The organism is Maribacter flavus, from assembly GCF_008386635.1.
In the GTDB taxonomy this organism is placed as follows: Bacteria; Bacteroidota; Bacteroidia; order Flavobacteriales; family Flavobacteriaceae; genus Maribacter; species Maribacter flavus.
The window spans coordinates 766,665-824,335 of the sequence record NZ_VUOE01000002.1 but is presented as its reverse complement, the minus strand read 5'-3'; the positions used below and the strand labels follow the sequence as shown (position 1 = coordinate 824,335).

Below are 57,671 nucleotides of genomic sequence, written 5' to 3'. Positions count from 1 at the left end.
CCTGTTCCAGACCATGATCAATAGAAGGCCCAATGCCTTTCTGATTCAGACCTTCTTCGATGCCAAGTCCGAGGAAATCCAGAACATCTTCTCCGATGGTCCCAAGGTGGATATTGTAAAACTAAAGGAGACCCTCAACAAAATTGCCCCCCTGTATTCCAGCACTTGGAATGAAATTAAGTATTGATTTTTTTGGCTTTTGGCCATTTGCTGTTCGCTGAGCGTACAAGGCTAATTGCTACTCGATTAATAGCGTAATAGACATTTGGAATTTGAATTTTTTAATTCATTTTTCCAACAAATAGCTAATTATTTTTCGTTTTTCACTGTCCGCTGAACGATAAGCGCTATTCGCACTAAAATTTAATATTTTCCACTTTTAACTTTTGACTTTTCATTTTGAACTTGAACTTGTTATTGAATTTGATTTTGATACCCTAAATAGATTACCTTTGATTTTCTAAAAATTCAAGGATTTGCTGACCAATCTTTCCATTGACAATTACGCACTGATCGATAGTCTAGAAGTCGGTTTGGATGCTGGTTTTACCATTATCACCGGTGAAACAGGTGCCGGAAAATCCATTTTTTTGGGAGGTCTTTCCTTGGTATTGGGAAAGCGGGCGGATCTGTCTTCTCTGAGGGACAAAGAACGCAAGTGCGTTATAGAAGCCTATTTCCAGATCAAGAACTATGGTCTCCAATCGTTTTTTAAGGAGAATGATTTGGATTATGAGGATAGTTCGGTAATTCGAAGGGAAATTCTCCCCAGTGGCAAATCGAGGGCATTCATTAACGATACCCCGGTAACCTTGGATGTGCTGTCCCAATTGGGGGACCGACTCATAGACATCCATTCCCAACATCAAACGTTGCGATTGACCGAGAACGATTTTCAATTAAAATTGATTGACGCCTTGGCGGACAATAAGTCTCGGCTCTATGAATTTAGAAAGACGTTGTCTTCCTATACATCCACAGAAACGGTACTTCAGGAACTTATCGAGTTTCAAAATAACGCCCTAAAGGAACAGGACTATAATGATTTTCTATTGACTGAACTGGAAGCGGCGCCCTTAATGGAGGGTATTTTGGAAGAATTGGAAGAGCAGTACGAGCAATTGAACAATGTGGAATTGATCATGGAGGAACTTTCCAAGGGCGACCAGTTGATGAACGACGAACAGATCGGACTAACAACACTCTTGTCCGACTTAAAAAGCACTCTCTCCCGACTGTCCGGTTTTGGGAAGCAATATCAAAACCTACACGAGCGCATCCAATCCGTTTATATTGAAATAGATGACATAAATGCAGAGCTTCAGGCCTTTCGGGATGGGGTAGAGTCCAATCCAGAGCTTTTGGAACAGACCAACACCAAATTGCAATTACTGTACAATCTACAGAAAAAACATGGGGTTTCTGAAATATCGGAATTGATTAAAATAAGGGAGGAACTTTCCCAAAAAGCCTTTGAAACCGCCCATGTGGATGAAAAGATATCCATCAAAAGGAGGGAACTCCAGGACTTGGAATCCGCCTTGGAGGAACAGGCACTGGTACTAAGGGAACGCAGGAATGCCATTATACCTGATTTAAAAAACCAGTTGGAATCGGATTTGGCCCACCTGGGAATGCCCAGTGCTTCCTTCAGAATCCAACTGGAAAGTACGGATACGTTTAGGACCAACGGCATGGACGAGCTTTCTTTTTTGTTTACGGCCAATAAAGGAAGTGATTATGGCGAACTTAAAAAAGTGGCATCGGGCGGTGAACTTTCCAGGATTATGTTGGTCATAAAGGCCATTTTGGCGAAATACGAAAAATTGCCCACCATCATGTTCGATGAAATCGACACGGGCGTATCCGGGGAAATATCGAACCGTATGGCGGACATCATGAAGGAAATGAGCAAGGATATGCAGGTATTTACCATTACGCACCTGCCGCAGGTCGCATCCAAGGGCAATCACCATTTTAAAGTGTTTAAGACCGATACGACCGATGGAACCAGTACCAACATGCGCAAACTGTCCAATGATGAAAGAGTAGTGGAACTCGCCCAAATGCTAGGAGGCAACGAACTATCGGATTCCGCCTTGGCGCATGCCCGGCAATTGCTAAATTAAATCCGAAGGGGTAAAATCGGATTGGTATATTTTAAATATCTTTGAAAAATTAACAATTGAAAGAACCAACGAACATGGCCTATAATCTATTGAAAGGAAAAAAGGGAATCATTTTTGGCGCATTGGATGCCAATTCAATCGCATGGAAAACAGCGGAACGCGTGCATGAGGAAGGTGGAACATTTGTCCTAACCAATGCTCCCATAGCGATGCGAATGGGGCAGATCAAGGAGTTGGCCGAAAAGACGGGTTCCGAAATTATTCCCGCCGATGCCACGAACGAGGAAGATTTGGCCAATTTAGTGACCAAGTCCGTGGAAATTTTGGGAGGCAAGTTGGATTTTGTACTACATTCTATCGGGATGTCAGTAAATGTGCGAAAGGGAAGGGCCTACACCGATGAAAACTATGATTTTACGGCAAAAGGCTGGGATGTTTCCGCGCTATCCTTTCATAAAGTAATGCAATCCTTATACAAGAACGATGCAATGAACGAGTGGGGCAGTATCGTTGCCTTGACGTATATGGCCGCACAGCGTACGTTCCCAGATTATAACGATATGGCAGACAATAAAGCCTATCTGGAGTCCGTAGCCCGTAGTTTTGGTTATTTCTTCGGTAAGGAAAAGAAGGTTCGGGTCAATACTATTTCCCAATCCCCAACGGCAACCACTGCCGGTCAGGGTATCAAGGGCTTTGATGGCTTTATTAATTACGCGGAAAAAATGTCGCCTTTGGGGAATGCGACTGCCCAAGATTGTGCAGACTATACCCTAACTTTATTCTCAGACCTAACAAGAAAAGTGACCATGCAGAATCTTTTCCATGATGGCGGATTCTCCAATACAGGCGTTAGTCAGGAGGTGATAGATAAATTCTAAAAAGATTTTCCGAGAATTATCGGGGATTTTAATATGTGAAAATTTGAAATGAATTTATCATTTTCGTTTATAATCCCGGTATATAACAGGCCCAGCGAAATAGAGGAACTTTTGGAGAGTCTTTTAAAACAGACCTATCCCAAGGAATTTGAAGTTGTGGTTATTGAAGATGGTTCCACAGTTCCCTCAAAAGAGGTTGTTGCAAGTTATGAGGGACAACTCAATATATCCTATTTTCAAAAACCAAATTCTGGCCCAGGGGATTCCCGTAATTTTGGTATGAAAAATGCCAAGGGGAACTATTTCATTGTCCTGGATTCCGATTGCATTCTACCGCCACAATATTTGGAGGAGGCTGAAAAAAGCCTAACCCAGGAATTTGTACATTGCTATGGCGGCCCTGATGCGGCACACTCCTCCTTTAGTGATGTGCAAAAGGCAATCAATTATGCCATGACCTCCTTTTTGACCACAGGCGGAATCCGCGGAAGAAAGGATGCCGTAAATATATTCCAGCCCAGAAGTTTTAATATGGGCATTTCAAAGGAAGCATTTGAAGCCACTGGCGGTTATGGGAATATCCATCCCGGCGAAGACCCAGATTTGACGATCCGTATCTGGGAAAAGGGTTATGAGACAAAATTGATACCCGAAGCCTTTGTATACCATAAAAGAAGGATAGACTGGAACAAATTTTACATACAGGTCAGGAAATTTGGAATGGTACGCCCCATACTTAACAAGTGGCACCCAACAACGGCAAAATTGACCTATTGGTTTCCCACGTTATTTATTTTATTCCTCTTAACATCTATTGGATTCGCTTTTTTGGGTTTTAAGGCTCCTTTAATTTGCGTTTTAATTTACTTTCTGGTCTTGTTTATGGATGCTACTGTTAGCACTAAAAGCTTAAAAGTGGGCAGTATGGCTGTTTTCGCTACGTTGGTGCAATTCGGAGGCTATGGTTTTGGTTTTTTGAAGTCTACTTTTTATACTACATTTAGTAGTAGGACACCGGAAGAAATTTTTCCGAAATTATTTTTTAGAACTTAGGATAGGTTGTGATCATAGAGCGAATAAAGACGGGATTAAAAAAGCGTAAGGTCAAGGTGTTTTTGGTCTTTTTATTTTTCTCCTTTTTGGCATGGTTGGTGAACAATCTTGCCCAAACGTTTGTAGGTACGACCTCTTTTGAATTGAACTATGTAAATGTTCCACCAGAGTATCTCTTAGTAGAAAGTCCTAGAAGTGAACTACGGGTTCGGTTACGTGCCGTAGGCTTTCAATTTATTGGGTTTGGCATCAGAAAAAAGAGCATCCAGATCAATTTATCGGATATACAAAAGAAGTCGGATCGCTTTTACATACCTCCATCCGTTTACAGAAAGCAAGTACGAGATCAACTATCCAACAATATGGAACTGCTGGATATGGACAACGACACGATTTTTGTTAAATTGACTACACTTGAATCCAAGGAAGTTCCTGTTTTACCAAAGCTCAACATTACATTTGCCAAGAACCACACACTTATGGACTCTTTGGTAATTGAACCCAAAACCATTGTTGTCAACGGCCCAAAATCCCAAATTGATACTATTTCGTCCGTTTCTACCTCCTATACGGAACTATTGAACCTAACTACTGATTTTACAAAGAAAATTACGTTGGTTAAATCCCGGGAATTGACAAAGACCAATTTTGAGCCTACTATAGTGACAATTTCTGGGAAGATTTACAAATTTTCAGAACAGGTTTTTGAAGTTCCGGTCACTATGTTGAACCTACCGGATAGCGTTCAGGTCCGTATGTTCCCGGATGTCGTTCAGGTCGTTTGCCAAGCACCCTTGGAAGTGCTCAAAAAGATTTCCTCAGAGGATTTTCTGGTTTTGGCAGATTATGAAAAAATCGAGGAAAGTGACCAAAATATGTTGCCCGTGGTGCTCCGGGAAAAACCGGAAAATATCAACAGTGCCATCCTAAGACCCCAGGAAGTTGAATTTATTTTAAAGAAGGAATAATACCTGACTTATAAAGAGGAAACTATTTTTAATTTATTACTTTTTGTGGCATCCAAAATTTTTTAAACGCTTTTAAACAGATGAAAATAATTGGCCTTACCGGAGGCATTGGTAGTGGAAAAACTACCGTAGCAAAGATGTTTGAAGAATTGGGTGTACCTATTTATAATTCTGATTTGGAGGCCAAAAAACTTATGCATACCTCCAAAACCATTAGAAAAAAGCTGGTAGACTTGTTTGGGGAAACGGCCTATCATGATGGCAAATTGAACCGTTCATATATAGCAAAGTCGGTCTTTAACGACCCCCTATTATTGAAAAGGTTAAACAAAATTGTGCATCCTGTCGTTCGGAAACATTTTGTTAAATGGAGTGAAACTCAAAATGCCCCATACGTAATTCAAGAAACCGCATTGTTGTTTGAAAATGAAGCCCAGGGTTTATATGATAAGGTTATTTTGATCACTGCCCCTATGGAAGTACGCATAAAACGGCTTTTGGAACGGGACAACGCGACACGTGAGGAGATCTTGGCCCGAATGAACAATCAGTTGGAGGATTCAAAAAAGTTGCCCTTAGCGGATTATGTCATTGAAAATGTTAACCTAGAAAAAACTAGTGCAAAAGTAGACGAGATTCATTCTCGAATCCTTGATTTTTCATAAGGACGGCAAATTTTAACATTTGTGTTAAGGTTTGGTTAAACGTACTTAGGGCTTCCCTGTAAATAATTAATTTTAACATTATAATGAATAAGAGGTTATTTGTTCTCTTGGTAGTTCTAATGAGCCTTTCTCTCATTGGGTTGATTTTCATTCAAAGTATTTGGATAAAAAAATCCGTCGAGAACAAGGAGGAACAGTTTTCAAATGTTGTTTCCGAAGCTTTAAATAGTGTTACCAATCAAATAGAGGAGCGGGAGAAAAAAAATTATTACGATAGATATCTTTATGCAAAGGATAGTATCGGGGAATTGAAGGAAACTCATTTCAGAAATTTCTTTTTCATTGATAGGGATGTCAATTCCAATGAGATATTGTTGTATGAGCATGGTATCCTGGAGGAGGACTATGGAATTTCCTCAACGTTCTTTGATAATGGAGAAGTGGGCGATACCACTTTCATCAAAAACTATACAAGCAAGCGTACTACTTCTATCTTTAGGGAAGATTTAAATATAGATGGAAAAGGATATCGGCTTACACCTATCCAAAGATTGGAAAAAATAGGTGGTTTGAGGGATATAGACAAATATGCCGTTGAAGATCTCTTTACGAACTACGCCAAAAGGGTTCCCATTCACAAGCGCGTATCCAAACAGGAAATTGAGTTATTGGTACAGCGGGAATTAGCTGATAGGGGCGTAGATATAGCTTTTGAATATGGTGTATATAGCAATGGTCTGCCGACCAAGTTGAAATCCAGAAAATTCAAATATTCAGAAGTGAATATTTATAAGTCACCCCTATTTACGGATTTTGACGGTATTTCCAACTTTGACTTGTTGGTTTCATTTCCAAAAAAGAAGCGCTTTTTGGTCCAGTCCATTTTGGGATTGGCACTTTTGTCACTCCTTTTTACACTAATAATCGTCATTGCCTATTCAGGGGCGATATACCAGTTGATCAGGCAAAAACAGATATCCGAGATAAAATCAGATTTCATCAACAACATGACGCATGAGTTCAAGACGCCCATTGCAACAATCAATCTTGCAGTTGAAGCGATTCGAAATCCAAAAATCATAGGTGACCAGGAAAAGGTTTCCCGCTATTTACAAATGATCAGGGACGAGAACAAACGTATGCACGCTCAAGTTGAAAATGTACTTCGTATCTCCAAATTGGAAAAAAATCAATTGGATATCAGTAAGGATAGAGTAGATGCACATGATATAATAAACGATGCCATTACACATGTTGAACTTATCGTTCAGGATAGAGGTGGTTATATTGATACCCATTTGGATGCGCAACGTTCCGAGGTACTTGCAAATGAGATGCACTTTACCAATGTCATTGTTAATATTTTGGATAACGCCATAAAATATTCCAATGATGCGCCCAAAATAGATGTATTTACGGAAGTGGTAAAGAATAGTATTCTTATTAAAGTGCAAGATCAAGGAGCAGGGATGAGCAAGGCCGTATTAAAACGGGTTTTTGAAAAATTTTTTAGAGAACACACTGGAGATATTCACAATGTTAAGGGTCATGGATTAGGACTGGCCTATGTTAAAAAAATAGTAGATGATCATCAAGGGGAGGTATATGCGGAAAGTGAAAAAGACAAAGGAAGCACTTTCTACATTAAACTGCCTTTAATTTAAAAATTATGGAAACAGTAAATAAGAAAATACTTTTAGTAGAAGACGATCCAAACTTTGGTATTGTCCTTAAGGACTATTTGTCCATGAACGACTTTGATGTAACCTTGGCCAAAAATGGTATGGAAGGATTTGAAAAGTTTAAGAAGGACAATTATGACATTTGCATCTTGGATGTTATGATGCCTTATAAGGATGGGTTTACTTTGGCCAAGGAAATTAGGGAAAAGAACGAAAATGTTCCCATAGTTTTTTTAACGGCCAAAACCATGAAGGAAGATGTCCTAAAAGGTTATAAAGCTGGTGCCGATGATTATCTGAACAAACCTTTTGACTCTGAGGTGCTATTAATGAAAATAAAGGCCATACTTCAAAGAAAAGCATCCAGCAGCCTTGCCGATAGTAAAAAGTTCGAATTTGAAATTGGAGGCTTCCATCTCAATTCAAAACTTCGTTTTTTAAAATACAAGGAAGAGGAAGCTATAAAACTTTCACCAAAGGAGAACGAGCTGTTACGGCTTTTGGCCCTTCATGAAAACGACCTGATGCCGAGGGAACTGGCACTTACCAAAATCTGGAGAGATGACAATTACTTTACTTCCAGAAGTATGGACGTATACATCGCCAAACTTAGAAAATACCTAAAACGAGATGAAAATGTGGAAATTTTGAACATCCATGGCGAGGGTTTCCGGTTGGTCATAAAAAATGAGGACGAATAATCCTATCCTATCAAGGAATGGATATTAAAGCACCCAACAGGGTGCTTTTTTAATTTGAAAGAAGATGAAGAACCTGATTTACAATTTCTTCTGGAGAATTATCTATTCCTACTACAAGTGCGTTTTCTGGTTCCTCCAAAGTTTCAAATTGAGATTGCAACAATTCCTTGGGCATAAAATGCCCCTTTCTTAAACTAAGCCGATAACTAATTTGCTCCAAAGTACCCTTTAGAAATAGAAAAACAGCCACTTCTTCCAACCCGTTCCTTAACATTTCCCTATAGGTTGCTTTTAGTGCAGAACATACGATTACGGCCCCCTGCTCCCGATGCTTTATCCCCAATTCATTCAATGTTTCCAACCAACCTTTTCTATCATTATCATCTAAGGGAATCCCTTTGCTCATCTTATCGATGTTCGCTTGGGGATGGTAATGGTCCCCATCAAAAAAGGTATAACCCAATTTCTTGGCCAAAAGGTTCCCAACGGTCGATTTTCCACAACCGGAAACACCCATTACGAAAATAATTTTTGTTTCATTCATTTTGTAATTCTTTGACCTTCCTATCAACTTTGGTAATCATTTTATCTGTAGTGTTATCAAAATCCAACCACAGGACGTCCTCGGTTTTTTTGAACCAGGTAATCTGTCTTTTGGCAAATCTTCGCGTATTTTTCTTTATTTCGGAAACCGCAAAATCCAAGGTCCAATTTCCATTTAAATACTCAAAAAGTTCCTTGTAACCTACCGTTTGTAGTGCGTTCAAATCGCTATATGCAACTAGGGATTTCACTTCTGCCAACAGACCGTCCTGCATCATACCATCCACCCTTTCATTAATTTTATTATAGACCACTTTTCTGTCGGCCATTAAACCAACGGATACCACTTTGAAGTTTCTTTTGTCTTTGGGCCTATTCAAAAAACTGGAATAAGGTTTTCCCGTACCATAACAGATTTCCAAGGCCCTTATGATACGATGGGGGTTTTGAATATCCATTTTTTGATAGTGATCGGGGTCGAGTTCTTTGAGTCTGGATTGTAAACTTTCAATTCCTATTTCGGCTAGCTCCCTGTTCAGTTTTTCACGTATGGCACTATCCACTTGGGGAAAGGAATCCAGTCCCTTGGTGACGGCATCCACATAAAGACCGCTACCACCCACCATGATTGCCACATGATTTTTTTGAAATATTCCCTTCAACATGTTTAGGGCATCCCTCTCAAAATCACCCACGGAATAGGGTTCAAGTATACTTTTATGCTGTATGCAATGATGAACGGCACTGGAAAGCTCGGTAGGGTTTGGTACAGCGGTACCTATTGACATTTCCTTAAAAAACTGTCGGGAATCCGCGGAAATGATTTCCGTTTTGTAATGATTTGCCAATAAAATGGCCAATCGCGTTTTCCCGATCGCCGTGGGACCAATTACAGAAATGAGCACTTTATTCATTCAGCAAACTTCCGCAATTATAACAATGGCTGGCATCGTCCCTATGGCCTTCCTTGGAACATGATGGACACGCTTGGGTGTTTACATGGACGAATTTTTCCACTTTATCCTCGCCCGTTTTTAAAGCCCTGGACCGTTTCCCAAATTCAACGGTTACCATTCCCGTTGGCACGGCAATAACACCATAACCCAGCAGCATAATAACGGTTGCAATGAACTGACCCTGAGGGGTTATGGGAGCAATATCTCCGTAACCTACCGTAGTAAGTGTAACTATGGTCCAATAAATACTCATGGGGATGCTGGTAAATCCAGCTTCGTCGCCTTCTACCAAATACATCAAAGTACCCAACATTACGGAAAGTATCAAAACGGCAAACAAAAAGACCGTAATCTTGGCGCTACTTGCTCTCAAAGCACTTTTCAATTGTGAGGCTTCGCCAAGAAAACGGACCAATTTCAATATCCTAAATACGCGCAACAATCTAAATGCCCGCACCGCCAACAAAACCTGGGAGCCCGCAAGCACATAGGAAAGGTATAAGGGAATCGTGGATAAAAAATCGATGATGCCGTAGAAACTGAAAATATACTTAAAGGGCTTTTGTATGCAAATGATCCTTGCGATGTACTCTATGGTGAAAAGAATGGTGACGACCCATTCCAAGGTAAGAAGTGTTCTATGATATTCCTCATCGATTTGCTTCACACTTTCCAACATAATCAACAGCACACTGAAGAGTATGACAAAAATAAGGACAATATCAAACCATTTGCCCATAGGGGTGTCTGCCTCATAAATGATTTCATGAAGTTTCTGTTTCCAATCGGTATTTTCGCCCTTCTTGTTCAATGGTATTTACAAGGAAATCGTTTTCAATATTTTCCGTTTTCTTAGATATGATTCAATAATGAAATTGGCGTTTTGAGTGCCGTTCATTGGAGTTATCAAATTTTCTAAGATATGAATATTATTTATTTGATGGTTAAGGTCGTAATAACCAACACCCACCAAAGAACCTTTCCGAACCATAATGGCCGAATATTCACCTACCTCACGACCTTTATCCACCAACACCACTTCCTTATTCCTTAGCGAATATTTTTGCAGAGCTTCCAAAATCCGTTCATTGTAGGTTTCAACATCTTCCCTTTGAATACAGGCACCCTTGCATTTGCCTTCCAAATAGTTGGCACAGTTACCTCTGGCCTCACTTATGCCATTGATTTTGTCACATAGGTTGAATTCCCTAGTGATCTTAAACAAATGATTTTTTGCACTGAATTCCCCGTTGAAAAATCCCCAAGCGTCCGTACACTGATTTACCTTGACAGTTTTTAATCCCAAATACCCATATTCATTTTTTGAAAGACAGAGCGTATGGGAGAACATTCTTTTTCTTGGCATGGAATTGTATTTAGGCCTATTTTTTAATAGTTCCTGATGTTCTTTGAGCAGTGCCACCAATTCGCTGCCCGTTTTTTCATAGGTAACCTTTCTGGTATCCTTGGTCAGTTTTCTGGCCCGTTCCCCAGCCTTGGTAAATAGTTGGTTCACCTTTTTTTTGATATCGGTGCTTTTGCTCAAGTAAATGATATCCCCATCCTTGTTATGCATGTAAAAAACACCGGTCGTATTGGGCATGCTTTGGACAATATCCAATTGTTTTTCAGAGAGTTCCCCATGCGCCTCTTTTCTAATGACATCCTGGATTATGGTCTTTCCCGTATCCTTTGCCAGCAGTAGCTTGAATAATTTTACGGTAGCCAGGGCATCTCCATTTGCCCGGTGACGGTCACTTACCGGAATACCCAGGGATCTTACCAATTTACCCAAACTATAGGATTCGGCATCGGGTAAAAGCACTTTGGACAAGTCGACCGTGCAGAGGCTTTTTCGCTCGTAGTTATAACCCAATCTACGAAATTCCGTTCTCAGGATACGATAGTCGAACTGAGCATTATGTGCTACTAGTACGGCATCCTCGGTAATTTCGATGATTCTTTTGGCAACCTCATGAAACCTGGGTGCGGTGCGGAGCATTTTGTTGTTTATGCCGGTTAAATTGACAACATACGGCTGGATTTCCTTTTCGGGATTGATCAAGCTGATAAAAGAATCGGTTACTTTATGCCCATCGAATTTATGAATCGCGATTTCCGTAATGCCCTCTTCATTGAATTTCCCTCCCGTCGTTTCTATATCCAGTATGGCGTACATAAAATAATTTCAATCCTATTTTGAACGTTGCACTAACACGTTTAGTTGTAATTCCGTTTTCCAAAGATACTACTTCCAATGCGTACCATCGTGCTTCCTTCTTCAATGGCAACGGTATAATCGCCGCTCATTCCCATGGAAAGAATGGCTATTTGGGGAAGTGTATTTTTCAATTCGCGAAAAAGCCTGTTCAAGGTCCTGAATTCCCTTCTAACCTGTTCCATGTCATCCGTAAAGGTGGCCATACCCATCAATCCTTGAACGGATATGTTCTGTAGTTTTTTGTATTCCGGCTTGTGTATCAAATCTGTTATTTCATCGGCATCGAAACCAAATTTGGTATCCTCTTCGGCAATGTGTACCTGTAGAAGACAGGGAATTACCCGATCGTGCTTTTTTGCTTGTTTATCGATTTCGGTCAATAATTTTAGACTGTCCACTCCGTGTATCAAGGAAACGAACTCCGCCATATATTTGACCTTGTTGCGTTGTACGTGTCCGATCATATGCCATTGGATATCCTTGGGCATTTCCTCCCATTTTTGGACCATTTCCTGCACCTTGTTCTCCCCAAAGATTTTATGTCCGCTTTGGTAGGCTTGCATAAGATCAGACACCGGTTTGGTTTTGGAAACCGCTACCAAGGTTACGCTTTCAGGAATCTCTTTTTTGATGGACCTAAGGTTTTCGGCTATGGACATGGATATTATTTAAACTGATTTGAAACGGTTTCGGCTTTTGTGTTTTCTGAATAATCATAAAAACCCTCCTTGGACTTAACACCCAATTTTCCTGCGGTAACCATGTTGACCAAAAGGGGGGAAGGTGCATATTTTGGATTTTTAAATCCGTCGTACATCACCTGTAAAATGGATAAACAAACATCCAACCCAATGAAATCTGCCAATTGCAACGGACCCATGGGGTGGGCCATACCCAATTTCATGACCGTATCTATTTCCACCACTCCGGCAACCCCATAATGTAGGGATTCTATGGCCTCGTTTATCATAGGCATAAGAATCCTATTGGCCACAAATCCGGGATAGTCGTTGACTTCGGTGGGTGTCTTTCCCAATTTCTTGGAAAGCTCCATAATCTGTTTTGTGGTTTCGTCCGAAGTAGAATATCCACGGATGATTTCCACCAATTGCATAATGGGCACTGGATTCATAAAATGCATCCCAATTACCTGGGATGGCCTAGAGGTCACCGAAGCAATCTGGGTAATGGAAATGGAGGATGTATTGGTTGCCAAGATAGCATCAGGTTTGCAGAAGGCATCCAATTTTTTAAAAATATCCAGCTTGATTTCCAATTTCTCTGAGGCGGCCTCAACGACCAGATCCACCTGTTTTACACCGCTTTCCAAATCGGTATATGTAGCAATATTATCTAAAGTATTTTGTTTATCTACTTCGGATATTTTTTCCTTGGCCAGCATTCGGTCTAAATTCTTGGAAATGGTAGCAATACCCCTTTCAAGAGCATTTTCATTCAGGTCGATTAACTGTACCTTATAACCATTTTGGGCAAAAACATGGGCAATTCCGTTACCCATCGTTCCAGCACCTATCACCGCAATTTTTTCCATTCTTTCTTTTATTTAAAGCATTTAGGAGATTACAATAATCATCCCAGCACTGATTTATTCTCAAATGCATCTATAATCTGTAGGGCCACTTTTAAGGCCTCCGTACCCTGTTGCAATGTTACTGTGGGCCTAGTATTGTTGTTAATTGCATCGGCAAAAGATTCAAGTTCATCCAAAATAGCGTTGTTGCCCAAAATGGAAGGATTTTCAAAATAAATCTGCTTTTTAACGCCTTCCGCATTTTGCAAGATCATATCAAAATCCCCGGGAACCTCCGGTGCGTCCTTCATTTTCACTACTTCCACCTTTTTCTCAAGAAAATCCACGGATATATAAGCGTCCTTTTGGAAAAATCTAGATTTACGCATGTTCTTAAGACTAATACGGCTTGCGGTTAGGTTGGCGACGCAGCCATTCTCAAATTCCAATCGGGCATTCGCAATGTCCGGGGACTGACTCAACACCGATACCCCACTTGCCTTTATACCTATTACCTTCGAATTCACCACGCTCAAAATGGCATCGATATCATGAATCATCAGATCCAATACAACCGGAACATCCGTACCCCTGGGATTGAACTCCGCCAAACGATGCGTTTCAATGAACATGGGTTGGTTTATGGATTCCCTAACTGCAGTAAAAGCAGGGTTGAAGCGTTCCACGTGGCCCACTTGTCCCTTGACCCCAAATTTTTGCTCAAGAACCAAAAGCGCTTCAGCTTCTTCCAAGGTATTTGTAATGGGTTTTTCAATAAAAACATGCTTGCCTTTTTCCATGGCCTTCTTGGCGCATTCGTAATGGGAAAGGGTAGGAGTGACGATATCGACCACATCAACGGCATTTATAAGCGTGTTGAAGTTGTCAAAATAGGTGTAACCAAACTCGGTCTCCACTTTAGTAGCATTCATGATATCGGCATCATAAAACCCTTTCAATTCATATTTTTCGGATTGGTTTAGCAAACGTAAATGAATCTTGCCTAAATGACCGGCCCCTAGAACCCCAACTTTGAGCATGTTGTAACTTTTTCATCAAAAATACACATAGTTTATAAGTTACGACAGCATTGTAAAATCCATTTTTGATAATTACCATTGGGGCCACTTCATTTCTAATGCTATCTTTTATAACTTTGGTAACCAAACCAAGCTAACATTGAAAGACACCTATAAACACAGGGGCATGCGAAATCAATTGGCAGAATTGCTGATTGAAAAGGGCATAACCGACAAAAAGGTCTTGGATGCCATCAGGGCGGTGCCGAGGCATCTTTTTATGGATAGTAGTTTTGAAGGGCATGCATATCAAGACAAAGCATTTCCTATTGCTGCAGACCAAACAATTTCCCAACCCTATACCGTTGCCTTTCAAACGGAATTATTGCAACTGGAACCCAATTTGAGTGTTTTGGAAATAGGCACCGGAAGTGGTTACCAAACTGCCGTGCTGTTAAAATGCAAGGCAAAAGTCTTCACCATTGAAAGACAGTTGGAACTTTTTAAAAAAACGAACCTCTTCTTTAAAAAAATGGGCTATCGCCCCAAGAAGTTTGTTTTTGGGGATGGTTATAAAGGCCTTCCCGAAGAAGCACCCTTTGACCGCATTATCGTTACGGCTGGTGCGCCAGAAGTACCAAAGGCATTGATGTCCCAACTAAAAGTAGGGGGTAGGCTTGTGATTCCTGTTGGATACGAAGAGCAGATTATGACGCTTTTTGAGAGAACTTCTGAAAAGGAATTCAAAAAGACGGAATACGGTTCTTTCCGGTTTGTGCCCTTGTTGGAGGACAAAAACTAGGCAGTTAGGCATTAAAGCTCTTTTTTATACGATCCAGGTTACGCTTATTGTCCCTGTCCTTAATGGTTTCCCTTTTATCGTAAAGCTTTTTACCTTTTGCCAAAGCAATCTGTATTTTGGCAAGACCACGGTCATTGATAAATAGGGTCAACGGAACTATGGTAAGTCCGGTCGTTTTGACCTCTTTATGCAATTTTTTCAACTCCCGTTTGTTCAAAAGGAGCTTACGCTCCGCTTTGGGTTTGTGGTTAAAGTGCGATGCATGGGAATACTCGTCGATCTGCATATTGATCACAAAAAGTTCTCCACGGTCATTGAACTCGCAAAAACTTTCAGTTATGGAAGCCTTTCCATACCGGATGGATTTTATCTCGGTTCCCGCTAGTACGATACCTGCCGTAAAGGTTTCCAACAGCTCATATTCAAAGCGTGCCCTTTTATTTTTTATGTTGATGTTCTTCTGCATTTCCCACAAAAATAAGCACATTTAAGCGATATAAGGTTTTATTGCGTTTATTTTGTAATGAATCCGATAGGTATATGATTAAGCATGAAAACATCAATGACCAGAATTATTTCATTTTTCGTTTTACTTGGCCTTATTATGAGCTGTGAGGTAAAGGAAAAGATTCCCACAGCCCAAGAAATAATAGACCAAAGCATTCAAGTAAGCGGTGGGAGTAACTATACGAAGTCCAATATCGACTTTGACTTTAGGGACATTCATTACAGTTCAAAATTGGAGAATGGAAATAAAGTCTTGGAGCGGATTATAGAAAGTGACACGGCCCTTATTTTGGATAGAAAGGAACCCTCTGGATTTAAGCGATTTGTAAATGACAGTCTTATTGTATTGACCGATTCTCTAGCAAACAACTATGCCAATTCCGTGAACTCCGTGCATTATTTTGCCAATCTGCCTTACGGTTTGAACGACAGGGCCGTACAGAAGAAGATTTTGGGTAAAGTCGACATTAAGGGCAAATCGTATTACAAAATCGAGGTTACCTTTAAAGAAGAAGGCGGCGGAGATGATTTTGACGATGTTTACATCTATTGGTTCCATACGGAAACCTTTAAACCGGATTATTTGGCCTATGAATTTCATGTTAATGGAGGTGGCCAGCGTTTTCGTGAAGCGTATAACGAACGTTATGTGGGCAATATCAGGTTTGTGGACTATAAAAATTATAAACCCAACACGGAGAATACGTCCATCTACAACATTGACAGTCTATATGTAAACAACCAATTGGAATTACTTTCCAATATAACCTTGGAAAACGTGAAAGTTAATCGGGGCAATTACAATTAAAAACCAATCGGGTACTTGAGGGGACACCGTTTACAATGGTCACTATGAACAAGGTTCCATTTTCAGCGTCGTCAATGGGAGCATATCGGTCCTCACCTAAAAGTAAGTTTACAAATTCTGGTGTGGTATTGCTATGGCCTACGACAAGAACATTTTTATTTAGATTGTCCTTTTTAAACTGGTCTATATCCAAAATTCTTGGATCGTAGTATTGCACGTCAATGTTCTTTTTCACCGATGTTGGTGCCGCTGTCATGGATGTCCTGTTGAAATTTGTGGAATAAATGGCATCCAATTCTACCTCATTTAAGATTTCGGCCCAATGCATGGCCCTCCCCAGACCTCTTTGGTTGAGTTCTGGGTCTGCATCCCCTGGATCTGTTCTATCCTTTTCTGCATGTCTGATAAAATAAAAGGTTGAAATACCGGAACTCGCATCCTGTTTTTCAACGGGCGCATCCTCTTTGCAGGAAAAAAGGGACAACAAAAGACAAATTGATAGAATCTTTAGTACTTTCATGGTTCAGCGTTAACAATTGCTTTTATACAGAACTAAATTTACTTTAAAATAGTACGTTACACCGCTATTTTTTGTTTTTTTGCATATGAATAAATTTTGTGGGGCACTTCTTATTGTTTTTGTAGTTGTTGGTTTAAATGCACAGGATGTCGCACTTCCTAGTGATTATCGACAGCACAATTTAACGGAATACAATTCCAGTCTATTGAATCCGGCTTTTGCATTGGATAGGAACAATCCATCCTCTTTTGCATTCTGGTCAAGGTGGCAATGGCAGACCATTGATGGTGACCCAACGAGCTTATTTTTTAATTATTCCCACAGGCTGAACGAGCTTTCCACCGCAGGTCTGGGATTCTTTCAGCAGAATACGGAAATCTTCATTAATACCGGTATCGTAGCCAACTACGCCTATAATATTCAATTGAGCGAAACGGCGAGTTTGGGGGTCGGAATTAATATTTTGGGGTTTCAACAAAAACTGGCGGACCAACGGTTTTTTATACCAAATCCAATTCAGACCGAAATCACCAATGATTTCATTGTGCAAATGGCACCGGGCATCAACGTACGGATCGATAAGTTTAGTTTGGGACTGTCCTCGGAAAATTTAATGGATTACAATATCAGTACGAACGAAAGAAATACCAGTACAGACGGACGGATATTCTTGGCCCTGGCCAGCTACGATTTTCCAATAGGTATTCTTTCTTCGGATGAAAACTCGGTTTTAAGACCAACCCTCTATTACAAATCCATACCCGGTTTTGATTCCCAGTTGGGAATTAATGCCCTATTAAGTACAAACAAGTTTTGGACGCAACTGGGTTACAATAGTTTTTATGGAATTTCGGGAGGTGCCGGGGGCCGATTTTTTAAACGCTTTTCATTGGGCGCTTTGGTGGAATTTGGTGTTTCCAATGACCTAAAAGGAACCGACCCTACCTTTGAACTGGTCACATCCTATAAATTGGGACCATTATCCTCAGAAGAACGATACCCACAGGAAGAGCTTATTGTTGACGAACCCGTTGAACCAGAATTGACCAGATCCGAAAAACTGGCACAGCGTGAAGCACAAAAAGAGGAGGAGCGAATGGCCAAATTGGAACGCCAGCGGCAAAAAGATTCCATAAGGGAAGCAACCAGATTGGAGCAATTGGCCATGGAAGCATCAAAACTAGAAGCACAAAGAAAACGGGATTCATTAAATTTTGCCAAGGAAAATACGGCCTTGGCGGAAGCCCAAGCAATAGCTCAACAAAGAAAAATCGATTCTACCAATGCAGCCAAAAAGGCCATGGAAGAAGCCTTGGCATTGGAACAACAGCGAAAACAGGATTCTATAGCACAAGTAAAATTGGAGGAGGCCGAAACTGCAAGGAAAGAGGTCGTAACCCCTGAGAAAGGCGAGCGTTATGAGGAAGTGACCAAACAGGGAACCTTGGAACCTGGGTATTATTTAATTGCCAATGTTTTTGGTACCAAACGTTATTTCGACGCCTTTATGGCTGATTTGCAGAAAAAGGGCCTGACCCCGGGATCATTTTATAGAGAGACGAACAAATACAACTACGTATTCTTGGCCCGGTACGATTCCATATTCGAAGCAAGGTCCGCACGGGATTCCAATTTTGGAGGAAAGTATACGGATAAGACCTGGATATTCCGGGTGGTTGGTGAATAATTCCTTATTAAAGGAGTGTATAGAAGAATGTGGTGTGTGCTATAATTCCCGCTTTACCAGCACTTCCAAATAGGTCATGGTGTTCAGGAGATACTTTCGGTCCATTGTTATGGTAGACATGGCAACTGCACCTTGAACCATGGTAAATAATTGCTTGGCAAACTGTAGCGGGGATACCGGTATTTTGATTTCCCCTTTATTGACACCATTTTCCAATACCAAAGCGATTTTTCCCTCTATTTCCTTAATAGTTTCCTTAGCTGCCGAAGCCAATAGTTTATTGTTATGCTGTGCATCGACTCCTACATTCAAAACAGGGCATCCACCCAAGGGAAGTGTAAAAGTGTCGTATTTCTTATAGAAATCCATGAGACTCTTTAATTTGTCCATGGTAGAACCGGAAACCCCAATGGCCTTGTCCAAAGCATCCAAGAGTATCTTGCTATTGTGTTCAAACGCCGAAAGCGCCAAGGCTTCCTTATTCTCAAAATTACCGTAAAGTGCTCCCTTTGTAAGACCCGTTGCATCCGTAAGGTCGCTCATGCTAGTACCTATGTAACCGTGTTTATTGAAAATTGGGGCAACTGTTTCAATGATGTAGGCAGTTGTTTTTTCAGCTTTGGTGGACATGTTCCTATGTTTTATACGAAGATAAAAAAACAATACTGCATGGTATATAATACGAATAAAAAAACACCCTGAAAAAATTTTCAGGGTGTCTTTAGATTTGAAAATCCATTTACATTACCAAATCGTTCTGGTTTCTAAAGACCAGTTCGTCGTCAAATGCATCCAATAGAATCACACTATCGGATTTGATTTTACCGCTTAGGAGTTCCTTGGACATATTGTTCAAAACCTCTTTTTGAATGGTCCTTTTTACAGGCCTTGCGCCAAATTGTGGTTCGTATCCACGTTCCGCCAGGTAATCAATGGCCTCATCGGTAGCATCCAAGGTAATATTCTGTTTGTCCAACATTTTTTTCAAGCCTTCCAACTGAAGCTTCACAATCTGCCTGATATCCTCTTTGGTCAGCGGAGTGAACATGATGATATCGTCGATTCTGTTTAAAAATTCTGGCCGAATCATTTTGTGCAACAGCCCAAGAACTTCCACTCGTGCCGCTTCCGATGCACTATGGATATCCGTGGAGTTTTCAAATTTCTCCTGAATAATCTGGCTACCCATATTGCTGGTCATTATGATGATCGTATTCTTAAAATCGGCAACACGGCCCTTGTTATCCGTCAATCTTCCTTCATCCAAAACCTGTAGCAAAATGTTAAAGGTATCCGGATGTGCCTTTTCAATTTCATCCAGCAACACAACGGAGTAGGGGCGTCTCCTTACGGCTTCGGTGAGCTGACCACCCTCGTCATAGCCCACGTATCCCGGAGGGGCACCCACCAATCTACTAACGGAATGTCTTTCCTGATACTCGCTCATGTCGATTCTGGTCATGGCATTTTCATCGTCGAACAAATAGGACGCCAAGGTTTTGGCCAGCTCCGTTTTACCAACACCCGTGGTACCCAGGAAAAGAAAGGAACCAATCGGTTTTTTCATATCCTGTAAACCGGCCCTGCTTCTTCGAATCGCATCGGAGACTGCCTGGATGGCCTCGTCTTGCCCCACAACCCTTTTATGTAAGACATTTTCAAGGTTCAAAAGTTTTTCCCGTTCGCTTTGCAACATTTTTGTTACAGGAATACCGGTCCATTTGGCTACCACTTCGGCGATATCCTCGCTGGTCACTTCTTCTTTAATAAGTGTGCCAGCATTTTGCTGTTGGTCCAGTTCTTCTTGCAGTTTTGCAAGGTTTTCCTGGGCCTCCTTGATTTTACCGTATCGTATTTCAGCTACTTTTCCGTAGTCTCCATTACGCTCCGCACGTTCCGCTTCGGCCTTAAAGTTTTCAATGTCCATTTTGGTTTTTTGGATGTTATCCACAACCGATTTTTCAGTCTCCCACTTGGCAAAAATCTCGTTTCGTTCTTCCTTTACATTGGCGAGTTCCAAATTGAGCGATTTTAATTTTGATTGATCGTTTTCTCGCTTTATGGCCTCAATTTCGATTTCAAGCTGCATGATCCTTCTGTCCAGCACATCCAATTCCTCTGGTTTGGAATTGATTTCCATACGCAATTTTGATGCCGCCTCGTCCATGAGGTCAATTGCCTTGTCCGGTAAAAATCTATTGGTAATGTAGCGTTGGGATAATTCTACCGCAGCGATTACCGCTTCATCCTTTATACGCACCTTGTGATGGGTTTCATAGCGTTCCTTGATACCTCTGAGGATGGAAATGGCACTTTCCGTATCGGGCTGGTCCACGGTCACTTTTTGGAATCGACGTTCCAGTGCCTTGTCCTTTTCAAAATACTTTTGATACTCGTCCAAAGTTGTGGCGCCAATAGCCCTAAGCTCGCCCCTTGCCAAGGCAGGTTTTAAAATGTTTGCAGCATCCATAGCACCTTGTCCTCCGCCTGCACCTACCAAGGTATGGATTTCATCGATAAATAATATGATGGCACCATCTGCACTCGTGACCTCTTTAATTACCGCCTTTAGACGCTCCTCAAATTCTCCTTTGTACTTGGCTCCCGCAATAAGGGCACCCATGTCCAGGGAGTAAATGACTTTGTCCTTCAAATTTTCGGGGATGTCGCCTTGCACGATTCTATGCGCCAATCCCTCCGCAATGGCCGTTTTACCAACACCGGGTTCCCCAACCAGCATGGGATTGTTTTTGGTCCTTCTTGATAGGATTTGCAATACCCTTCTTATCTCTTCATCTCTTCCAATAACCGGGTCTAATTTTCCACTGTCCGCCAATTCATTCAGGTTTTTGGCATATTTGTTCAATGAATTATAAGTTTCCTCCGCACTTTGAGAAGTCACATTGGTACCCTTCCGTAATTCATTGATGGCAGCTAGCAGATTTTTCTCCGTAACCCCTTGGTCCTTTAAAATCTGGGCTATTTTACTCTTAGATTTAAAGATTGCCAAAAGCAGGTGCTCTATGGAGACATATTCATCGCCCATATTTTTGGCAATGATGGAAGCTTCATTTACGGTCTTACCCGCTTCACGAGAAAGCATAATGTCGCCGCCCTGTACTTTAGGAAAGGAGTTTAGCTCCTTTTCTAAAATCTGTTTTATCAGGTTGGCGTTAAGCCCCAACTTTTTAAAAATGAAGGGAACCACATTTTCCTCTACTTCTGTTATGGCCTTGAAAAGATGTTCGTTCTCAATTTGTTGATGTCCCAATGACTGGGCAATAACCTGGGCCTGCTGTACGGCCTCCTGGGATTTTATGGTGAAATTATTAAAGTTCATATATGTAAATTTTGTGTTGAATGTTACTTTTGTAAGGAAGTACTCAACAATCCTACCAATTGAAATAATAGGACAAAATGTCCTGCGAAGTCAATTTTTTAAAGACATAAAGTCAGTTTTGACTAAAAGTTAAAAGCAATCATTTAAAGTTAGTTTAAGATGGCATTATTCGGGAATTTTTTTAATAAAAATAGTAACACTGAAAAGGATGGAAATAATGACATCCCGTGGATTACCCTTAACAATCCAGATCAATTGGAGGAAATCGTAGCAAAATCAAAAAATAAACCTCAAGCTATTTTTAAGCACTCAACAACCTGCGGGGTGAGCAGAATGGTGCTGAACATGTTCAATGCGTCTTTTTCTTTAGAACCCTCCCAAATGGACCTCTACTTTTTGGATTTACATGCGTTTAGGGCTATTTCCAACGAAATTGCGGAGAGGTTTGAAGTTTTGCATCAGTCTCCCCAATTATTGATAATTAAAAACGGGGTGGTAGTGGCGCATAGTTCGCATGGAGGCATTTCCGATATCAGCTTGGAAAAATATGTATAAAAAACTCCGCTTTTGCGGAGTTCCTTTTTTAATTAAACCGTTGTCTTGTGAGTATGGATTTTAGATTGTTCTTTAAATCCTCACCGGCGTCGTAGACCATTTGTTCGTTTGTTGGAAACGGCACTCGTGCCGCTTGAAGAAACGGTAAAAGATCATTGTCCAAGGCCCTTTTATCCCCATTGTAATTGGCATAAATATGTTCGAACACAAATTCACTTGCCAAAGGATACTGGTTTATTTGCTGTTGTTTTCGTAAATCTGTAAAATTGACTACTCCAACTACTTGGGCACTTTTGAACTGGGTGAACTGGTAGAAATCACAACGCACGGTTTTAAATTTGTCCACCTTGATCTTGTTTCCAAGACTGTCCTTGACAATATTGCCATTTTGGTCCTCCACATATTGAAATCCGTCCTTGATCTGTTTTTCCTTAATGATCTGTTTTTCGTTCACCTGCTCTGGTGAAATGTTAATGTCCTGAAAGGAAACCTCCATCAAATAGTCGTAATCTATATTGGAAAGCCTATTGGTATGATATTCGGTCCAGAGGTTGTTCAACCCATAGGTATTCAGGTTCAATAATTCATCCTCCAAACGTTTGGGGATGACCTTATCCGTATTGTTTACCATTTCCACCAGGACAAAATCCAAACCTTTCTGATAGGCTTCGTCCATTTTATCTTTGGTATCCCGATAATTTGGATTGATTTCCTCTAAATACTTCAAATCGTCATAAGCTTCCCTATATTCATTTTTATATCGTGCATTGCCCAAAAGGCCAACGGCATTGTTGTATAGATAATCCGACAAATAATCCTTGGCGGCAATAATATCGGAATCATAGTTATTGAAATTGAATCGGGCGTCCCTTCCCTCGTCCATAATGTATAAAGGAAGTAAGGGTCGGATTCCTTCCTGTATTTCCTTTAATCGAACATAGGACTCGTAAATGGTTTCATAATTTGCCGGGTTGCCATCCTTTTTTAGAAACTTGATGTTTTGAAGTTCCCTTTCCGTATTCTTTTGATAGGCCTCCTCCAAAAGGACAATGAATGCCTGATTACTTTTCTTTGTCTTGTTTTCAGCAATAATTACGATCGCTTTGTTAATGGCAGCATTGTAATTTCCTGTATTCAATGCTTCCTGAGTCCTTTTTACTCCATTACATGAAAGTAAAAAAGCACTTATTCCAAATAATAGTAGAAATCTTTTCATAACTAAAACTTTATGGGTTTCAATGTCATATTTCAAGACCTATGCCAGAAATATTCCCATACATAACGAAAAAGGATAAAGAATAGTGTAAAGTGAATGAACGGTACTTTTTAATTTCTTTTTAGGTACCATGTATGAATTCCCACATTTTAGTTATTAACGCTTGTTTAATAAAAATATATAGACATGCTAAATTTTATAGTAATAGAAATTAGGGCATATTGTACTTTTGCACAAGAATTAAAATTCATAAAGTCATGGAAAGGGATACCCGAATTTTTGAACTCATTGAAGCGGAAAGAAAGCGTCAAACAAATGGTATTGAGTTGATAGCTTCAGAGAACTTTGTAAGCCCACAGGTTATGGAGGCTGCTGGTTCCGTACTTACCAACAAATATGCAGAGGGATATCCTGGAAAACGCTATTACGGTGGTTGTGAAGTAGTTGATGAAGTGGAACAATTGGCCATAGATAGGGCAAAGGAACTGTTTGGTGCAGAATATGCCAACGTACAACCGCATTCCGGCTCCCAGGCCAATGCATCCGTATACCATGCCTGTCTACAAGCTGGTGATACTATACTAGGTTTTGATTTATCGCATGGCGGGCACCTTACCCATGGCTCACCAGTGAACTTTTCAGGTAAATTATACAATCCGGTTTTTTATGGTGTAGACGAAAAGACCGGAACCTTGAATTACGATAAAATTGAGGAAATCGCAAAAAGGGAGCAACCAAAATTGATCATAGCGGGAGCATCTGCCTATTCGAGAGATATGGATTTTAAAAGGTTTCGTGAGATAGCCGATAGTGTTGGGGCACTCCTGCTTGCCGATATTTCGCATCCTGCAGGATTAATTGCCAAGGGTCTATTAAGCGACCCAATTCCCCATTGTCATATCGTTACCACCACCACGCATAAAACATTGCGGGGACCAAGGGGAGGCTTGATCTTGATGGGTAAGGATTTTGACAATCCGTTTGGGATTACTTTAAAAAACGGTAGTCTAAGAAAAATGTCCGCTTTATTGGATTTGGCAGTTTTTCCAGGGAATCAGGGTGGTCCCTTAGAGCATATTATCGCCGCCAAGGCCGTTGCTTTTGGTGAGGCCCTTACCGAGGAATTTGGCGTGTATATGACGCAGGTAAAGAAGAACGCCGATGCCATGGCAAAGGCTTTTGTAGCCAAGGATTATAACATAATTTCAGGGGGAACCGACAATCATATGATGCTAATCGACCTTCGTAACAAGGGAATTACTGGAAAGGATGCCGAAAAAGCCTTGGTCTTGGCCGATATCACCGCAAATAAGAATATGGTTCCTTTTGATGATAAATCACCGTTTGTAACCTCTGGCATACGTTTTGGAACTGCGGCCATCACAACAAGGGGATTGTTGGAAGACGATATGAAAACAGTTGTGGATTTGATAGATAAGGTTCTTACAAACCCAGAGGATAATCAGGTAATCTCCGAAGTACGGAAGCAGGTGAATGCGATGATGGGAGGTAGGGCCATATTCAACGAAATGACCGTTAAGGCTTAATTATCTACCTCGAGGCAGAGCCGTAGAGGTATCAGAAATCAAGACCGCTGCGCTACAAGAATAAAGAGATGAGACCTTTTGTCTTGGTCTTAGCCTTTTGTTTCCATTTAGGATGTGAACAACCTGATGCTATAACCGAGACAGAGACCGAAGGAATAGTTTAGATTAAACACATTGGCGGCACTAATGAATTTCTTACTCGTATAAAAAATAATCAAGATTTGCGGAAATGAATTTTTTTTGCCGAACATCAAAAATTTCCCCTTCCTCGGCGGTATCCAAATAGATACCCCAATATTCGTTATACGAGGTTGGCTGTGGAAGCTTTTCCTGAAAATGACAGTCAAATGGATTTGTCAATGGGTCTTCAAAAACAGGAATGAAAATTTCCTCGGGCTGTACAGTAAGTCCTTTTGTTATTGATACGTAGTGTTCTGCAATTTCTGTAATTATGTTGTTGAACTGTTCAGGAATGCTATGCCGATATATATTCTTGATGATTACATTGGTATCCTTAAGGTAAAGGGTAAATTCCTGAATGTCTATTTCTAACTCTTTGTTTTGCTCCAATAGTACATTGAAACATTGAGCCAAAACGAAATTTGTAGCTTCGGTACTTCCCCAAAGTCCTTTGTTGAAGTGGCCTAGTACATCCAATAGATTTAATGGACAATCCAATTCCACAACCAAATCCAATTTTTCATTATACTTACCGGATGTTTTTAGGGTCACATCGGCAAAGAACCCTAATTCAATAGATTTTTTAAATTCTTGCAAGCCACCAACGGCATCCGAGCATTTTGCATTTTCAAAATAAATATGTTGGTAATTATGTGGTTTGAAGTGCATACTTTATGAAGCTTTTATCATAAAGATAGCCGTAAAGAAAATCCGATGGACTTAGGAAAACCTTAGAATTTCTGAGGATATTCTGATATTCTGAAATAAAATTAAATAATTAACTGAAAATCAACTACTTAAAATTTAACAAAAGTTAGTTATAAAAAGCCTCTTTTTTTGGCTTCCTCTATTAGTGCAAGATCATTACCATTTTTGACTCCAAATATGGACTTTAATTGTCGTTTCCGCGCTTCTACAGTCGTATTTGCCGATGCTATCAACGGGGCTATATCCCGCGTATTTGTTCCCAAGGATAAATAATAAAGAATTTTTTGGTCCTGCTCATCGATGTCAATATTACTGGCCATTCTCCTACGGACCGCTCCTAAGGCACTGGCCGTATAGTATGGAGGTTTTTTTTCAACTGTATCCACCATGGTTCTTAGGGACATTTCATCTATTTCCGATTTTACCATGTAACCATCGGGATTCACGGCCTTGAAAATATTGTTGATTCTATAGCTATCACTAAAAGATGACATGAAAACTACTTTGGAGTCAGGTACGATTTCCCTCGCCAATTTACCCAAATCTACCCCTGATCTTGGATCTTTGGATTCAGCTGGGAATAATTGAATGTCCAATAGAATAATATCATAGGGGAGAGTTCGTGCAGAGTGCTCTATTTTTTCTTTACCCCTATCATAACTTTTAGCTATATCCACTTTCACGGTAAAATCTTCAAACTCTGAATCTTCAAGGATATACTTGTATCCTAAAGTTGTCATTTCATGATCATCAACCGCCAAAATCCTTACCGTTTTCATTTATTTTAATTAAATGGTCCTACTTTCAATTAACACCCAGATAAATTCTATAACAAGTTTTTTTGATGCTTTATTGTTTTATTCTATAAGCGAAATTAACTCAAACCTTCTGTAATACGGCTTGAGAATTGGAATCCACATGTTGTAAGGGTATTTCCAGGGTAATAGTAGTTCCTTTCATGGGTTCTGATATTACCTTCCACGTTCCGTTCAGTTTTTCTACCCTAGAACTGATATTACGCATTCCAATACCCCTCTTTTCCTTTTCCAAATCAAACCCTTTTCCGTCGTCGCCCATCTCAACACTTAGAATGTCACCGTTTCTTTCAAATTTTACGAAGAAAGTTTTGCCATCAGAATGCTTAATGGCATTTTGCAAGCCTTCCTGAATCATTCGATATAAGTTTATCTTGATTTCACCCTTAAGCGCATCGTAATCCTCGTCTTCGTCGTAGTTGAAAATAGTGATAATTTGGGAACTTTCTTTGACCGTACCTAATAAATCTTCAACTGAGTTTATAAAATTATTGATTTTCTGGTAGGCACTATGACTCAGCTCATGAGAAATAGACCTTACTTCCTGCTCCACATTCTTTAGCGCGTTAATGGCCTCCAATCTCGCCTCTATAGCTTCTGGTCCCGTTCTTTTGTTTAGACCGGTCAACACCATTCTCGCACCTAACATTTTCCCAAGTACACCATCATGAAGTTCCTCTGAAATTCGTTTTTGTTCCAGTCTCTTGACCTCGTCCACTTTTTGTTTTTGGGTAAGCATCAAATTGAAAATCTCTTGATTGTTTGCCTGTTGTTGCTGGGCAAATAATAGTTTTTGGTTTTTGGCCCTTTGATTGATAATTATATAAACAGATATTCCCAAAAGAAAGAAACCCAAGGCTACACCGGACCAAATTTGTTTCTGTCTGGCCAAAATAGCGGTCTCCTCTTCCAATTGCTCATTTTGGGCTATAAATTCATCTGTTTCAAAACGGATGCGTGCAAACTTATTGCGTGCCTGCCGCTCTTCCATTACAATACTGTCATTCAAGGCTATATACTTTTGAGCATATTTGGAGGCATTCTTGTTATCAATTTCCGCTAAAAAAGCATAGGTTTCCAAAAGACGCTCATAACTTAAACTTTCACTTGCCAACTCTATAGCCTTTTCGGCGCTATTAATAGCATTTAACGTATCATTATCATACAAGTGAAATTTTGATTTTGCAAAATAAGAGGAAGCCAAGCCCCTAATGTCTTTAAGACTATCGTTAATTTTTATAGATTCTTTTATTAAATTGAATACACCAGATGTTTCATTTAAGTTTAATTTAGTCAGTGCTATGTTTACTAATGTTTTTGAATATAGTTCGATATTACTATTAGCTAAACTTGGCCCCTTAAGATTCTCTTCGAAATTTTCAAGCGCTTTTTTATAATTACCCAAATCACTGTAAAGCATTCCACGATTATTTACGTTCTGCTTTATATCCAGCTCCTTGTATTCCGTATTTTTTAAATAATATAATGCTTGATCGTAATATTCGATTGCTTGTGCATATTCTCCTAAATCTTGAGAATTAACTGCCAAGGTGTTATAACAATTATATAACTCTTTGTATTTATTTAATGGTTTTAGCCTTTCAATTGCTGCAATAGTGTTCGCCTCGCTTCCAATATAGTCGCGAACCTCTTGTTGCTGCTTTGCCATATTATAAAGCATACGGGCAGAAAGAAAAGATTCCCCAAGCTGCTCAAATATTTTTTGAGCCTCATAATAGCTATAATAAGAACTATCTTTAACTGATATTCTATTATAAAAATACCCCAAGTCCCAAAAAGAATAGGCTAATGCAACTGAATCTTTACTTACCATAGCAAGTTCTTTCGTAGTATTATTCACTTTTCTAAAAAATGCAGAGTCTTGAGGTTCAATATAGTAGGAAAGGTTTGACAACAATTTAAGTTTTAGGCTGTCATTTCTAATGCCCGTTAATAGGTCAAAAGCTTCTATCAGTTTTTCTTTCTTTTTTTTAGCCGAAATGGATTCTACACTCCCACTTTTAATCTTTAACTCAACTTCCTTTTGAATTGCAAAATCTTCTCTAGAGGCCGATTGTGAATTCAACGTGTTTAATACAACACCGTAAAGGGCAATAAACAAAAGAAATTTTTTCAAATCTTGTAATTTTCACTTTGTAACTGAATACTTACAAGATAACAAAACGCCCGAACATTTATTGCCGGGCGTTGCAAATATTTATAAGGGTATAATTATGCCTTGCCGTAAGGAGGGTCTCTTCTATCATCATTTTGAGAACAGCCATCGCAGGCCAACATGGTGTTCAAATCTTTCATAAAGTCAAACTCGTTTGCGGTGTTTTCAATTACATAGGTGGTCAATCCTAAAGCCATTAAGGCGACAGCTGCGATACTAACTATTTTTTTCATTTTGTAAGGTTTTAAATTTTAGTGTTGCTTTTTTTATTACGTTACCAAAGTAATAGGTGTACAAGAAAATAAAACCTTGATTTTGCAGTAGTTAGTAGAGTAATTAATTCTATGAGTATTTGAACCGGTTTTGAAAGAATTTGTTCAATTTAGCGAGGAAACGCTGTTCTTTGAGAGGATTATCTTTAGTTGATCCATTCTTTCCTTATATGTTTTTGAGAATGGCAGGTTTTTATCTCCTTCCTTTAGCGCACAGATATTTTTACCAAAATTGATTCTTGACACAAAGTCCGTGTTTACGATGTAGCTTTGATGGATACGGATGAAATTTTGAGGCAGTTGGTTTTCGAACGTTTTTAAGGTCTTGAAGGCATTTATAACCGTTCCGTCCCTCATAAAGAATTCGGTGGTATTATTGTCGGCCTGTAGGTAGAGTATATCCTTAGTGTCCAGATATTGGAAATCATTATAGGATTTTAAGCAAATGGTCTGAGGTTCCTTGGTCTTTGGCATTCTTTTCCTCAGTTTTAACAAGGATTTTCTAATATCGAACTCATTGAAGGGCGCCAACCAATAATCAAAAAATCCGTTTTTAATGGCTTCATAGGCATGTTTCTTGGACTTTGATATTCCTATGACCATTGGTATTTCCAAAAGGTATTGATGCATTTCCATCACCATTTGGAAAAGAGCGGGTGCCTTTTGGTCGAGGTTGATAAAAACCAAATCCGGTGCGAATTTTAAGATTTTGTTAAGTCCATCATCAGGCCCTTTGGCCATACCAGAGCAAACAAAGTCGCCATATTCCTCCAAAAATGTACCGAGTTGCAAATTGGAGACGGCATCAGAATCTATTATGACATACGAATATTCCAAATCCACTAGAGTTCTGGTGCAATTTACTAATAGACCAAAAGTCTTTGAACAAGGAAAACCTTATAAAAATGGAGGATATTGTAATATTTTCGCCTAATCAATTGATTATGAAAGTATTTTCCTCAATAAATATAAGATATAGACTACTCAATTTTTGCAATAGCTTGATAAACACCCAAATCCGGTGCGGAAGTTCTTGTGCTATTTAGTAAATCAAAAGGTACTTCCTGGGCAATAGGGATACTTCCTTTATTTATAACATCGGAATCAAGACCGATTCTAAAATCATTGTCACTGGGATTGAAATAATCCGGGTTACCATTTAAAATGATATTTTCAAAAGCAGGTCCCTCAAAATTGTATAAAGTTTCGTCCTGTGAATCCGTTTCCCTGAATTTCAGGAAACAATTTTGAAATCGGTAATTGAATATGTTCTCCTTATTGGAGGCAAGCATGAGTTCCGACATGGAGTTACCGTCAATAATGCAATTACGGAAATCGGCCTGAATCAAATCGGCTCCAGCAGCTGTATCCATGCTTCCATAATTACTTAAGATCAAAGCTCTTCCCGTCCTAAAACCGTTCCAGTAATTGGCAATGGTGGCATGTGTAAATTCGTATCTGCCACCTAATTCACAATGTAAGGATGAACTACCCGAACTACCCAAAAGAAGATTTTTTGCAGTAATTGTGGACGACCGAGCCCAAAGATTATGAATAGCGCTATTATAGATCTGACTATTGTTAATCTCCAAGGAAATAGTATCGTTTTCTATATTCCCATCTACGTATATTCCAATTTCAGCATTTTTGATGGTAAGATGGTCAATGCTATTTTGGGTACTTCCACTGGAAATGAAAATGGTTCCCCACTGACCCGGAGTATTGGAAAAAGAAGGCTCCAATCTATCTCCCTCAAAAATCACCTCACCTTCCATTTGATCACGGTCGTTACTAAACGTTCCGTTTACCTTTAAGGAAGCCGTTGGTTTTACAAGTATTCCAGAATTCCTATGAAAATGGATCCTGGCACCTGCATCCATAACCAGCTCTTTATTTTCCGGAACGGAGGCGTATCCATAAATGACATACGGTTTTTGGTTCGTAAAATGTAACTGGTCGTCCTTTAAATCGAACCCTTCCACAAAAACCTTTGAGCCATCCTCTTGTGTAAATAATTCAATGGTCTCATTTTCGCCATTTGCATCCTTCTTTGGATAAAGAAAAATGGCATCCTTGACCAAGGTAACAAGCGTTACTTCCTGTTGATGGATATCGGTATCGAATTGAATGGCATCGGTATATAATAATTGTAGAGTTTCATCTGGAAGCGCGGTCACATTGGTTTCGATAAAGATAAAGAGGCTGTCTTCTGCATACAGGGGAATATCTGTAAAACTGTTCCCAACTTTGCCGTCCACATTCAGTTTATAATAACTATCGGGTCCATTTCTTAACCCGATGTATGGAATGAGCACATCGTCCTTGGTGGTGTTGTATACTTTTAAGGTATAAGTACTACTCCCAATATTGCTGAATACAGTGTCCAGATAAACCGTATCCCTGGAAAAGGAAAGATGTCCGTCACTTGGCGCGTATTCGAAATCCTTTCTGCAAGCGCTGCCCCAGAGTATAAAAAGGACCAGTATGATTACAATTGGAAATTTCAATTTTATTCAAATTATGACTTCAAGTAATTGAAAATTAACGGTCAAAAAATTCTGCAATCCAAAGTACACAGGAAAAGCATCCATGTGCCCAATTAATTATAATAATATAAGATCTAAGAAAATATTTTTTTGATATCCTCCGAAATTCGCATAGGCTTGTTCGTGTCCTTGTTCAATAGACACCATTCAGTATGTGAACGCACCAGAAGCGTATTTGTTATTTCATGGAACATTTCAACAATACGTACGGAAATAGCACCCTTGCTTTTTTCAATATAAGTGGAAATTAATATGGGGTCGTTGAGAATTGCGGGCGATTTGTATTCAATAGTGTGTTTTAGCACTACCCAAATTACGCTGTCCTGAATCTGAACAGGCGCCTTTTCCTTCCAATGTTCCTTTGAAATATCCTGTATCCATTGAACGTACCTAACATTGTTTACGTGATTTAGGTCGTCCAAATCTTCAACAGAAACCTTTAGCCGTTTTGTAAAAGGCATATTACTTCTTTTGTATTTGGACTTCGAAAAGTTTGTCCCAGTCCTTTCCGGTCACGAAAAAAGTCTTTCTTTCGGGATGATAGGCAATACCATTTAGAACGTTCTCCGTATCGACCCAATTTTCTGTTTTGGTAACCTTATCACTAAGCCCCCCAAAATTTATAACCCCTTCAATGGCACCACTTTTGGCATCGATTATCATGACACCCGGTTTCTGGTACACATTCGCATATATTTTGCCGTTTACATATTCCAATTCATTGGTGTCTGCAAAAAGGGATTTGTTCGTAGCAATCTCAATATGGTCCTCTTCTACTAGGGTTTCAGGGTTTAAAATCCAAATTTTATCCGTTCCATCGCTCTTATATAGCTTTTCTCCGTCATTGGCAAGTCCCCATCCTTCCCGACTTTTCCCATATTGAAAATTGTCCAATTTTTTCATATCCTTTAAGTCATATATGAAGCCCATTCCACTGCGCCATGTGAGCTGATAAATTTTGTTTCCCAAAATTGTGATACCTTCCCCAAAATAGGTTTCGTCCAAATCGATTTGTTGATACACCTTTCCCGTTTTATAATCGAACTTTCTCAAAAAAGAGCGACCATTTTTTCCAGTACCCTCATATAAGGTATCCTTATAAAACTCCAATCCTTGCGTATAGGCGTTGGGGTCATGGGGAAATTCGTTCAGAATGGTATACGTATAAATGTCCGGGGCCTTGGAAGCCAAAACCTTTAGATTTTTGGTTACCTCTACGGTATTTCCCTCATAAGTTACACTGGCCTTCAATATTTTATTGCCCAATTTTGGAATGGAAAATTCCAATTGGTCGTTCACTAGCGGAAGTTCATTACCATCAATACTATAAATCACACTTTCAATTTCCTTGTTTTTGATGTTTTTAAGGGAAACACCCAGCGCATCGTTTTGTCTTACTTCCTTTGCATTGCCCTCCAGTTCAATAGTAAACAGGGAAGAAGGCTTTTGATTTCCGCTACCACAGGCAAAAAATAAAAGAACAATCAATAAGGTTAATGGGATTCCAATAATCTTCATGGGCAATTTAATGGAATAAACTATTTGAGAATAATTTTCTATAAATAACATGCTAAAAATTTAAGGCTCTACTAAGTCGCCAGCAAGTTAATCCATTAAAATTAGAATCTAAAAAGGATTGCCAAAGATTTAAAAGGTTGTATATTTGCACCCGGCAAGTCCTACACGACCAGCTCCTGTAGAATCCCCCAGGGTGGGAACGCAGCAAGGGTATACGGTCGTAGCGGTGCGATGTAGGTAGCTTGCCTTTTTTTGTGCCTTATAGTTACCGCACTATGGCCATTTTCATGATGTATTTGAAAGAAGTCGGTTTTGATTTCAAACCAAGTTTCGGAGAATTCAAACACCATTTATCGCATCGGGAGAATTCGAATGCAACTTCAAATATATACGACCTTAGATTTTTAAAATACGATTCCCATCGCTTACTTTTGGAACATGAATTCAAAGATCGTACTTATAACTGGTGGCTCTTCAGGCATTGGCAAGGCCATTGGAAACTATTTGAATAAACAGGGTTTTGTAGTTTACGGAACTACAAGAAACTTGGAAAAATATGCAAGTTTCAAAGATTTCGAATTGTTGGAGATGGATGTTAGGGTACCGGAATCCGTCACCAAGGCCATTGAATTATTGGTGCGGAAAGAAGGAAGGGTGGATGTCTTGATCAATAATGCCGGTGTGGGCATAACAGGACCTTTGGAGGAAACGCCTAACGCTGAAATACTAAATGCGTTTGACACCAATTTTATAGGACCTTTAAACGTCATTAAGGCTATTCTGCCGCAAATGCGCCAACAAAACAACGGATTGATTATAAACATAACCTCAATAGCCGGATATATGGGCTTGCCTTATCGTGGAATTTACTCGGCAACGAAAGGAGCGCTGGAATTAATCACTGAAAGCTTGCGAATGGAAACCAAACGGTTTGGCGTAGAGTGCACTTGTTTGGCCCCAGGTGATTTCGCCACCAATATTGCTGCAGGTCGTTTTCACGCTCCAATTCAAGAAAACTCACCTTATAAGGAATCGTATGGAAATATTCTCAAATCCATTGATAAAGATGTTGATAAAGGCGGTGACCCTAGGGAAGTTGCACTAAAAGTGCTTCAAATCATAAATGCCAAAAATCCAAAGGTACACTATACCGTGGGGGCATTTATGCAAAAGTTTTCAATCCGACTAAAAAAGGTATTGCCAGACACATGGTTCGAAAAGTTATTGATGAACCACAGTAAAAAGTAGGGTATAAATACGGTAATCCTTAAAAATTGTTCCAATAGATATTGGAGAAAGCATCTACGATCAAAGCGTCATTGGTAATGACACATTTATTCATGGGGTAGAGGATAAGGCTTTCGGTAAGTTGATGAAAATCTTCCGCCATAAATTGGCTATGGGCATCAAACTCAAATTTGTTGACAATAGCTTTCCAGTTGCTGGCATCGGTTCTGAAACTAATACCAATATATTCGTATTCAGGTTTTTCAAGCTTTAGTTCATTTACGCGATTGAAAATGTTCTCGTAATGATTTTTGTTGGTCCCTGACCAAAAGTAGAAAACCACTTTTTTATTCTTGCTCAGTGCAGGCAACGAAACCAATGAATCATGAATGGAAACCAACTTTATATCAGGTACTGGACTGTTGGGCTGTATATTGCTAATACCCTTATATAAGCGCTGTATCTCCTCAATATGCATGTTGTTCCCGGAAAAACGTTGGAATTCATCTATAAAAATCTTATTACTGTCGGCGTCATGCTCTCGTAACAAATAATCAAAGGCCACATTCCTAAAAAGGTTATCCCTTAATTCCTTTTCGCCCACCAAACTATCGATCATAGCAAGTTTGTGCTGATTAAAATGTAATTGATTATGTGCGGTACCATTGGATTTACCGCAAGACTTGGAACAGGTCATATAGGAAAGATTGCCCAAGTGGGATTTCATAAAATCATAATAGGGGCGTAAGTAAATTAAATTTCTATTGTTGTAATCGATTCCAGAGCGATACGCATAAAAAGTAGGTGGCAACTTATGAAGTTGCTCTTCTTTCAGTTTTCCTTTGTGTTTAAAAGGATAGACCTCCTTGAATCTATAAAAGGTATAATTGATACTGGCCTTGGCGATTTCATAGGCTATATCGGATAATTCCGCTTCGGAATTCAAATCTTCCAGATCCTGAATTTTTTCCTTTCGAAGACTTTCCACCTTCTCTGAAAATTCATCTATCTCCAATTCGAACAAATCGGAATACATCAGTTGTTCTACCTCTTCATCTTCTAGAAAGATTTCCAACAAAAAGTTGTTCAATTCCTCGTTAGTACCAGAAAATACAAGGGACTCGTCAAAATACAAAGTATTTAAGCGTATCCACACGCTATCACCTTTTTCTAAATATACATATTGTTGCTCTGGACTATGGTTAAAATGGTAGAGCCCATCATCCACAGCATCCAGTTGAAAAGAGAACCGGTTGGTATCGTCCAATTTTGCGGAATCCACTGCTTCACTGCCTTTATAAAGGACTACATATTCGCTGGTGGGATTCACAATTTCCCCTGCAAAAAAGACACCTTTGCTATCGGAAACGGGGGAATTACAACCAATCAAACCTAGAACAAGTGCAATAGGTAAAACTTTATCCATACACAAAACGGGCAACATTTATGGTCAAAAATAAGGATACGTATTCTCTGTGTCTGTTAATACCTAGTTAAAAATTAATGGATTAGGTTGTAAGGAAGGTTCTATAGGATGATGTGCAACGATAGTTGGTTTTCGCCTTTAAAATTCAGTATTTTTGCACGGATTTTTAAAACGTGTTATATGTTATCCGTATCCAATTTATCCGTTCAGTTTGGAAAAAGAGTGTTGTTCGATGAAGTAAACGTGTCCTTTACGGAAGGCAACTGTTATGGTATTATTGGTGCCAATGGGGCCGGAAAGTCAACGTTCTTAAAGGTACTTTCTGGTCAAATAGATCCAACTTCAGGCCATGTTCATCTGGAACCAGGGAAAAGAATGTCCATTTTGGAACAGGACCACAATGCATCGGATGCGTTTACAGTTCTGGAAACTGTAGTCAAAGGAAACAAGCCTTTGTATGAAATAAAAAAGGAAATCGATGACCTATATGCCGATTATAATGATGCCAATGCCGATAGAATAGGGGAGTTGCAGGTACAGTTCGAAGAAATGAACGGCTGGAACGCGGATAGTGATGCGGCCGCTTTGCTCTCAAATTTGGGGATTGGCGAAGAATTGCATTATACATTGATGTCTGACATGGATTCCAAATTAAAAGTAAGGGTGTTATTGGCCCAAGCTCTTTTTGGTTCCCCGGACGTGCTCATAATGGACGAGCCCACGAACGACCTGGATTATGAAACCATCAATTGGTTGGAAAACTTTTTGGCCGATTACCAGAATACAGTAATTGTGGTTTCCCATGACCGTCACTTTCTTGATACGGTGTGTACCCATATTGGCGATATCGATTTTGGCAAATTGAACCTTTATTCCGGCAACTACACATTCTGGTACGAAAGTAGTCAGTTAGCGGCCAGACAAAGGGCGCAACAAAATAAAAAGGCTGAAGAAAAAGCCAAGGAACTTCAGGAATTCATTATGCGTTTTAGTGCCAACGTCGCAAAGAGTAAACAGGCAACGTCAAGAAAGAAGATGCTCTCCAAGCTTAAGGTGGATGATATTAAACCATCCAGTAGAAGATACCCTGCCATTATTTTTGAAAGGGAACGGGAAGCCGGTGATCAGATTTTGAACATTGAAGGACTCAAAGCTACGACCGAGGAAGGTGAACTTCTTTTTGATAATGTGAATATCAATCTGGCAAAAGGTGATAAAATAGCGGTTATTTCAAGGGATTCCAGGGCAACCACCGCCTTCTATGAAATAATCAATGGTAATAAAAAAGCCGATGGCGGAAAGTTCAGTTGGGGCGTAACCACCACACAATCGTACCTGCCGGCAGACAACTCGCATTTTTTTACCCAAGACATCAACCTGGTAGATTGGTTAAGACAGTGGGCAAAGACAGAAGAGGAACGTGAGGAAGTCTATATTCGAGGTTTTTTGGGTAAAATGTTGTTCAGTGGGGAAGAGGCCCTAAAAAAATGTACGGTACTTTCTGGGGGTGAAAAGGTGCGATGTATGCTAAGCCGAATGATGATGCTCAGGGCCAACGTACTTATGTTGGATGAACCTACCAATCATTTGGATTTGGAGAGTATTACGGCATTCAACAATTCCTTGAAAAATTTTAAGGGAACGGTGCTATTTACTACCCACGACCACGAGTTTGCACAGACCGTGGCCAATAGGATAATAGAATTGACACCAAAAGGCAACATTGACCGATATTCTACGTTTGATGAATATATGTCCGATAAGGCATTGAAGGAACAGAGGGGCAAGATGTATGCTGTTCCGGCATAAGGAAATACAACCCAAATCTTAACCTCATGAAGACCTACACCTACACGGTCCGCGTTATGCTGACGGTTTTTTTGGCTGCATGTAGTAAGTCGGCCACAGAACCCTTGGAAACAGAAACCCCTGCCAGCACAAAAGGAGATTACACCATTTTATTGGAGACATCCGGTAGCTTGACAACGGCAAGGCTTCAGGCAACTGGAGATGACCTAACCTTGAAAGCCAGTGAATTGGAATTTCCCCTTTTTTCCGATTCGGAAATTACCTTTGCCTCTAATAACTCATTTAGCTTCTATGAAGTTACCGAAACATGTAATGGAAAGGTCCTATTATTTGATTTTAACACAGGAAATTACAAGCTGATAGATACCTTTTTAAACCTGGATGCCTGTAACTTAGAGGTTACTTCTGTTTCACATGATAGTGCGAATGTCTTCCTCACTTTTACGAAGAGCGAAATTGGTAAGGAAGATTCCCATTTTGTTCGAATAATAGATCAAAACGATACCGATAATCAGGTAGACATACCGTTGGAATTAAAGCCGCTTCAATCAATTCCCTCCCAAGGTAAATTGTTCGTGCTGACCCTTGATACAACAATTACGGATGAAAATGGCATTAGTGTCATCGAAATCGGACAACAATCCGTTGTTTACGAAAAACTGGTAGGCTTCAATGCAAAGAAAATCTTTAAAGACCCTGATGGTGATATCGTAATCAGTTATCCTGAACTACATACCACAGTGAATCGCAATACTTTTGAAGAGGCCTATACCCAATACGGAGAAAATATCCGTCCGAACCTATATCAATCCGTATATGCAACATTTGACACCTTTGGCAAGCTTTATTACACGATGAATATGGACAATGGTGGCGACAAAAATCCGGCAGTATATGATTTTCAAGCCAACAAGGCGACTTTATACTTTTTTGAAAACTTCCTCTCCAATGAACAAATAACACAGTTAAATATAAAGTCGGCAACGGCCATTGCCTATGATTTGGAACATGATTATATAGTGATAGGCTATGCCAAGACTGATGGGACGGAAGGAGGAATACTGCGTATTACACCAACACCGGATTTTAGGTATATCGATGCTATCGACCTAGAAGGGCTTCCACGAGCGATAATCATGCAGTGAACTACCTCCGGGCAAGCCCAAGAGACCTTTTTCTAAAAACGAACCCATCATTTTGAACCGAGCATCGGTGTATTCAACCACTTTGGCGGTGCCAATAAAACTAGGCGTTATAATACTTACTGTTCCAGATAGCCGGACTGAAGTTTTTGCCCATCGCAAATCCATAGAATATGGCTATTGCCACGATGCTCTTGAACATAAAGAAAAACAGAATCCCGAATTCCGCTACGGAATTTGATTTTGAAAACAGGCCATTGGGAATTAACAGGGTCGTCAAATAGCTGATAAGCACTATTACGAAAATAAGGTTGCCCACATTCTTAAATGGCCACATCATTAATTTCCTAAACGGATTTAGGTCATTCCCCCATTTATGGATGAGATAATAATATCCGTTGCCCATTGGGGCAAATAAAAGTGGGTCATCCTTATCCTCAAGTTTAAAGAGCTTGGAAGGTGCAATAATCTTGAAACCCTTTAGTTCCGTATTGTGCTCCTTTTCAAGTGATCGTATCTTTGAATAGGCTTCGGCAGGAATTTCCCCTTTAAAATATTTTGTGTCCAAAAACCGGAGACGGTAATCGATACAAAGATTTTTTATTTGATCGATATGGAAAATTTTATCGGAATCCAATAAATCGAAAGTAAAGGAATTCACCTGGGAACCTGACTGGGAATTGACAAGGTTTTTGGCAATGCGGGAATTGTCATCGTCCACTTTGGATAGGATGGCCCTTACATCGTCCAAAATGAGTTCCTCTGATTTTCTAAGCTTCTCTTTTTCTAAGCGTAACTTCTCAAGTAGATTCGTTCTTTGGAATAGCATATTTCTTTTTTTTAGCAACTCTTTCAAAGTTAGACAATAAATGAATTTATAGTAAAGCCAAGAAAATCACATAATTGTTAAAATAATGTTAAAATTGATAATTATCATGTTTTGATAGAAGGCACATACGTCTTAAGAATGTATATTGTCCATGTTCTACGACCATTCATCGAACAAACACCATTGCCCCAAACCGAGAACCCTTTTGAAATGAAAAACTGGACATCCCCTGTGTCTTTTTTATGTATCCTTTTTACAGCGTTCTGCACTGCCCAAGAACCTAAAACGGATGCATTTGAAACTACTTCCGCAAATTTCCTTCCCATAGGAAACTCATTATTGTCTATCACCGAAAAAACGGAAACGCACAGTGTGCTTTTGGCAGCCTTAAGGGCTTCGGAGTTGGATTGCCTGCTGGCGTACGATGCGCAATTCACCGTTTTTGCACCTTCAAATGCCGCCTTCAATAAACTATCGGACGTTACCAAGAAATTACTTCTAAATCCCGATAACAAGGAGAAGCTAAAAGCCATTATGTCCTATCACATCATTGCGGGAAAAATATCGGCCTCCACTATCTTAAGGGCAATGTGCAGGGGAAATGGCGAGGCCTCTTTCACAACCATATTGGGAGAGAAAATTACGGCTACCATGAAGGGCATTGATATCGTGTTGACGGATCCGAAAGGAAATCAGGCAAAAATAGTCACAGCTGATTCCGAACAACGCAACGGGGTAATACACGAAATAGACAGTGTATTTTTTCCTGTAAACCTTTTTTAATTCCTATCGTAGTTCAGCTTTAAGTTCCTTCTCGTAGTTGCTTTGCAGCTTGTCCATTATCTTATCTATTTGTGCATCTGTCAAGGTGCCATTGGTATCCTTTAACGTAAAGCTTACGGCATACGACTTTTTGCCCTCCGGCAAATTGCTTCCTTGATAAACATCAAACAAATTTATCTGCGTCAACAGTTTACGCTCCGTCCTAAATCCAAGATCATAAACATCCTTGAAGGTTACTGCATCATCAAGTAGTAGGGCGAAATCCCTTTTTACCTCTGGGTATTTTGAAATTTCCTTGAAGGTTATACCGGTCCTTTTAAGACTATTTAAAACTTCGTCCCACTGAAAATCGGCATAAAAAATTTGCTGCTTAATATCGAAGTGTTTTAAAATCCCTTTTTTAACGAGTCCGAAGGAAACGAGGGCCGTGCCTTCATGATTTTTGTAGGAGACACCTTCCGAAAATAATTTGGAAGTGTCCGGTTCCACCTTTAAATCCTGAATCCCCAAACGTTCCAAAACAGTATCCACAATGGACTTGAGAAGAAAGAAATCCGATTTTTTGGAAGAATCCGTCCAACTGTTTGCATTAGTATCACCACTTAAAAGGATACCAAGATATTTGTCCTCTTTGCGGTCCGTATCCTCATGGTAGTAGGTCTTACCGAACTCAAATAGCTTTAAATTCTGTCGCTTTCTGTTGATATTGAAACTGGCCGATTCCAAAGCTGTGAACAAGGATGACTTCCTTAGTACCGATAATTCGCCACTCAAAGGATTCAAAATGGTCACATGTTTTCGTTCCTTTAAATCCCCCTCCAAAAGATTTTCGTAATCGGGGGAAGTCAAACTATTGGTTAGCGTTTCAAAATAGCCTCTGGAAGCCAATAAATCCCCAATTATCTGTTGAATTTTGTAATCTTCGTACGGACTTGAGGAAGCAACGGATGCATTCAATTTTTCGCTAAAGGCAATATTGTTATAACCATATACCCTTAGAATCTCCTCGATAACGTCCACTTGGCGCTGTACATCCACACGATAGGATGGTACGGTTAGCCCCATTCCGGCTTCCGTAACGTTCCGTACTTTGATATCCAACGAAGCCAAAATGGATTTGATGGTATCTTGGGGAATATTCTGTCCAATTAGTTTATTGATTTTTTCAAAGGCCAAAAACACCTCAAAATCCTTGTGTTTTTTTGGGTATAGATCAACAATATCCGAAGTAATGTCCCCACCCGCTATTTCCTTGATCAGCAGAGCGGCCCGCTTTAGGCTATACTCTACATTTTCAATATCGATTCCCCGCTCAAACCGAAAGGAAGCATCGGTATTGAGTCCGTGCCTTTTTGCCGTTTTTCGGATGGACACCGGATTGAAATAAGCACTTTCCAAAAATATGGCCGTAGTGTGTTCCGTAACTCCGGAATGGATACCTCCAAAAACCCCCGCAATACACATGGGCTTTTCGGCATCGCAGATCATTAGGTCGTCCTCGTGCAATTCCCTTTCCACGCCATCCAGGGTAACGAATTTTGTTCCTTTTGGCAAGGTCTTCACCTCAATTTTACCCCCTTTTATTTTATTCGCATCGAATGCATGTAGCGGTTGCCCCAATTCGTGCAGAACATAATTGGTGGCATCCACCACGTTGTTCTTGGGCGTAAGACCAATGGCCTTTAAACGGTTTTTGAGCCAATCCGGGGACGGTTGCACCAGAATATTGCTAATTGTCACACCGCAATATCTTGGTGCAAGGCTATTGTTTTTGACATCAACATCTATTCTCAGCGATCTGTTGGAAACATTAAAATGGCTCACGGGCGGGGTAATCAATTCCTTATTGATTTCCTTTTGTTTCAAGCCCGCCTTAAGGTCCCTGGCAACACCAAAATGACTCATGGCATCCGCGCGGTTAGGCGTAAGGCCAATTTCAAAAACTTCATCCTTCTCAACCTTGAAAACTTCAGAGGCCAAAGTCCCAGGTTTCAAAGTGTCATCCAGGATCATGATACCGTCATGACTCTCCCCAAGTCCCAGTTCATCTTCGGCACAAATCATTCCATGGCTTTCCTCGCCACGTATTTTACCTTTTTTTATCTTCCATGCCTCTCCTTCCTTGGTATATAGGGTAGTGCCAACAGTGGCCACGGGCACTTTTTGACCTTTTGCAACATTGGGTGCGCCACAGACAATTTGTACGAGCGCTCCGTTACCTATATCGACCTTGGTCACCTTCAGCCTGTCGGCGTTTGGATGTTGTTCACAACTAAGCACATGTCCTACAACAATGCCTTCCAAACCTCCTTTAACGGATTCGAAAGGAGTTATTCCTTCAACTTCCAGTCCTAAATCCGTTAGAAGTTCTCCTGTTTTTTGGGAGTTCCAATCTATATTGATAAACTGCTTAAGCCAGTTGTAAGATATTTTCATCGATCCATTTTAAAGCGCGTAAAGATAAAACAATGGTATAACAGATTCAACAGACGGCGGATTGTTTTATCCCGAATTTTAAAATGAGGTTTTTAAGTCGTTAATTCGCAATAGAATCCAAAAGTTATGAGAAAAGCCTTTATTCCCATTTTATTAATGCTTCTTAGCGGTTGTGCAAACAGTGAAAAAAAGAGTAGGCCAAAAGAAGGTATTTGGCAGGCCAAACTGGAAGTGAAGGACAAACAGATACTTCCCTTTAATTTTGAATTGACCGCTAATGCAGGGGAAACAATTCAAATGAAAATATTAAATGGGGATGAGACCATATTGGTTGATGAAATTTTGGTGGAAGGGGATTCTATTCTGATAAAAGCACCTGTTTTTGAAGGTTATATTTCCGCGAAGATCGATAGTGAATCCATGGATGGGGTATTTGTCATTGAAAGTTTGGATAGGGTAGTTCCATTTGAAGCCGAATTTGGGATTGAAGAACGATTTTCAAATGTAAATTCAAACACTACCGATGCAACCGGAATATGGGAAACAGAGTTCAGCCCGGGAACTGATGACAGCTATATGGGCAAAGGTATTTTTAGCCAAAAAAATGGAATTGTTTCAGGAACCTTTAGAACAACAACCGGTGACTACCGATTTCTAGAAGGTGTCATGGACAAGGATTCATTAAAGGTTTCGGCATTTGACGGGGCACATGCCTTTTTGTTTCAAGCAAAAGTAACGGATAGTACCATGAACGGGATTTTCTATTCGGGCAATCACTTTAAAGAACCTTTCATGGCCGTGAGAAACGAAAATTATGAACTCCCTAGTCCGGATTCCCTTACGTTTATAAAAGAAGGCTATGATAAGTTCGACTTCTCCTTTCCAAACTTAAAGGGGGAGATGGTATCCCTATCCAATCCTTCCTACGAAAATAAGGTAGTCATTGTTCAACTTATGGGTTCTTGGTGCCCAAACTGTTTGGACGAATCCAAATTCCTTGTCGAATACTTGAAAAATCATACAACTGGGGATTTGGCGGTATTGGCACTTGCCTTTGAACAGGCAAAAACAAAGGAACGCGCTTTACAAAGTATACAGCGGCTCAAAGATAGAATAGGCATCTCCTACCCAATTCTATTGGCACAATATGGCAGCTATGACAAAGAAAAGGCCCAACAGAAACTACCCATGCTGAATCATGTACTTTCCTATCCAACGACCATTTTTGTGGATAAAAAAGGCAACGTACGAAAAATACACACAGGATTCAACGGTCCCGCAACAGGGGATAAATACGAAGAATTCAAGGTGGAATTCGATAGTTTTATAAAGGAACTATTATCGGAATAAGTTGGGTATTGAACTAAATTATGGTAGACTTACCCAAATCTATGTTCTCATCGTTCATGTTAAAATGATCATCCAGTTCCATGATATTGTCCGCAATAAAATCGCCCACGTAATTGGTGCCATACTTACTGCTTCCCATAATATCTGGGGTAACGATTTTTTTCGAGAAGGATTTTAAAACGGCCGCAACAAGGGCATCGGCCTCTTCGTTGAGCTTAAAATGCTGCAAAAGCATGCCGGCACTTAAAATAGCGGCTACAGGATTGGCAATATTTTTATCCTTTGCATCAGGGTACGAGCCGTGAATAGGCTCGAACATGGCATGTTCCGTACCCACCGATGCTGACGGCAGTAAACCTATAGACCCTGCCAGGACACTTCCTTGGTCTGACAGAATATCCCCAAACATATTGTCCGTCAGGATTACATCAAACTGGGATGGGTTGAGTATCATCTGTACCGCGGCATTGTCAATAAAAAGCGTTCCCAGCTCAATTTCGGGATAGCTTTGAGCTATCGAATTTACGACCCTCCGCCATAAACGGGAGGTTTCCAGAACATTGGCCTTATCGACCAAGGTCACTTTTTTTCTTCTGTTCTTTGCCGCTTTAAAGGCCAAATGTGTTATTCTGCTGATTTCCTCTTCGGAATAGGAACACGTGTCCGTGGCGACATTGGTACCGGAATCTATGGATTTGTTTCCGTAGTAAATACCCCCGGATAGTTCCCGATAAATCACCAAATCGGTATCCTTGATCAACTTTTTATTGAGCGGGGATTGTTTTATAAGGGCGGGAAATACTTTGACAGGTCGGATATTCGCAAAAAGATCCAGTTCCTTCCGTAATTTCAAAAGTCCTTGCTCCGGCCATACCTTTGCGTTTGGATTACCATCAAACTTGGGCATACCAATTGCCCCGAACAAAATAGCATCGGAATTTTTACAAATCTTCAATGTTTCGTCCGGTAGGGGAGTCCCTTTTTTATCAATGGCCTCTGCACCGATCAAGGCCTTCTTGAATCTAAAGGTATGTCCAAAGGTCTCTTCTACGGAGCGTAGGCATTTTAAGGATTGGGCAACAACTTCCGGGCCAATGCCATCCCCTCCAAGTACAGCGATATCCAAGCGCATATTTATCCTATACTTTGTAAATTCACCTTGCTGGACTCAATGATTTCATGGATGTCATCGTCAAGAATCTCCTTTTTTCTATCCGCAAAATTCAAAAACTCCTCATAAACTTTGTCCAGTTGGGTCTTGGTAAGCTCATAGCCCACCAACTTTGCACGGTAGGCCAATGCGGCCCTTCCGCTTCTGGCCGTCAACACAATGGAGGATTCGGTAACACCAACATCCGCGGGATCGATAATTTCATAGGTTTCCCTGTTCTTTATAACGCCATCCTGATGTATTCCAGAACTATGGGCAAAAGCGTTCGCACCAACGATGGCCTTATTGGGTTGGACGACCATACCCATTTTGTTCGATACCATTTTACTGGTATCAAAGAGCAATTGGCTGTTAATGGTAGTATCCAAATTCAGACTTGGGTGCTGTCTCATGATCATGACCACTTCCTCCAACGAAGTATTTCCGGCGCGCTCCCCAATTCCGTTTATGGTACATTCGATCTGACGGGCGCCATTGATTACCCCGGCAATGGAATTGGCGGTGGCCAAACCAAGGTCGTTATGGCAATGGCAGGAAAGAATAGCTTTATCTATACCCTTCACGTTTTCCTTCAAATACTTCATTTTGGCACCGTATTCCTCGGGAAGGCAGTACCCGGTGGTATCGGGAATGTTCAGAACGGTAGCTCCGGCCTTGACTACGGCCTCACACACCCTGGCCAAAAATTCGTTGTCCGTTCTACCGGCATCCTCGGCATAAAATTCAACATCCTCCACAAACTTCTTGGCATAACTCACTGCCTCAACTGCACGTTCAATAATCGCATCCCTGTTGGAATTGAATTTATGCTTTATATGTGAATCCGAAGTTCCTATTCCCGTATGGATTCGCGGTCTTTTTGCATATTTTAAGGCTTCCGCCGCTACCTCGATATCTTTTTTTACAGCCCTGGTAAGACCACAAACTGTGGCATTTTTTACCAGTTTTGCTATACTTTCAACGGATTTGAAATCGCCCGGACTGGAGATAGGAAATCCCGCCTCAATTATGTTTACACCAAGTTCGTCCAACCGTTCAGCTATAACTAACTTTTGTTCCCTGTCCAATTTACAACCTGGAACCTGCTCTCCATCCCTAAGTGTAGTATCAAAAATTTGTACTATATCTTTGCTCATTATATTTATGTAGTTTTAGCAAGTTAAACGAATATATAACGCTGCCGACGAAAAAAGCAAATTTCGCAGGAATATTTACAACGTTAATATACTTTTCAATAATATCAATAAATTGATTTACAACAATTTAAACATATATTTTTACGATGACAAATGCTCATAAAGATGCGTTGTTCGTTTTGGTAAAATCGCTTTCGAAATCTGAAAAGCGGCAATTTAAACTTTATGTAGGTCGTTTGGGGGTGAATACCGATGCAAAGTTTCTAGCGTTGTTCAATCTTTTGGACAAAATTAAGCGATATGATGAAAAGGTAATACTTTCCAGCGGAATTGTTAAAAAAGCGCAGCTTTCCAATTTAAAGGCACATCTCTATAAGCAGATTCTGGTAAGTCTCAGGCTGAATCCCGTGAACCAAAATATTCGAGTTCAGATTCGTGAACAGCTGGACTTTGCCACCATTCTGTATCAGAAAGGGCTGTATAAACAGAGTCTCAAAATCCTGGACAAGGCAAAAACGACGGCCATTGAAAATGAGGAAAAGAACATCGCCTACGAAATTGTGGAATTCGAGAAAATTATAGAGACACAGTACATCACCCGTAGCATTCCGGACAGAGCGGATGAATTAGCGGTACAGGCAAAGGAATTGTCTGGGCAGAACGTTATCACCAGTAAACTTTCCAACCTTTCCCTGCAATTGTACAGTATGATGTTAAAGGTAGGGTATGTACGCAGCGATGAGGACCTTCAGAAAGTAAAGCAGTATTTTTCAAAACATTTGCCAAAGGTAGATGTGGAAACCTTGGGTTTTAGGGAAAAACTCTGGTTGTACAAAGCACATTTATGGTATAGTTTCTTGACCCAAGACTTCCTTTCCTCCTATAAATACGCTAGTAAATGGGTGGATCTTTTCTACGATTACCGCGAAATGATTTATTTGAATCCCGTATTCTTCCTTAAAGGAAATCACTACCTTTTGGAATCCCTTTTTTATGTGAAATACAGCTCCCAATTCAAGGAAACGCTCCAAAAAATGGAGGTGGTTCTGAAGGAGAAGGATTTCCCTAAGAATGATAATATTAATTCCCTGGCCTTTTTGTATCTCAATGCCAATAAACTGAATCTCCATTTTCTGGAAGGAAACTTTGAAAAAGGCCTATATCTGGTAAAAATCATTGAATACGGTATCGCCAAACACAAGGATAGAATCGATGCCCATCATGTGATGGTGTTGTATTACAAGATCGCCTGTTTGTATTTTGGCATTGGTGATAACAAAACCTCTATCGTTTACCTCAAAAAAATCATCAATAACAAGAATCTAAAAATGCGCGAGGATTTAATGTGTTTTGCCAGGGTATTGAGTTTGGTGGCACATTACGAAGCGGGTATGGACTATCACCTGGAAGTGCAATTAAAGAGTACCTATAAGTTCCTGCTGAAAATGAACGATATGCATGCGGTACAAAAAGAGATGATCAAGTTTTTGAGAAATCTTGGCAGTATCTATCCAAATGAATTGAGGGGGGAATTTGAAAAATTACATGCCGAACTTAAAAAATATGAGGACCACCCTTATGAAAAGCGTGCGTTCCTGTATTTGGATATAATTTCTTGGTTGGAAAGCCATTTGGAGAATAAACCTGTTTCGGAAATCATTCGCGAAAAAGCCCTGAAACAGACCCGATAATTCTCCATGAAACGTTCCCATGTTTCCCACTTATTGGAAATCAATCTGGCGATGCTGTTCATTGCCACCTCCGGACCTTTGGGCAGGTTTGTGGATTTGCCCGTTCCCGTCATTACAGGGATGCGGGGAATTATTGCTTTTATCCTGCTGATACTTTTCTGTAGGTGGCGAAATATCTCATTGAAGGTCAAAAATGGGGACATCCCCTTGATACTAGTCACAGGTGTATTGATGGCCGCCCATTGGTTGTTTTACTTTTATGCCCTGCAATGGTCCAATGTTGCCATAGGCATGTTGTCACTTTTCACATATCCGGTCATAACGGCCTTTTTGGAACCCATTTTATTAAAATCAAAACTGCAAAGGATGCACCTCTTGCTCGGTGCCTTGGTACTGTTGGGCATTTACTTTCTGAGTCCGAATTTCAATTTACGGGATTCCAATACCTTGGCCATTTTAATGGGGTTGGTCTCGGCCGTATCCTATGCCTTGCGGAATATCATATTAAAACTGAAGGTGGAAAAATACCAGGGAACCACTTTAATGGTCTATCAAACGGGGACGATAGCGATTTTGATGTTACCGGCCTTGTTTTTTACCACTCCAAAGGAAATCTTGGGGCAGTGGGAAGGACTTCTAGCCTTGGGGGTCCTAACCACCGCCATTGGGCATAGTCTCTTCCTCATGACATTCAAACATTTCAGTATCACAACTGTAAGCATTTTGAGCAGTGTCCAGCCTATTTATGGGATTCTAATCGGAGCCCTATTTTTGAACGAAATCCCAAAGGCCACGACTCTTTTTGGGGGAGCACTGATTTTAAGTTCCGTGGTTATTGAAAGTTTCCGAGCATCGAAAAAGCAAAAGGTCAGTTCTCAGGATTGATGCCGGGTGCAAATTCTTTGATTACATTATTTCCGAGTGTTTCAAACTCATTGTTCTGGGCCATCTCACGGACTATTATCGGGTCAAAATCGCCATTGAAGTACAAAAAAGAGCCAGTTTCGGCATTGTTATTATAAATGAGGATTTCCTTTACACTGTTTCGTTTTTCACGTATGGAAACCACGTTTCTTTTTAAATCGTCGTTCTTTCGGTAGACTTCTATAAACGAATTGCCGGTAATCCCGTTCATTTGCTGGTTCAAGAATTGGGTCCTTGCGGGTGTTGTGCTGGGAAACTTCATATATCGTAAATCCCGAGTGTTTCCAATAAGGGATTGCATTTCAGGCGATATGCCACTTATCAATTTGAGCATGAATTGAGGTACCCTAACGGCCGTTACTTGGGCATCGTTCTTATGTGCATTATAAAATGTGTCTATGGAATTATAACTACCACAATTATAAAACAGAGCACAAATAAAAAGTGTACAGATTTTCTTGTACATGATTATGGTGTTTAGTAAGCCCAATGTACAAAAATTATGAACAGGCATCCCAAATGAAATCTTTGGGGAGAGGCGCTACAATGGTCAAAGGCTCATTTTTTACCGGGTGCAAGAATTCCAGCTTTCGGGCATGCAAATGGATACTCGCATCTTTGTTGCTCCTGGAAAAGCCATATTTTAAATCCCCTTTGATGGGGCATCCTATGGCCGATAATTGAGCGCGAATCTGATGGTGTCTACCCGTTTTTAAATCGATTTCCAAAAGAAAATACGTCTTCAAGGCTTTGAGCATCCGGTAGTCCAGAACGGCCTTTTTACTGTCCGGTACTTCCTTTTCATGGGCATACGACTTGTTTTGCTTCGGATTTCTTTTGAGCCAATGGACCAAGGTATCGGCACTTTTTGAAGGTGCATCCTTTACCACGGCCCAATAGGTCTTTTTTGCCTTTTTATCGGAGAAGAGCTTGTTCAATCTTGGCAGTGCCTTGGAGGTTTTGGCAAAAACCACTAGTCCGGATGTTGGTCGGTCCAATCTATGGACCACACCCAAATAGACATTGCCAGGCTTGTTATACTTCTCCTTCAGATATTCCTTGACGACTTCGCTCAAGGGCGTATCTCCGGTTTTATCCCCTTGTACGATATCGCCAGGCCTTTTATTTACGATTATAAGATGATTGTCCTCATATAAAACCTGAAGGTTTTTTGGAGTGGACACTACCTTTTCCGAAGCATCCATACCTATTATATGGTGATTTTTTTCCCGAAAAGGCTCAAAAATAGAATCAGGAGTACCCCGGTAGTTACGGCGACGTCCGCCATGTTGAAAATACCTGTTTTAAAGAAGCCCAAGCGTATTTGGAAAAAATCGGTAACCGACCCTAAGGCGATTCTATCAATGAGGTTCCCAATTCCACCGCCAATTACAAAGGCAAAAGCCCATAGCATCCACTTGTTTGTATGGGTTCTCGTGAGGATTCTATACAACAAGACTAGTAGTACGATTAGTGGAAGTACTTGGAACAGCATTACCTTTAGAGCGGGTGGGAAGTTGGCCCCGAATCCCAACATGGCCCCGGTATTTTCCACATTGGTAAGAATGAAATGATCTTGGATCAGCGGGATATACTCTTGATAGGAAACGTTTTCACGTACGACCTTTTTGGAAACTTGATCACAGCCAATGTTTAAAAGCACCAAAAGGATGATCAAAATCCGACTCAAATGCTTGCTACCGTTTGTTTTCATGATCCTCAATATTGTTCCTCGTCATTTGGAAAATCCAAGGATTTCACGTCTTTCACATAGTTCGATATGGCATTGCCCATCTCTTCGTACAAGTTCATATAGCGCCTTAAGAACCTGGGATTGAACTCATGGGTCATGCCCAACAGGTCGTGTACTACCAGTACCTGTCCGTCCGCATATTTCCCACCACCAATACCAATAGTGGGTATGGTCAATTGTTCCGAAACCTTTTTGGTGAGGGCAGCGGGTATTTTTTCCAGAACAATGCTGAAGCAGCCTAATTTTTCCAACATCGTTGCGTCTTCCATTAATTTTCGTGCCTCTTCCTCTTCTTTCGCCCGTACGGTGTAGGTACCAAATTTGTAAATGGATTGGGGCGTAAGCCCTAAATGCCCCATTACGGGAATACCAGCGGCCAAGATGCGCTTTACGGATTCCTTTATTTCATCGCCCCCCTCAACCTTTACGGCATGGGCGCCACTTTCCTTCATAATCCTGATGGCAGACCTAAGGGCCTCCTTGGGGTCACTTTGGTAACTACCAAACGGCAGGTCCACAACGACCAGAGCTCTTTCTACTGCCCTTATAACGGAGGATGCATGATAGATCATCTGGTCCAAGGTAATGGGCAGGGTAGTTTCGTGGCCGGCCATAACATTGCTTGCGGAATCGCCCACCAAAATAACATCGACTTTGGCAGCATCTACAATTTTAGCCATGGAATAGTCATAGGCCGTAAGCATGGATATTTTTTCCCCATTGCTTTTCATTTCGACCAAGGATTTGACCGTTACCCGCTTGTATTCCTTTTTTGCAGTAGACATAAAGATATTTTTGTTCCAAGCAAAAGTAATGAGTTTTGGTGAGATAAAATTTACAGCAAAGTTTGAACGGCAAGGATTTATGTTATCTTTAATTGCGAATTAAAATTTTTCATTTTGAGAAGAACACTAACATCCCTATTTATAGCAAGTACCCTAATTTCCTTCGGACAGTCCACCGATGAGGACACCATTAGAAATAAAGTTGACGAATTCTTTACCGCATTTCATGCCCAGGATTCCGCGGGATTGGCAAACCTCGTTTCGGAAAAAATCGTTTTACAGACCATAGGGACGGGGAAGGATGGGGAGACCATTTTGCGACAGGAAAATTTCGAGGACCTTATCCGCTCCATTATCAGCATTCCGGACTCCGTCAAATTCAGGGAAAAGTTATTGGATTACTCCATACAGATTGATGGCGCCATGGCGAACGCCTGGACACCCTACGAATTTTGGGTAAACGACACCTTTAGCCATTGTGGGGTAAACTCCTTTCAAATGGTCAAGCAACAGGGTGTATGGAAAATTATTTATTTAATCGATACCCGAAGGAGGGAAGGCTGCGAAGGTCAACCGGATTAATTCGCCAAACACTTTTACTCAACCTTTCCATTTTCTGGATGATGTACCAGTTTCAGAAGGAAAGTCGGAAGGCAACTCCTGCGTAACGCTTCCGGTTGCGGCCCATTCAGAACCTCTTTGTAGTGTGGTTATAAACCCGACACATTCCATCGAGTAATCAAAGTGGCCCAAAGTAGTATGAAAGACCCTTCCCTTTCCATAATCAATGGCCATAAGCATGGGTACGTTTTGGCCCAAGCCTTTTACCTCGGGGTTCCAAGGTGGGGCATTGCGTTCTACATCGGCGAAAGCGGTTGCCAGAATGGTGGCATTCTCAAAAGGACCGCGCATACGTTCGTACAATTCATCCTGCGTGTGCATCCAAGTGGTGGGCAGTCCTTTCATAATAGGATGTTCCGGTGCACGCGTCGTAATGGGAAATTCATATTCGGGTCCGTGGGAACCACAAACACCGGCGGCAGCGTCATGAATCACCTCTCCAGAATCATTATAATAAACATAAGGGCCCGTACTTTCATCCCGACCGCCCCAGGCACCCAGAGCGATCATTTTATTGAATTCATCCCAGTCGCCCCAAGCATTATTGGCGGCATGGACCACGACCAAACCACCTCCGTTGGCAATGTACTTTTCAAAATCTGCCCGCGTAGCTTCTGGCCAAAGGGGTGATTCCGCACCCAAATTGGAAATTATGACATCGTATTTTTCAAAATCCATAGAGAAATTGGATGATTGTATCGGTTGATGGGAAATCCCATAGTTTGTGGAATCCAAAGGGTATTTTTCAATAAAGGAAGTGTAGGGTTCAGGTCGGGATTCATTATACTTTATACCCAACCAAACGGAATCCATCCGATGGATATCCACATCAAATAGCTGGGTTTCCTCCAAATAATCCTTCATCATCATACTGGTCTTTGGCCAAACATAATGGTTGTTCTGTCCGTCCAAAATCAGGGCTTTAAGTTTGGCGGGAGCCGCCTCCTCAGGAGTTTCGTTTTGTTTCGCTTCTTCCTTACAGGCTATTGTCAACATAGCTATGAGTATAAACAAAAAATGTCTTTTCATCAGTTTATTTTAATTGTTATTCAAAGGTCAGATGTAATTCGCCTATAACCATCTTGGTGGGTATCAAGACTTGTTATGGCTCATTTCATGATGTTTTAGGTTGTATTGACCTTAAATGTAATGGAAGTTCCGCATATTTACAACAGAAGGCCTTACAGGGAAGTTTATCGTATTCCTACCCAATTTTTCCTTGTTGAAAATTAACAGAGGTGCTACCTTAGCTTTTAAATCAAACAGGAACTATGCAATTATTAGGAATTGGGTCGCGCATTAAGCACGCAGAATTTGGAATGGGAGTGGTAACGAACGTCTCCTCAAAACACTATTGGGTAACTTTTATGGACAAAGGCCTGGAGACCATTAAAATCGATGAAGGTTTTGAAGTAATCGAAGCCTTGGAAAACGACGTGGATACGGTAAGCTTTTTGGAAGTGGAGACCTCATTAATGTCGATTTTAAAAAGATGGAGCGATGTAACCGAACAGGTAGCGATTGCCGATAAATGGAAAGGTGGTAATTTGGTTTTGGAACCTGGCGATTCCAGTTTGAGCAATAAGGAAATCCCGATAGACACCTTTTTTCACAAAATAGTGATGGTGCGCGACCGCATCCGGGTCATGGAACAAAAAATCAATGCCAGTAAAAATCTGGACGATCAGGAAAAAGTGGACCTGCAACAGTACATTACGAGGATCTATGGAAGTTTAACGACCTTTAATGTCCTGTTCAAAAATAAGAGCGACCAATTCGTTGGGGAGCGTTCTTCCTAATTGTAATTTTCTATTTTAATTAAAATAGCTTTCCAAATGAAGCTCACGGACCAGTTTTTTGTTTTATTTATACTAGTGGGGATATTCTCAATGGAAGGGTTCGCACAGACAAAACCCCAGGTACTACTGGACGCTGATACGGCGAATGAAGTGGATGACGCCTACGCGCTTAGCATCATTTTGATGAACGACAACGTGGATGTTGTAGCCCTAAACGCCACTCAATGGCAGGCTTCCCAATGGACTACCGAAAATAGTATGGAAGACAGTCACAGACTCAATCAGACACTATTGGGGATTATGGGGTTGAATACCAAGACCAACAGGGGAGGAGCATCCCGCATGTACGATTGGGGAGACCGGGCCCAACATTCCGCTGCTGCCTATGAAATAATCAAACAGGCGAAAGCGCAAAAAAATGGTAAAAAGATAAATGTAATCGCGCTTGGGGCCTTGACAAACGTGGCATCCGCTGTATTTATCGAACCAAGTATTGCGGATAACATTAGACTTTATTGGCTGGGAAGTACGTATGATTTTGAAAAAGGTGTTTTGAGGCGGGATGATTTTAACTGTGCCATGGACCCCTATGCCCTGACCCATTTATTGTTTTCGTCTGTGGAAATGCACATCATTCCCATAAGCGTCGCCAGTAAAATGATCTTTGAGTATGAAGAAACCCGTACCCAATTGGAGAATCATTTCTTGGGAGACTTTCTTTTAAAGGTTTGGGACGACCATATAGATGGCGGCCGAACCCAAAGAACCATCTGGGACCTATCCATTGTAAATGCTTTTTTACATCCGGAGTGGGTGGAGGAAGTGGAGATCACCACCTCAAAGGACAACGGTGGCAGAAAGGTATTTTATTACAAGGATTTTGATGCCGACCGAATGCGAGCGGATTTCTTTCAAAAAATTAAAGCGTACAATCAGCCTTAACAATACTATTGTTTTGGGCTCTATTGAAGAATTCAATTTTCAAAGGCTTACCCGCTTTATAGCCTCCCTGGCAGGCCTTGAACCTAAGAGATGGTTTCCTAGGAATGCGTCACGATCTGGCCTTAAGCTAGTTTATTAAACCGCCTCCTTCTTTTCACTCAAATATTTCCAGTAACGTTTGGGAATGTGTTGAGAATGTAGTTTTTTGTTGATACGGGATTTGATATTGGTACTTTTGAAATAATTGTTCCACAAATCCTGATAATCATACTCTTCGTTCGTCATTGCGACACTTTTTTGGATACTGTTGCCAAAACCGTTGGAAAGGTCCATCGTAATGATTTCCACCCCATGCAGATCATAATACAGACCATAGTTGCGCTTTAAGTCATAAATAATCCACGGTTGGTCCGCATAGCGCTCCTTAAAGTGTTTGGAAATCAAAGGAAGTACATCAAAATCAGGTTCTATGTTCGCAAAATAGATGCCGTCCTTTGTCAATTGAAACCGAACAAATGCCTCCATACGGTGCTTTTCCCGATGTACTTTTTGTGCCGTCTGACTGATTTTTAAAATGCAGGCATCGGAAAAGTCGGATGCAACGTGTTTGGAACCCATGATTTTTCGGATGTATTGATAGAGTAGGGGCTCCAGATTTTTCTCCCCGCTCAAAAAAGAAAAGTAAATGTTCTTAATGGCCGAATTACTTCGGCCATTAATACCGTTCCATACCCTTTTGGCCAACTCGATATTGGTGAAAATGGTCTCAGTTTCGGAGAAAAGTCCGTTTTGTGCCAAACGTTCCTTTTGAATATCTGCAAAAGGCAATTTTTGTTCAAACCCTGCGAATACGGCGGTCAAAAAACCGTTAAAGCTACCGTCATAAATAAAAGTCTTTGTTGCTGTCATGAGGCTACTCTTTTAATTGAAAAGTGATAATTGATTGGAATACTGAGGTCTAAATTTTCCGTAGGATGTACTTAAAATCAATCCTTTAATACGTTGCGGGTCCAAATCCCTGCGCTCCCAATGGCGGGAATCACACAGAATAAAATACTTTGCCCTGTTGAGGGCCACCCCCATTTTTTTGAGATGGTCCCAATCCAATTTTCGGAATTTACGGGCCTTCATAATTTTATGGACCGAGGTCATTCCCACTCCAGGAATGCGTGCCAAAACGGAAATGTCCGCCTTGTTTACATCCACTGGAAAATGTTGCATATTCCGCAAGGCCCAACTCAATTTTGGGTCCACATCCATATCCAGATTGGGATACTCTGCATTGAGCAGTTCCTGCACGGAGAAACCATAAAACCGCAACAACCAATCTGTCTGGTACAATCTGTTTTCCCTGAGCATGGGCACCTGCGTACCTATGGAGGGGAGTCGGTTGTCATTACTCACCGGAACATAACCTGAATAATACACCCTCTTCATGTGAAAGTTCTTGTAAAAATGGTTGGCTGAGTACATTACATCCTTATCCGATTCTCCCGTAGCGCCCACAATCATTTGGGTGCTTTGGCCCGCAGGGGCATATTTTGGGGTACTTTTTAAAAGTTTACGTTCTTCCTTGAATCGGATGATTTCGTTCTTGACCTTGAGCATCGGCTTTGCAAAATCCTCGTGCTTTTTATCTGGTGCCAATAGTTTAAGGCCGGATACTGTGGGGATTTCAATATTGACCGATAATCGGTCAGCATACAATCCGGCCTCATACATGAGTTCATCACTGGCCCCAGGAATCGACTTTAAATGAATATAACCGTTAAAATTTTCCTCCAAACGCAGTTTCTTGGCCACAGCGATCAGACGCTCCATGGTATAATCCGGGTCCTTAAAAATTCCGGAACTCAAAAAAAGACCCTCTATATAATTTCTTCTATAAAAATTGATGGTAAGGTCCACTACTTCCTGAATTTTAAAGGCGGCCCGTTTTATGTCATTACTTTTTCGGGTAACGCAATAGGCGCAATCGTAAATGCAATGGTTGGTAAGTAGTATCTTTAAAAGGGAAATACATCGTCCGTCCTCAGAATAACTATGACAGATTCCGTTACTGGCATTTCCAAGTCCCTTATTCGTGTTCTTCCGATTGCTTCCGCTACTGGAGCAGGAAACATCATACTTGGCGGCATCGGCCAGAATGTTCAATTTTTCCTTGATTCGGTTAAAATCCATGCTCATCTTCTCAATTTCGATAATAAATCAAAAATCAATTCGAATGTCCGGTCGAGCGCAGTCGAGACCTAATCCAAATGATTCGAAACAATAAACCTCTCTACAGCGCTCGAGGTTACC

The 57,671-nt window shown here is 40.5% G+C and carries 55 protein-coding genes and 1 other RNA gene (1 of these 56 only partly in view); 24 read left to right on the top strand and 32 right to left on the bottom strand.

The annotated features are described in order from the left end of the window. The 8 genes from porD to F0361_RS13890 form a co-directional block, all read left to right on the top strand. A protein-coding gene (porD, locus tag F0361_RS13925; RefSeq protein WP_138258153.1) for a type IX secretion system protein PorD crosses the window boundary here: on the top strand, positions 1-187 show its 3' end. The gene continues 701 nt to the left of window position 1, outside the view; only the last 187 of its 888 coding nucleotides appear in the window; its start codon lies off the left edge, out of view; its stop codon occupies positions 185-187. A gap of 289 nt (positions 188-476) precedes the next feature. After that, entirely contained in the window at positions 477-2,129 is a 1,653-nt protein-coding gene (gene recN / locus F0361_RS13920) for a DNA repair protein RecN (RefSeq protein ID WP_154919416.1), read from the top strand. A gap of 74 nt (positions 2,130-2,203) precedes the next feature. Further along, positions 2,204-3,010, top strand: coding sequence for an enoyl-ACP reductase FabI (locus tag F0361_RS13915; RefSeq protein ID WP_154920276.1), 807 nt, complete (start codon positions 2,204-2,206; stop codon positions 3,008-3,010). A 48-nt stretch (positions 3,011-3,058) separates the two neighbouring features. Beyond that, positions 3,059-4,063, top strand: a complete 1,005-nt coding sequence (locus tag F0361_RS13910) for a glycosyltransferase (protein ID WP_154919414.1) — start codon at positions 3,059-3,061, stop codon at positions 4,061-4,063. Between the two features lie 8 nt (positions 4,064-4,071). Then, positions 4,072-5,031: a CdaR family protein gene (locus F0361_RS13905; protein ID WP_154919412.1), complete on the top strand. Its 960-nt coding sequence runs from the start codon at positions 4,072-4,074 to the stop codon at positions 5,029-5,031. Positions 5,032-5,111: 80 nt separating this feature from the next. Next, on the top strand, positions 5,112-5,696 hold the full coding sequence (gene coaE / locus F0361_RS13900) for a dephospho-CoA kinase (RefSeq protein ID WP_154919410.1): 585 nt from the start codon (positions 5,112-5,114) through the stop codon (positions 5,694-5,696). A gap of 83 nt (positions 5,697-5,779) precedes the next feature. Beyond that, on the top strand, positions 5,780-7,360 hold the full coding sequence (locus tag F0361_RS13895; protein WP_154919407.1) for a sensor histidine kinase: 1,581 nt from the start codon (positions 5,780-5,782) through the stop codon (positions 7,358-7,360). Between the two features lie 5 nt (positions 7,361-7,365). Further along, positions 7,366-8,079 carry a response regulator transcription factor gene (locus tag F0361_RS13890; RefSeq protein ID WP_138258160.1) on the top strand — a complete coding sequence of 238 codons (714 nt, stop codon included), beginning with the start codon at positions 7,366-7,368 and terminating at the stop codon, positions 8,077-8,079. A gap of 49 nt (positions 8,080-8,128) precedes the next feature. Here F0361_RS13890 and F0361_RS13885 read toward each other — a convergent pair whose 3' ends face one another. The 7 genes from F0361_RS13885 to F0361_RS13855 are packed head-to-tail and all read right to left on the bottom strand — an operon-like array spanning position 8,129 to position 14,370. Then, positions 8,129-8,623: a gluconokinase gene (locus tag F0361_RS13885; RefSeq protein WP_154919405.1), complete on the bottom strand. Its 495-nt coding sequence runs from the start codon at positions 8,621-8,623 to the stop codon at positions 8,129-8,131. Further along, positions 8,616-9,536 carry a tRNA (adenosine(37)-N6)-dimethylallyltransferase MiaA gene (gene miaA / locus F0361_RS13880; protein WP_154919403.1) on the bottom strand — a complete coding sequence of 307 codons (921 nt, stop codon included), beginning with the start codon at positions 9,534-9,536 and terminating at the stop codon, positions 8,616-8,618. Before miaA ends, F0361_RS13885 begins: the two co-directional genes overlap by 8 nt. Beyond that, a complete protein-coding gene (locus F0361_RS13875; RefSeq protein WP_240042712.1) occupies positions 9,529-10,389 on the bottom strand; it encodes an ion transporter in 861 nt (286 codons plus the stop codon). Before F0361_RS13875 ends, miaA begins: the two co-directional genes overlap by 8 nt. A gap of 6 nt (positions 10,390-10,395) precedes the next feature. Then, positions 10,396-11,757 carry an exonuclease domain-containing protein gene (locus F0361_RS13870; protein ID WP_154919401.1) on the bottom strand — a complete coding sequence of 454 codons (1,362 nt, stop codon included), beginning with the start codon at positions 11,755-11,757 and terminating at the stop codon, positions 10,396-10,398. Between the two features lie 41 nt (positions 11,758-11,798). Continuing rightward, the gene (locus F0361_RS13865) at positions 11,799-12,458 is read right to left on the bottom strand and encodes a YggS family pyridoxal phosphate-dependent enzyme (protein WP_154919399.1); all 660 of its coding nucleotides are present in this window, start codon (positions 12,456-12,458) and stop codon (positions 11,799-11,801) included. A 5-nt stretch (positions 12,459-12,463) separates the two neighbouring features. Beyond that, positions 12,464-13,351: a 3-hydroxyacyl-CoA dehydrogenase family protein gene (locus F0361_RS13860; RefSeq protein WP_154919396.1), complete on the bottom strand. Its 888-nt coding sequence runs from the start codon at positions 13,349-13,351 to the stop codon at positions 12,464-12,466. 38 nt (positions 13,352-13,389) lie between these two features. Next, positions 13,390-14,370, bottom strand: coding sequence for a Gfo/Idh/MocA family protein (locus F0361_RS13855; protein ID WP_154919394.1), 981 nt, complete (start codon positions 14,368-14,370; stop codon positions 13,390-13,392). Between the two features lie 139 nt (positions 14,371-14,509). On the opposite strand from F0361_RS13855, the gene F0361_RS13850 reads away from it, so the two are divergent. Continuing rightward, the gene (locus F0361_RS13850; RefSeq protein WP_154919392.1) at positions 14,510-15,151 is read left to right on the top strand and encodes a protein-L-isoaspartate(D-aspartate) O-methyltransferase; all 642 of its coding nucleotides are present in this window, start codon (positions 14,510-14,512) and stop codon (positions 15,149-15,151) included. Positions 15,152-15,155: 4 nt separating this feature from the next. On the opposite strand, the gene smpB is transcribed toward F0361_RS13850, so the two are convergent. Beyond that, positions 15,156-15,617, bottom strand: a complete 462-nt coding sequence (gene smpB, locus F0361_RS13845) for an SsrA-binding protein SmpB (protein ID WP_138258168.1) — start codon at positions 15,615-15,617, stop codon at positions 15,156-15,158. Between the two features lie 96 nt (positions 15,618-15,713). On the opposite strand from smpB, the gene F0361_RS13840 reads away from it, so the two are divergent. Further along, positions 15,714-16,466: a DUF6503 family protein gene (locus tag F0361_RS13840; RefSeq protein WP_154919390.1), complete on the top strand. Its 753-nt coding sequence runs from the start codon at positions 15,714-15,716 to the stop codon at positions 16,464-16,466. Here F0361_RS13840 and F0361_RS13835 read toward each other — a convergent pair. Further along, a complete protein-coding gene (locus tag F0361_RS13835) occupies positions 16,444-16,986 on the bottom strand; it encodes a SixA phosphatase family protein (protein WP_154919387.1) in 543 nt (180 codons plus the stop codon). The two genes, F0361_RS13840 and F0361_RS13835, sit on opposite strands and share 23 nt — an antisense overlap. An 85-nt stretch (positions 16,987-17,071) precedes the next feature. Between F0361_RS13835 and F0361_RS13830 the strand changes: the two genes are divergently transcribed. Beyond that, positions 17,072-18,673 (top strand): PorP/SprF family type IX secretion system membrane protein, encoded by a 1,602-nt coding sequence (locus F0361_RS13830; protein WP_154919385.1) that lies wholly within the window; start codon positions 17,072-17,074, stop codon positions 18,671-18,673. A 39-nt stretch (positions 18,674-18,712) separates the two neighbouring features. On the opposite strand, the gene F0361_RS13825 is transcribed toward F0361_RS13830, so the two are convergent. Beyond that, positions 18,713-19,303, bottom strand: coding sequence for a TetR/AcrR family transcriptional regulator (locus F0361_RS13825; RefSeq protein WP_138258172.1), 591 nt, complete (start codon positions 19,301-19,303; stop codon positions 18,713-18,715). A gap of 109 nt (positions 19,304-19,412) precedes the next feature. Continuing rightward, positions 19,413-22,013 (bottom strand): ATP-dependent chaperone ClpB, encoded by a 2,601-nt coding sequence (gene clpB / locus F0361_RS13820; protein ID WP_154919383.1) that lies wholly within the window; start codon positions 22,011-22,013, stop codon positions 19,413-19,415. A gap of 159 nt (positions 22,014-22,172) precedes the next feature. Between clpB and ytxJ the strand changes: the two genes are divergently transcribed. After that, complete coding sequence (gene ytxJ / locus F0361_RS13815) at positions 22,173-22,568, top strand: bacillithiol system redox-active protein YtxJ (RefSeq protein WP_154919381.1); 396 nt, start codon at positions 22,173-22,175, stop codon at positions 22,566-22,568. 28 nt (positions 22,569-22,596) lie between these two features. Here ytxJ and F0361_RS13810 read toward each other — a convergent pair whose 3' ends face one another. Beyond that, entirely contained in the window at positions 22,597-23,784 is a 1,188-nt protein-coding gene (locus F0361_RS13810) for a hypothetical protein (RefSeq protein ID WP_154919379.1), read from the bottom strand. Positions 23,785-24,041: 257 nt separating this feature from the next. Between F0361_RS13810 and glyA the strand changes: the two genes are divergently transcribed. Then, positions 24,042-25,331 (top strand): serine hydroxymethyltransferase, encoded by a 1,290-nt coding sequence (gene glyA, locus F0361_RS13805; RefSeq protein ID WP_154919377.1) that lies wholly within the window; start codon positions 24,042-24,044, stop codon positions 25,329-25,331. A gap of 195 nt (positions 25,332-25,526) precedes the next feature. Here the strand turns inward: glyA and F0361_RS13800 are convergent, their stop codons facing one another. The 8 genes from F0361_RS13800 to F0361_RS13770 all read right to left on the bottom strand — a co-directional run bounded on the left by F0361_RS13800 (position 25,527) and on the right by F0361_RS13770 (position 33,597). Beyond that, the gene (locus tag F0361_RS13800; RefSeq protein WP_154919375.1) at positions 25,527-26,180 is read right to left on the bottom strand and encodes a hypothetical protein; all 654 of its coding nucleotides are present in this window, start codon (positions 26,178-26,180) and stop codon (positions 25,527-25,529) included. Between the two features lie 149 nt (positions 26,181-26,329). Then, positions 26,330-26,998: a response regulator gene (locus F0361_RS13795; RefSeq protein WP_154919373.1), complete on the bottom strand. Its 669-nt coding sequence runs from the start codon at positions 26,996-26,998 to the stop codon at positions 26,330-26,332. Between the two features lie 100 nt (positions 26,999-27,098). Beyond that, the gene (locus F0361_RS13790) at positions 27,099-29,171 is read right to left on the bottom strand and encodes a tetratricopeptide repeat-containing sensor histidine kinase (protein WP_154919371.1); all 2,073 of its coding nucleotides are present in this window, start codon (positions 29,169-29,171) and stop codon (positions 27,099-27,101) included. 95 nt (positions 29,172-29,266) lie between these two features. After that, the gene (locus tag F0361_RS18730) at positions 29,267-29,443 is read right to left on the bottom strand and encodes a hypothetical protein (RefSeq protein ID WP_161598240.1); all 177 of its coding nucleotides are present in this window, start codon (positions 29,441-29,443) and stop codon (positions 29,267-29,269) included. Positions 29,444-29,587: 144 nt separating this feature from the next. Continuing rightward, positions 29,588-30,325, bottom strand: a complete 738-nt coding sequence (locus F0361_RS13785) for a LytR/AlgR family response regulator transcription factor (RefSeq protein WP_317131739.1) — start codon at positions 30,323-30,325, stop codon at positions 29,588-29,590. Positions 30,326-30,462: 137 nt separating this feature from the next. Next, complete coding sequence (locus tag F0361_RS13780) at positions 30,463-31,989, bottom strand: hypothetical protein (RefSeq protein ID WP_246160894.1); 1,527 nt, start codon at positions 31,987-31,989, stop codon at positions 30,463-30,465. Positions 31,990-32,102: 113 nt separating this feature from the next. Then, positions 32,103-32,489, bottom strand: a complete 387-nt coding sequence (locus F0361_RS13775; protein ID WP_154919364.1) for an acyl-CoA thioesterase — start codon at positions 32,487-32,489, stop codon at positions 32,103-32,105. A gap of 1 nt (position 32,490) precedes the next feature. After that, positions 32,491-33,597 carry a glutaminyl-peptide cyclotransferase gene (locus F0361_RS13770; RefSeq protein WP_246160893.1) on the bottom strand — a complete coding sequence of 369 codons (1,107 nt, stop codon included), beginning with the start codon at positions 33,595-33,597 and terminating at the stop codon, positions 32,491-32,493. A 101-nt stretch (positions 33,598-33,698) separates the two neighbouring features. Between F0361_RS13770 and ffs the strand changes: the two genes are divergently transcribed. Together ffs and F0361_RS13760 are read left to right on the top strand one after the other, a co-directional pair. Beyond that, positions 33,699-33,797, top strand: an RNA gene (ffs, locus tag F0361_RS13765) — signal recognition particle sRNA small type. A 187-nt stretch (positions 33,798-33,984) separates the two neighbouring features. Continuing rightward, positions 33,985-34,794 carry an SDR family oxidoreductase gene (locus tag F0361_RS13760; RefSeq protein ID WP_154919362.1) on the top strand — a complete coding sequence of 270 codons (810 nt, stop codon included), beginning with the start codon at positions 33,985-33,987 and terminating at the stop codon, positions 34,792-34,794. A gap of 19 nt (positions 34,795-34,813) precedes the next feature. On the opposite strand, the gene F0361_RS13755 is transcribed toward F0361_RS13760, so the two are convergent. Then, the gene (locus F0361_RS13755; protein WP_154919360.1) at positions 34,814-36,199 is read right to left on the bottom strand and encodes a transaldolase; all 1,386 of its coding nucleotides are present in this window, start codon (positions 36,197-36,199) and stop codon (positions 34,814-34,816) included. A 180-nt stretch (positions 36,200-36,379) separates the two neighbouring features. Here F0361_RS13755 and F0361_RS13750 point away from each other — a divergent pair, with 180 nt between their 5' ends. Both F0361_RS13750 and F0361_RS13745 read left to right on the top strand, forming a co-directional pair. Further along, positions 36,380-38,008 (top strand): ABC-F family ATP-binding cassette domain-containing protein, encoded by a 1,629-nt coding sequence (locus F0361_RS13750; RefSeq protein WP_154919358.1) that lies wholly within the window; start codon positions 36,380-36,382, stop codon positions 38,006-38,008. 26 nt (positions 38,009-38,034) lie between these two features. After that, positions 38,035-39,153, top strand: coding sequence for a hypothetical protein (locus F0361_RS13745; protein ID WP_154919356.1), 1,119 nt, complete (start codon positions 38,035-38,037; stop codon positions 39,151-39,153). A gap of 100 nt (positions 39,154-39,253) precedes the next feature. Here F0361_RS13745 and F0361_RS13740 read toward each other — a convergent pair whose 3' ends face one another. Further along, complete coding sequence (locus F0361_RS13740) at positions 39,254-39,979, bottom strand: hypothetical protein (protein WP_154919354.1); 726 nt, start codon at positions 39,977-39,979, stop codon at positions 39,254-39,256. 210 nt (positions 39,980-40,189) lie between these two features. On the opposite strand from F0361_RS13740, the gene F0361_RS13735 reads away from it, so the two are divergent. Further along, positions 40,190-40,762 (top strand): fasciclin domain-containing protein, encoded by a 573-nt coding sequence (locus F0361_RS13735; protein WP_154919352.1) that lies wholly within the window; start codon positions 40,190-40,192, stop codon positions 40,760-40,762. Positions 40,763-40,765: 3 nt separating this feature from the next. Here the strand turns inward: F0361_RS13735 and pheT are convergent, their stop codons facing one another. Next, positions 40,766-43,198: a phenylalanine--tRNA ligase subunit beta gene (gene pheT, locus F0361_RS13730; protein WP_154919349.1), complete on the bottom strand. Its 2,433-nt coding sequence runs from the start codon at positions 43,196-43,198 to the stop codon at positions 40,766-40,768. A 126-nt stretch (positions 43,199-43,324) separates the two neighbouring features. Between pheT and F0361_RS13725 the strand changes: the two genes are divergently transcribed. Then, positions 43,325-44,548 (top strand): TlpA disulfide reductase family protein, encoded by a 1,224-nt coding sequence (locus F0361_RS13725; RefSeq protein WP_154919346.1) that lies wholly within the window; start codon positions 43,325-43,327, stop codon positions 44,546-44,548. Between the two features lie 13 nt (positions 44,549-44,561). Here the strand turns inward: F0361_RS13725 and leuB are convergent, their stop codons facing one another. Both leuB and F0361_RS13715 read right to left on the bottom strand, forming a co-directional pair. Beyond that, positions 44,562-45,680: a 3-isopropylmalate dehydrogenase gene (gene leuB, locus F0361_RS13720; protein WP_154919343.1), complete on the bottom strand. Its 1,119-nt coding sequence runs from the start codon at positions 45,678-45,680 to the stop codon at positions 44,562-44,564. A 2-nt stretch (positions 45,681-45,682) separates the two neighbouring features. Beyond that, positions 45,683-46,855 (bottom strand): 2-isopropylmalate synthase, encoded by a 1,173-nt coding sequence (locus F0361_RS13715; RefSeq protein WP_138258192.1) that lies wholly within the window; start codon positions 46,853-46,855, stop codon positions 45,683-45,685. 146 nt (positions 46,856-47,001) lie between these two features. On the opposite strand from F0361_RS13715, the gene F0361_RS13710 reads away from it, so the two are divergent. Next, positions 47,002-48,546 (top strand): hypothetical protein, encoded by a 1,545-nt coding sequence (locus F0361_RS13710; RefSeq protein ID WP_154919341.1) that lies wholly within the window; start codon positions 47,002-47,004, stop codon positions 48,544-48,546. Between the two features lie 6 nt (positions 48,547-48,552). Then, positions 48,553-49,431, top strand: coding sequence for a DMT family transporter (locus F0361_RS13705; RefSeq protein ID WP_170258005.1), 879 nt, complete (start codon positions 48,553-48,555; stop codon positions 49,429-49,431). On the opposite strand, the gene F0361_RS13700 is transcribed toward F0361_RS13705, so the two are convergent. From F0361_RS13700 to panB, 4 genes are read right to left on the bottom strand one after another with little or no spacing between them, the layout of a single operon-like run. Next, on the bottom strand, positions 49,415-49,936 hold the full coding sequence (locus F0361_RS13700; protein WP_154919339.1) for a DUF4252 domain-containing protein: 522 nt from the start codon (positions 49,934-49,936) through the stop codon (positions 49,415-49,417). The two genes, F0361_RS13705 and F0361_RS13700, sit on opposite strands and share 17 nt — an antisense overlap. A 34-nt stretch (positions 49,937-49,970) precedes the next feature. Next, positions 49,971-50,675 (bottom strand): RluA family pseudouridine synthase, encoded by a 705-nt coding sequence (locus F0361_RS13695; protein WP_154919337.1) that lies wholly within the window; start codon positions 50,673-50,675, stop codon positions 49,971-49,973. Positions 50,676-50,680: 5 nt separating this feature from the next. Further along, entirely contained in the window at positions 50,681-51,184 is a 504-nt protein-coding gene (gene lspA / locus F0361_RS13690) for a signal peptidase II (protein ID WP_154919335.1), read from the bottom strand. 5 nt (positions 51,185-51,189) lie between these two features. Further along, complete coding sequence (gene panB / locus F0361_RS13685) at positions 51,190-52,008, bottom strand: 3-methyl-2-oxobutanoate hydroxymethyltransferase (protein WP_154919333.1); 819 nt, start codon at positions 52,006-52,008, stop codon at positions 51,190-51,192. A 114-nt stretch (positions 52,009-52,122) separates the two neighbouring features. Between panB and F0361_RS13680 the strand changes: the two genes are divergently transcribed. Beyond that, positions 52,123-52,590 carry a nuclear transport factor 2 family protein gene (locus F0361_RS13680; RefSeq protein ID WP_246160892.1) on the top strand — a complete coding sequence of 156 codons (468 nt, stop codon included), beginning with the start codon at positions 52,123-52,125 and terminating at the stop codon, positions 52,588-52,590. 18 nt (positions 52,591-52,608) lie between these two features. Here the strand turns inward: F0361_RS13680 and F0361_RS13675 are convergent, their stop codons facing one another. After that, a complete protein-coding gene (locus tag F0361_RS13675; protein WP_154919331.1) occupies positions 52,609-53,658 on the bottom strand; it encodes a ThuA domain-containing protein in 1,050 nt (349 codons plus the stop codon). A 242-nt stretch (positions 53,659-53,900) separates the two neighbouring features. On the opposite strand from F0361_RS13675, the gene F0361_RS13670 reads away from it, so the two are divergent. Both F0361_RS13670 and F0361_RS13665 read left to right on the top strand, forming a co-directional pair. Beyond that, positions 53,901-54,428: a hypothetical protein gene (locus F0361_RS13670; RefSeq protein WP_154919329.1), complete on the top strand. Its 528-nt coding sequence runs from the start codon at positions 53,901-53,903 to the stop codon at positions 54,426-54,428. A 36-nt stretch (positions 54,429-54,464) separates the two neighbouring features. Then, complete coding sequence (locus F0361_RS13665; protein ID WP_154919327.1) at positions 54,465-55,370, top strand: nucleoside hydrolase; 906 nt, start codon at positions 54,465-54,467, stop codon at positions 55,368-55,370. 135 nt (positions 55,371-55,505) lie between these two features. Here the strand turns inward: F0361_RS13665 and F0361_RS13660 are convergent, their stop codons facing one another. After that, positions 55,506-56,279 (bottom strand): TIGR03915 family putative DNA repair protein, encoded by a 774-nt coding sequence (locus F0361_RS13660; protein WP_154919325.1) that lies wholly within the window; start codon positions 56,277-56,279, stop codon positions 55,506-55,508. Positions 56,280-56,291: 12 nt separating this feature from the next. Further along, positions 56,292-57,551 (bottom strand): putative DNA modification/repair radical SAM protein, encoded by a 1,260-nt coding sequence (locus tag F0361_RS13655; protein WP_154920267.1) that lies wholly within the window; start codon positions 57,549-57,551, stop codon positions 56,292-56,294. Between the last annotated feature and the right edge of the window lie 120 nt (positions 57,552-57,671).

Bases quoted from the DNA above. Each gene is read 5' to 3' on its own strand.
- F0361_RS13840 (WP_154919390.1), top strand. From the start codon at position 15,714: ATGACCAGAATTATTTCATTTTTCGTTTTACTTGGCCTTATTATGAGC.
- F0361_RS13760 (WP_154919362.1), top strand. From the start codon at position 33,985: ATGAATTCAAAGATCGTACTTATAACTGGTGGCTCTTCAGGCATTGGC.
- F0361_RS13740 (WP_154919354.1), bottom strand. From the start codon at position 39,979: ATGCTATTCCAAAGAACGAATCTACTTGAGAAGTTACGCTTAGAAAAA.
- leuB (WP_154919343.1), bottom strand. From the start codon at position 45,680: ATGCGCTTGGATATCGCTGTACTTGGAGGGGATGGCATTGGCCCGGAA.
- F0361_RS13705 (WP_170258005.1), top strand. From the start codon at position 48,553: ATGAAACGTTCCCATGTTTCCCACTTATTGGAAATCAATCTGGCGATG.
- pheT (WP_154919349.1), bottom strand. From the start codon at position 43,198: ATGAAAATATCTTACAACTGGCTTAAGCAGTTTATCAATATAGATTGG.
- F0361_RS13915 (WP_154920276.1), top strand. From the start codon at position 2,204: ATGGCCTATAATCTATTGAAAGGAAAAAAGGGAATCATTTTTGGCGCA.
- F0361_RS13835 (WP_154919387.1), bottom strand. From the start codon at position 16,986: ATGAAAGTACTAAAGATTCTATCAATTTGTCTTTTGTTGTCCCTTTTT.
- F0361_RS13870 (WP_154919401.1), bottom strand. From the start codon at position 11,757: ATGTACGCCATACTGGATATAGAAACGACGGGAGGGAAATTCAATGAA.
- F0361_RS13800 (WP_154919375.1), bottom strand. From the start codon at position 26,180: ATGCACTTCAAACCACATAATTACCAACATATTTATTTTGAAAATGCA.
- F0361_RS13715 (WP_138258192.1), bottom strand. From the start codon at position 46,855: ATGAGCAAAGATATAGTACAAATTTTTGATACTACACTTAGGGATGGA.
- F0361_RS13910 (WP_154919414.1), top strand. From the start codon at position 3,059: ATGAATTTATCATTTTCGTTTATAATCCCGGTATATAACAGGCCCAGC.
- F0361_RS13710 (WP_154919341.1), top strand. From the start codon at position 47,002: ATGACAAATGCTCATAAAGATGCGTTGTTCGTTTTGGTAAAATCGCTT.
- F0361_RS13855 (WP_154919394.1), bottom strand. From the start codon at position 14,370: ATGCTCAAAGTTGGGGTTCTAGGGGCCGGTCATTTAGGCAAGATTCAT.
- F0361_RS13895 (WP_154919407.1), top strand. From the start codon at position 5,780: ATGAATAAGAGGTTATTTGTTCTCTTGGTAGTTCTAATGAGCCTTTCT.
- F0361_RS13735 (WP_154919352.1), top strand. From the start codon at position 40,190: ATGAAAAACTGGACATCCCCTGTGTCTTTTTTATGTATCCTTTTTACA.
- F0361_RS13755 (WP_154919360.1), bottom strand. From the start codon at position 36,199: ATGGATAAAGTTTTACCTATTGCACTTGTTCTAGGTTTGATTGGTTGT.
- F0361_RS13860 (WP_154919396.1), bottom strand. From the start codon at position 13,351: ATGGAAAAAATTGCGGTGATAGGTGCTGGAACGATGGGTAACGGAATT.
- F0361_RS13725 (WP_154919346.1), top strand. From the start codon at position 43,325: ATGAGAAAAGCCTTTATTCCCATTTTATTAATGCTTCTTAGCGGTTGT.
- miaA (WP_154919403.1), bottom strand. From the start codon at position 9,536: ATGAATAAAGTGCTCATTTCTGTAATTGGTCCCACGGCGATCGGGAAA.
- F0361_RS13695 (WP_154919337.1), bottom strand. From the start codon at position 50,675: ATGGATGCTTCGGAAAAGGTAGTGTCCACTCCAAAAAACCTTCAGGTT.
- ytxJ (WP_154919381.1), top strand. From the start codon at position 22,173: ATGGCATTATTCGGGAATTTTTTTAATAAAAATAGTAACACTGAAAAG.
- F0361_RS13700 (WP_154919339.1), bottom strand. From the start codon at position 49,936: ATGTACAAGAAAATCTGTACACTTTTTATTTGTGCTCTGTTTTATAAT.
- F0361_RS13885 (WP_154919405.1), bottom strand. From the start codon at position 8,623: ATGAATGAAACAAAAATTATTTTCGTAATGGGTGTTTCCGGTTGTGGA.
- panB (WP_154919333.1), bottom strand. From the start codon at position 52,008: ATGTCTACTGCAAAAAAGGAATACAAGCGGGTAACGGTCAAATCCTTG.
- F0361_RS13670 (WP_154919329.1), top strand. From the start codon at position 53,901: ATGCAATTATTAGGAATTGGGTCGCGCATTAAGCACGCAGAATTTGGA.
- F0361_RS13750 (WP_154919358.1), top strand. From the start codon at position 36,380: ATGTTATCCGTATCCAATTTATCCGTTCAGTTTGGAAAAAGAGTGTTG.
- F0361_RS13830 (WP_154919385.1), top strand. From the start codon at position 17,072: ATGAATAAATTTTGTGGGGCACTTCTTATTGTTTTTGTAGTTGTTGGT.
- F0361_RS13865 (WP_154919399.1), bottom strand. From the start codon at position 12,458: ATGTCCATAGCCGAAAACCTTAGGTCCATCAAAAAAGAGATTCCTGAA.
- F0361_RS13810 (WP_154919379.1), bottom strand. From the start codon at position 23,784: ATGAAAAGATTTCTACTATTATTTGGAATAAGTGCTTTTTTACTTTCA.
- coaE (WP_154919410.1), top strand. From the start codon at position 5,112: ATGAAAATAATTGGCCTTACCGGAGGCATTGGTAGTGGAAAAACTACC.
- F0361_RS13660 (WP_154919325.1), bottom strand. From the start codon at position 56,279: ATGACAGCAACAAAGACTTTTATTTATGACGGTAGCTTTAACGGTTTT.
- F0361_RS13770 (WP_246160893.1), bottom strand. From the start codon at position 33,597: ATGTTATTTATAGAAAATTATTCTCAAATAGTTTATTCCATTAAATTG.
- F0361_RS13825 (WP_138258172.1), bottom strand. From the start codon at position 19,303: ATGTCCACCAAAGCTGAAAAAACAACTGCCTACATCATTGAAACAGTT.
- clpB (WP_154919383.1), bottom strand. From the start codon at position 22,013: ATGAACTTTAATAATTTCACCATAAAATCCCAGGAGGCCGTACAGCAG.
- F0361_RS13890 (WP_138258160.1), top strand. From the start codon at position 7,366: ATGGAAACAGTAAATAAGAAAATACTTTTAGTAGAAGACGATCCAAAC.
- lspA (WP_154919335.1), bottom strand. From the start codon at position 51,184: ATGAAAACAAACGGTAGCAAGCATTTGAGTCGGATTTTGATCATCCTT.
- F0361_RS13775 (WP_154919364.1), bottom strand. From the start codon at position 32,489: ATGCCTTTTACAAAACGGCTAAAGGTTTCTGTTGAAGATTTGGACGAC.
- smpB (WP_138258168.1), bottom strand. From the start codon at position 15,617: ATGCAGAAGAACATCAACATAAAAAATAAAAGGGCACGCTTTGAATAT.
- F0361_RS13655 (WP_154920267.1), bottom strand. From the start codon at position 57,551: ATGGATTTTAACCGAATCAAGGAAAAATTGAACATTCTGGCCGATGCC.
- F0361_RS18730 (WP_161598240.1), bottom strand. From the start codon at position 29,443: ATGAAAAAAATAGTTAGTATCGCAGCTGTCGCCTTAATGGCTTTAGGA.
- F0361_RS13665 (WP_154919327.1), top strand. From the start codon at position 54,465: ATGAAGCTCACGGACCAGTTTTTTGTTTTATTTATACTAGTGGGGATA.
- glyA (WP_154919377.1), top strand. From the start codon at position 24,042: ATGGAAAGGGATACCCGAATTTTTGAACTCATTGAAGCGGAAAGAAAG.
- F0361_RS13745 (WP_154919356.1), top strand. From the start codon at position 38,035: ATGAAGACCTACACCTACACGGTCCGCGTTATGCTGACGGTTTTTTTG.
- F0361_RS13795 (WP_154919373.1), bottom strand. From the start codon at position 26,998: ATGAAAACGGTAAGGATTTTGGCGGTTGATGATCATGAAATGACAACT.
- F0361_RS13675 (WP_154919331.1), bottom strand. From the start codon at position 53,658: ATGAAAAGACATTTTTTGTTTATACTCATAGCTATGTTGACAATAGCC.